Annotated in this window: 44 protein-coding genes and 1 pseudogene (1 of these 45 running past the window's edge); 8 read left to right on the forward strand and 37 right to left on the reverse strand. The window is 64.5% G+C overall.

The window, feature by feature from the left end; translation table 11 throughout:
* Positions 1–302 precede the first annotated feature (302 nt).
* The 11 genes from tyrS to pheS all read right to left on the reverse strand — a co-directional run bounded on the left by tyrS (position 303) and on the right by pheS (position 14,339).
* Positions 303–1,565, reverse strand: a complete 1,263-nt coding sequence (gene tyrS / locus BQ7471_RS01175) for a tyrosine--tRNA ligase (RefSeq protein ID WP_076463608.1) — start codon at positions 1,563–1,565, stop codon at positions 303–305.
* A gap of 70 nt (positions 1,566–1,635) precedes the next feature.
* Positions 1,636–3,075, reverse strand: a complete 1,440-nt coding sequence (argH, locus tag BQ7471_RS01180) for an argininosuccinate lyase (RefSeq protein WP_076463610.1) — start codon at positions 3,073–3,075, stop codon at positions 1,636–1,638.
* A 31-nt stretch (positions 3,076–3,106) separates the two neighbouring features.
* Entirely contained in the window at positions 3,107–4,537 is a 1,431-nt protein-coding gene (locus tag BQ7471_RS01185; RefSeq protein WP_159438502.1) for an O-antigen ligase family protein, read from the reverse strand.
* 148 nt (positions 4,538–4,685) lie between these two features.
* Entirely contained in the window at positions 4,686–5,909 is a 1,224-nt protein-coding gene (locus BQ7471_RS01190) for an argininosuccinate synthase (protein ID WP_076463611.1), read from the reverse strand.
* A 45-nt stretch (positions 5,910–5,954) separates the two neighbouring features.
* Positions 5,955–6,470 carry an arginine repressor gene (gene argR, locus BQ7471_RS01195; RefSeq protein ID WP_076463613.1) on the reverse strand — a complete coding sequence of 172 codons (516 nt, stop codon included), beginning with the start codon at positions 6,468–6,470 and terminating at the stop codon, positions 5,955–5,957.
* On the reverse strand, positions 6,467–7,699 hold the full coding sequence (locus tag BQ7471_RS01200) for an acetylornithine transaminase (protein ID WP_076463614.1): 1,233 nt from the start codon (positions 7,697–7,699) through the stop codon (positions 6,467–6,469). Before BQ7471_RS01200 ends, argR begins: the two co-directional genes overlap by 4 nt.
* Positions 7,696–8,880, reverse strand: coding sequence for a bifunctional glutamate N-acetyltransferase/amino-acid acetyltransferase ArgJ (gene argJ, locus BQ7471_RS01205; RefSeq protein ID WP_076463616.1), 1,185 nt, complete (start codon positions 8,878–8,880; stop codon positions 7,696–7,698). The genes BQ7471_RS01200 and argJ overlap by 4 nt, the downstream gene beginning before the upstream one ends.
* The gene (gene argC / locus BQ7471_RS01210) at positions 8,877–9,938 is read right to left on the reverse strand and encodes an N-acetyl-gamma-glutamyl-phosphate reductase (RefSeq protein WP_083663229.1); all 1,062 of its coding nucleotides are present in this window, start codon (positions 9,936–9,938) and stop codon (positions 8,877–8,879) included. The genes argJ and argC overlap by 4 nt, the downstream gene beginning before the upstream one ends.
* Positions 9,939–10,003: 65 nt before the next feature.
* A complete protein-coding gene (locus BQ7471_RS01215; protein WP_076463619.1) occupies positions 10,004–10,495 on the reverse strand; it encodes a flavodoxin domain-containing protein in 492 nt (163 codons plus the stop codon).
* A 105-nt stretch (positions 10,496–10,600) separates the two neighbouring features.
* Positions 10,601–13,252, reverse strand: coding sequence for a phenylalanine--tRNA ligase subunit beta (gene pheT / locus BQ7471_RS01220; RefSeq protein ID WP_076463621.1), 2,652 nt, complete (start codon positions 13,250–13,252; stop codon positions 10,601–10,603).
* A 1-nt stretch (position 13,253) separates the two neighbouring features.
* The gene (gene pheS / locus BQ7471_RS01225; RefSeq protein WP_076463622.1) at positions 13,254–14,339 is read right to left on the reverse strand and encodes a phenylalanine--tRNA ligase subunit alpha; all 1,086 of its coding nucleotides are present in this window, start codon (positions 14,337–14,339) and stop codon (positions 13,254–13,256) included.
* Positions 14,340–14,477: 138 nt separating this feature from the next.
* Between pheS and map the strand changes: the two genes are divergently transcribed.
* Positions 14,478–15,365, forward strand: coding sequence for a type I methionyl aminopeptidase (map, locus tag BQ7471_RS01230; RefSeq protein WP_083663179.1), 888 nt, complete (start codon positions 14,478–14,480; stop codon positions 15,363–15,365).
* A 108-nt stretch (positions 15,366–15,473) separates the two neighbouring features.
* Positions 15,474–16,232, forward strand: a complete 759-nt coding sequence (ppgK, locus tag BQ7471_RS01235) for a polyphosphate--glucose phosphotransferase (RefSeq protein ID WP_076463624.1) — start codon at positions 15,474–15,476, stop codon at positions 16,230–16,232.
* A 77-nt stretch (positions 16,233–16,309) separates the two neighbouring features.
* Here ppgK and acnA read toward each other — a convergent pair whose 3' ends face one another.
* From acnA to BQ7471_RS01250, 3 genes are all read right to left on the reverse strand, one after another.
* Positions 16,310–19,000: an aconitate hydratase AcnA gene (acnA, locus tag BQ7471_RS01240; RefSeq protein WP_076464355.1), complete on the reverse strand. Its 2,691-nt coding sequence runs from the start codon at positions 18,998–19,000 to the stop codon at positions 16,310–16,312.
* 279 nt (positions 19,001–19,279) lie between these two features.
* Entirely contained in the window at positions 19,280–20,593 is a 1,314-nt protein-coding gene (locus BQ7471_RS01245) for a class I SAM-dependent RNA methyltransferase (protein ID WP_076463625.1), read from the reverse strand.
* Positions 20,594–20,597: 4 nt separating this feature from the next.
* Positions 20,598–22,646, reverse strand: coding sequence for an APC family permease (locus tag BQ7471_RS01250; protein WP_076464357.1), 2,049 nt, complete (start codon positions 22,644–22,646; stop codon positions 20,598–20,600).
* 151 nt (positions 22,647–22,797) lie between these two features.
* Between BQ7471_RS01250 and BQ7471_RS01255 the strand changes: the two genes are divergently transcribed.
* Positions 22,798–23,463, forward strand: coding sequence for a potassium channel family protein (locus BQ7471_RS01255; protein ID WP_235821202.1), 666 nt, complete (start codon positions 22,798–22,800; stop codon positions 23,461–23,463).
* Positions 23,464–23,465: 2 nt separating this feature from the next.
* Positions 23,466–24,158, forward strand: coding sequence for a potassium channel family protein (locus BQ7471_RS01260; protein ID WP_076463627.1), 693 nt, complete (start codon positions 23,466–23,468; stop codon positions 24,156–24,158).
* Here the strand turns inward: BQ7471_RS01260 and BQ7471_RS01265 are convergent.
* From BQ7471_RS01265 to BQ7471_RS01280, 4 genes are read right to left on the reverse strand one after another with little or no spacing between them, the layout of a single operon-like run.
* Entirely contained in the window at positions 24,155–24,832 is a 678-nt protein-coding gene (locus tag BQ7471_RS01265) for a DUF3159 domain-containing protein (RefSeq protein ID WP_076463628.1), read from the reverse strand. The two genes, BQ7471_RS01260 and BQ7471_RS01265, sit on opposite strands and share 4 nt — an antisense overlap.
* Positions 24,829–25,227: a DNA-binding protein gene (locus tag BQ7471_RS01270; protein ID WP_076463630.1), complete on the reverse strand. Its 399-nt coding sequence runs from the start codon at positions 25,225–25,227 to the stop codon at positions 24,829–24,831. Before BQ7471_RS01270 ends, BQ7471_RS01265 begins: the two co-directional genes overlap by 4 nt.
* Complete coding sequence (locus tag BQ7471_RS01275; protein ID WP_076463631.1) at positions 25,220–25,870, reverse strand: DUF3710 domain-containing protein; 651 nt, start codon at positions 25,868–25,870, stop codon at positions 25,220–25,222. Before BQ7471_RS01275 ends, BQ7471_RS01270 begins: the two co-directional genes overlap by 8 nt.
* Before the next feature lie 11 nt (positions 25,871–25,881).
* A complete protein-coding gene (locus tag BQ7471_RS01280) occupies positions 25,882–26,184 on the reverse strand; it encodes a DUF4193 domain-containing protein (RefSeq protein ID WP_076463633.1) in 303 nt (100 codons plus the stop codon).
* A 187-nt stretch (positions 26,185–26,371) separates the two neighbouring features.
* Here BQ7471_RS01280 and sepH point away from each other — a divergent pair, with 187 nt between their 5' ends.
* Positions 26,372–27,466, forward strand: coding sequence for a septation protein SepH (gene sepH, locus BQ7471_RS01285; RefSeq protein WP_076463634.1), 1,095 nt, complete (start codon positions 26,372–26,374; stop codon positions 27,464–27,466).
* A gap of 18 nt (positions 27,467–27,484) precedes the next feature.
* Here sepH and BQ7471_RS01290 read toward each other — a convergent pair whose 3' ends face one another.
* Positions 27,485–28,618 carry an alkaline phosphatase family protein gene (locus tag BQ7471_RS01290; RefSeq protein ID WP_076463636.1) on the reverse strand — a complete coding sequence of 378 codons (1,134 nt, stop codon included), beginning with the start codon at positions 28,616–28,618 and terminating at the stop codon, positions 27,485–27,487.
* The gene (locus tag BQ7471_RS01295) at positions 28,611–29,144 is read right to left on the reverse strand and encodes a DUF5998 family protein (protein ID WP_076463637.1); all 534 of its coding nucleotides are present in this window, start codon (positions 29,142–29,144) and stop codon (positions 28,611–28,613) included. The genes BQ7471_RS01290 and BQ7471_RS01295 overlap by 8 nt, the downstream gene beginning before the upstream one ends.
* Positions 29,145–29,203: 59 nt before the next feature.
* On the opposite strand from BQ7471_RS01295, the gene BQ7471_RS01300 reads away from it, so the two are divergent.
* Positions 29,204–31,681: a DNA gyrase/topoisomerase IV subunit A gene (locus tag BQ7471_RS01300; protein WP_407922671.1), complete on the forward strand. Its 2,478-nt coding sequence runs from the start codon at positions 29,204–29,206 to the stop codon at positions 31,679–31,681.
* Positions 31,682–31,704: 23 nt separating this feature from the next.
* Here BQ7471_RS01300 and BQ7471_RS11770 read toward each other — a convergent pair whose 3' ends face one another.
* The 6 genes and pseudogenes from BQ7471_RS11770 to BQ7471_RS01325 all read right to left on the reverse strand — a co-directional run bounded on the left by BQ7471_RS11770 (position 31,705) and on the right by BQ7471_RS01325 (position 38,843).
* The gene (locus BQ7471_RS11770) at positions 31,705–31,833 is read right to left on the reverse strand and encodes a hypothetical protein (RefSeq protein WP_268874450.1); all 129 of its coding nucleotides are present in this window, start codon (positions 31,831–31,833) and stop codon (positions 31,705–31,707) included.
* 152 nt (positions 31,834–31,985) lie between these two features.
* Positions 31,986–32,937, reverse strand: a pseudogene (locus BQ7471_RS01305) (PfkB family carbohydrate kinase).
* Positions 32,930–34,387, reverse strand: a complete 1,458-nt coding sequence (locus BQ7471_RS01310) for a sugar porter family MFS transporter (protein ID WP_076463639.1) — start codon at positions 34,385–34,387, stop codon at positions 32,930–32,932. The pseudogene BQ7471_RS01305 and the gene BQ7471_RS01310 overlap by 8 nt, the downstream one beginning before the upstream one ends.
* Positions 34,388–34,664: 277 nt before the next feature.
* Entirely contained in the window at positions 34,665–35,711 is a 1,047-nt protein-coding gene (locus BQ7471_RS01315; protein WP_076464361.1) for an N-acetyltransferase, read from the reverse strand.
* 20 nt (positions 35,712–35,731) lie between these two features.
* Positions 35,732–36,670, reverse strand: a complete 939-nt coding sequence (locus tag BQ7471_RS01320; protein WP_235821220.1) for a GNAT family N-acetyltransferase — start codon at positions 36,668–36,670, stop codon at positions 35,732–35,734.
* Between the two features lie 148 nt (positions 36,671–36,818).
* Entirely contained in the window at positions 36,819–38,843 is a 2,025-nt protein-coding gene (locus BQ7471_RS01325; RefSeq protein ID WP_235821221.1) for a DNA gyrase/topoisomerase IV subunit B, read from the reverse strand.
* A 243-nt stretch (positions 38,844–39,086) separates the two neighbouring features.
* On the opposite strand from BQ7471_RS01325, the gene BQ7471_RS01330 reads away from it, so the two are divergent.
* The gene (locus BQ7471_RS01330; protein WP_076463643.1) at positions 39,087–39,314 is read left to right on the forward strand and encodes a DUF7455 domain-containing protein; all 228 of its coding nucleotides are present in this window, start codon (positions 39,087–39,089) and stop codon (positions 39,312–39,314) included.
* A 73-nt stretch (positions 39,315–39,387) separates the two neighbouring features.
* Here the strand turns inward: BQ7471_RS01330 and BQ7471_RS01335 are convergent, their stop codons facing one another.
* The 7 genes from BQ7471_RS01335 to BQ7471_RS01365 form a co-directional block, all read right to left on the reverse strand.
* A complete protein-coding gene (locus tag BQ7471_RS01335; protein WP_076463645.1) occupies positions 39,388–40,353 on the reverse strand; it encodes a 2-hydroxyacid dehydrogenase in 966 nt (321 codons plus the stop codon).
* A gap of 222 nt (positions 40,354–40,575) precedes the next feature.
* Entirely contained in the window at positions 40,576–44,091 is a 3,516-nt protein-coding gene (gene smc / locus BQ7471_RS01340) for a chromosome segregation protein SMC (RefSeq protein WP_076463647.1), read from the reverse strand.
* A gap of 87 nt (positions 44,092–44,178) precedes the next feature.
* Positions 44,179–44,634 (reverse strand): nucleoside-diphosphate kinase, encoded by a 456-nt coding sequence (gene ndk, locus BQ7471_RS01345; RefSeq protein WP_076463649.1) that lies wholly within the window; start codon positions 44,632–44,634, stop codon positions 44,179–44,181.
* A gap of 119 nt (positions 44,635–44,753) precedes the next feature.
* Complete coding sequence (dhaM, locus tag BQ7471_RS01350) at positions 44,754–45,494, reverse strand: dihydroxyacetone kinase phosphoryl donor subunit DhaM (protein ID WP_205408230.1); 741 nt, start codon at positions 45,492–45,494, stop codon at positions 44,754–44,756.
* A complete protein-coding gene (gene dhaL, locus BQ7471_RS01355; protein WP_076463652.1) occupies positions 45,494–46,126 on the reverse strand; it encodes a dihydroxyacetone kinase subunit DhaL in 633 nt (210 codons plus the stop codon). The genes dhaM and dhaL overlap by 1 nt, the downstream gene beginning before the upstream one ends.
* Positions 46,127–46,134: 8 nt before the next feature.
* Complete coding sequence (dhaK, locus tag BQ7471_RS01360; RefSeq protein WP_076463654.1) at positions 46,135–47,127, reverse strand: dihydroxyacetone kinase subunit DhaK; 993 nt, start codon at positions 47,125–47,127, stop codon at positions 46,135–46,137.
* 88 nt (positions 47,128–47,215) lie between these two features.
* Positions 47,216–48,964: a bifunctional folylpolyglutamate synthase/dihydrofolate synthase gene (locus BQ7471_RS01365; protein ID WP_076463655.1), complete on the reverse strand. Its 1,749-nt coding sequence runs from the start codon at positions 48,962–48,964 to the stop codon at positions 47,216–47,218.
* 421 nt (positions 48,965–49,385) lie between these two features.
* Between BQ7471_RS01365 and BQ7471_RS01370 the strand changes: the two genes are divergently transcribed.
* Entirely contained in the window at positions 49,386–50,651 is a 1,266-nt protein-coding gene (locus tag BQ7471_RS01370) for an ATP-binding protein (protein ID WP_129583301.1), read from the forward strand.
* Positions 50,652–50,879: 228 nt separating this feature from the next.
* Here the strand turns inward: BQ7471_RS01370 and BQ7471_RS01375 are convergent, their stop codons facing one another.
* From BQ7471_RS01375 to ileS, 4 genes are all read right to left on the reverse strand, one after another.
* Positions 50,880–52,442, reverse strand: a complete 1,563-nt coding sequence (locus BQ7471_RS01375; RefSeq protein ID WP_076463659.1) for a hypothetical protein — start codon at positions 52,440–52,442, stop codon at positions 50,880–50,882.
* Positions 52,443–52,500: 58 nt separating this feature from the next.
* The gene (locus BQ7471_RS01380) at positions 52,501–53,448 is read right to left on the reverse strand and encodes a hypothetical protein (RefSeq protein ID WP_076463661.1); all 948 of its coding nucleotides are present in this window, start codon (positions 53,446–53,448) and stop codon (positions 52,501–52,503) included.
* Positions 53,438–53,941: a DUF6318 family protein gene (locus tag BQ7471_RS01385; RefSeq protein WP_076463549.1), complete on the reverse strand. Its 504-nt coding sequence runs from the start codon at positions 53,939–53,941 to the stop codon at positions 53,438–53,440. Before BQ7471_RS01385 ends, BQ7471_RS01380 begins: the two co-directional genes overlap by 11 nt.
* 1,069 nt (positions 53,942–55,010) lie before the next feature.
* Positions 55,011–57,671 carry the 3' portion of an isoleucine--tRNA ligase gene (gene ileS, locus BQ7471_RS01390; RefSeq protein WP_076463662.1) on the reverse strand. 621 nt of this gene lie beyond the right edge of the window, so the window shows 2,661 of its 3,282 coding nt (coding positions 622–3,282); the start codon falls outside the window, past its right edge — the gene reads right to left on this strand; the stop codon is at positions 55,011–55,013.

A 57,671-nucleotide genomic window follows, 5' to 3' on the forward strand; every position in this document is an offset into this window, starting at 1 on the left:
AAAACAAACAAACAACACACTATCGAGTTCACAAACAACACCCCACACCCCCAGCCACCACCCACAACAAGCAGCAACCACAAGAGCCAGGCACACCACCACAACCACAACAGGCCACAGCGACAAATGAATAATTTAGTACCTTGCAGCACTCACGTCAACTCAGAATCTATGCTCCCGATCACACTTGGACGAACCCTCCCACGATCACAGGGAAAACGTCCAGCCCGACGCGGCCAATCATTGCCGAAACGCCTGGTGGGGGCGCAAAAATGCACCCCCACCAGCAACAACTATGTCATTCACAACAGCTCGACCACAGCGAGATTCCTGCGCCCTCTGCGAATCAGCGCGCGGCCGCCCGCGAGGAGATCCGACTGCATGATCGGAGCGTCCTCGTCCTCGACCTTCACATTGTTGAGGTAGGCGCCTCCAGAAGCGACGGTGCGGCGCGCCGCACCGCGCCCCCTCTCCAGTCCCGTCTCCACGAGAGCGTCGACGATCGTTGATTCTCCCAGAGACAGCGACGCGCGCGGCAGATCGACCGTTGCAGCGGCCAGAGTCGCATCGTCGATCGTATGAAGATCTCCGCCGCCCCACAGTGCCCGAGTCGCGGCGAGAACTCTCTCGAGTTGCTCGTCGCCGTGCACGAGGCGAGTGACTGCAGCCGCCAGCGCCTTCTGGGCGGTGCGCGCATGCGGCCGCTCAGCGACCTCGACCTCGAGCGCCTCAATCTCCTCGCGGGTCATGAAGGTGAAGATCTTGCAGAACTTGATGACATCCGCGTCCTCGACCCGGAGCCAGAATTGGTAGAAGGCGTAGGGACTCATCATCTCGGGGTCGAGCCAGATGGCACCGCCCTCGGACTTGCCGAACTTCGTACCATCGGACTTCGTGATGATCGGGGTCGTCAGGACGTGGGATGGCGCGCCCTCAACCTTACGGATGAGGTCGACTCCGCCGATCATATTGCCCCACTGGTCATTGCCACCGGTCTCCAGCGTCGCGCCGTACCTGCGGTAGAGCTCGAGGAAGTCATTCGCCTGCAGGATCTGGTAGCTGAACTCCGTGTAGGAGATCCCCTCATCGGAGGCGAGCCTCCTGGCGACAATGTCCTTCGACAGCATCGTGCCAACGCGGAAATATTTGCCGACTCCGCGCAGAAGGTCGATAGCCGACAGTTCGGCGGTCCAATCGAGGTTGTTCACCATCGTTGCACCGTGGTCGCCCTCGAAATCGAGGAACTGCTCGATTTGTGAGCGCAGACGATCCGCCCATCCCTTGACGACATCAGCGGATTGGAGAATGCGCTCGCCCGACTGGCGAGGATCACCGATCTGACCCGTCGCGCCGCCGACGAGGGCGAGGGGCCGGTGGCCCGCGAGCTGAAGGTGGCGCATGAGGAGCACCTGAACGAGATGGCCATGATGGAGAGACGGAGCCGTCGGATCGAAGCCGCAATAGAAGGTGACGGGTCCCGCAGCCAGGTGCTCGCGCAGAGCATCAATGTCGGTGTGCTGGGCGATGAGGCCCCTCCACTGGAGCTCATCAAGGATGTCCGTCACGGCAGTAGCCTCTCTATCATTATTCATGTGATCGTTTCGTCTGATGCCCCGGATCAGGTGCGATGACAGTCTAGCGGGTGAGAGTCGCCGCCCATGTCCGACCATTGGCGATGAGCGCCTTCGCCTCCGCCAACTGTTCGGCGACTCTCTCGGGAGCGGTGCCCCCGCGCCCGAGCCTGGCACCCACCGAACCCTCCACAGTTAACACGTCGCGCACCTCGGGCATCAGTGCCGGGCTCGCCGACGTCAACTCCTCATCGGTGAGGTCGGCCAGTTCGACACCGCGCCCCTCGGCGATTTTTACGCAGGCGCCGGAGATCTCATGCGCCTCGCGGAAGGGGACGCCGCGCCTCACAAGCCACTCGGCGATATCCGTAGCGAGTGAGAATCCCTGCGGCGCAAGTTCAGCCATGCGCTCGAGGTTGAGCCGCATCGTCGCAATCATGCCGGCGACGGCGGGCAGGAGGACATCGAGGGTATCGATCTGATCGAAGATGGGCTCCTTGTCCTCCTGCAGATCCCGGTCGTATGCGAGGGGGATGCCCTTGAGGACGGTGAGGAGTGCCGTGAGGTCGCCGATGAGGCGGCCCGCCTTGCCGCGACCGAGTTCAGCGACATCAGGGTTCTTCTTCTGCGGCATGATCGATGAGCCCGTGGAGAATGCATCATCGAGGGTGACGTAGTCGAATTCCTTCGTATTCCAGATGACGATCTCTTCGCACAGGCGCGACACATCGACTCCGGTCATGGCGAGGATGAACGCGCATTCGGCGACGATGTCGCGCGAGGCGGTTCCATCGATGGAATTCGCCACCGAGTCGGTAAAGCCGAGTTGGCGAGCCACGGCGCGCGGATCCATCCCAAGAGTATTGCCCGCCAGGGCGCCCGAGCCATAAGGGGAGATCGCGGCGCGATCGTCCCAGTCGATGAGGCGCTCGATATTACGAAGGAGCGGCCACACGTGGGCGAGAAGATGATGCGCGACGAGGACGGGCTGGGCGTGCTGGAGATGGGTGCGACCGGGCATGACTGCATCGCCCGCGCTCTCAGCCTGCACGACGATGGCGTCGGCGACGTCGAGGATCCTCGCCGCCAAATGGCGGGCCTCATCTCGCAGATACATGCGGATGAGGGTCGAAATCTGGTCATTGCGCGACCTGCCCGCTCGGAGTTTGCCACCAAGATGCGTCCCGGCACGCTCCAAAAGCCCGCGCTCCAAGGCGGTGTGGACGTCCTCGTCATCGGGGCCCGGCACGAATACGCCGGAGGAGACATCGGCATCGAGGGCGTCGAGGGCCTCGTGCATCGTGGTGATCTCCTCATCGGAGAGCAGCCCCGCGGCGTGCAGCGCATCGGCGTGCGCATGGGAACCCGCGATGTCGACGTGAGCGAGACGGAAATCGAAATGGGTCGACACCGAGAGTGCTGCGAGCGCATCTGCGGGGCCACCTGAAAAGCGACCGCCCCACAAAGAGATATGCGAAGAGGATTCACTGGTCGTCGTAGTCACTCAAGAATCATCCACGATGACGGCGCATTCGTCACCTTCGGCTTAAGAAACGGACAAAGGCGTGCACCTTCGACTGGTAGTGGCGCTCATAGTGGGACAGCAGCGGCTGTTGCGAGGCGACCCACGCCGACACAATGACGAAGAGCAGCCAGTTGCCCTCGGACAGGAGCCTAGATTCGACGAAGGACTGGATGAACAAGGCGGTCATCAAGAGTGCGGGCGCACAGTCGATGGGCTTGCGCTCGAGGGCGCGCGATGCCAGGACGAAGCTGCCGTAGAAGGTGACGGCGACCGCCACGACGATGATGCCCATGCCGATGAAGCCGGTCTGGAAGAGGGCCTCGATATAGGCGTTATGCGCCTGGGTCGTGGGCGTCCCGTCGAAACGGACGACGAGGGTCGCGAACATCTCGATGTCGGTCGGCCAGCCGAGCGTCCATCCCCAGCCGAGGATGGGCCGCTGCTCGATGAGCGGCAGCAGCGTCCGCCAGATGTCTCCGCGCCCCGACATATCCGGCGAGCGTCCGAGGAGGTCGGTCAGTTGAACCCTGAAGATCAAGCCGAGGAGTGCGAGGAGGAGCGCCACGAGAGTGTGCGCTGAAATGACCCTCGCCCGGTAGCGGTAGGGAATGTAGGAGATGGCGATGAAGGCAATGGCCACGGCGAATGCCGCAGCGATGATAACGATCACCGTGGAGGATCGCGTCAGTGCGAGTGTCGCAACGCCCGCGCCGACCCACACCAGGGTCATGATGGTGTCATTGCGCCGCTGCACCCAGCGGACGCACAGGCAGATGATGAGGAGCAGGGCGATAAAAGCGAGGGGGTTGCGGTTGCCGACGAATCCTTTGATCGGCCCCCCGAGGAAGAGGTTGTTGTCCACCCAGTAGTAGAACTCGGGCACTTCCTCCCAGTCGCGCATGGTCAGCGGGGCGAGGCGTTCGCGCAGTACGAGGGAGACGAAGGCTTCGAGTATCAACGAAACGATGAGGACGGACTTGAAGGTGGTGATGAGCAGATCGACGATCTCCTCGAGGCCGGAACTCGCTTCGATGCACAGCGCCGTCAGTGTCGCACCGATGGACACGGCGGCATTGAGTGCGCTTCTGACAGGGTAGAACGACCATGTGACGGACAGGGTGCACACGAGGACGAAGAGCAGCGGCGCCACCGTATAGCGGCGGCGCCTGAGCGTATGCTCCGAGGAGAGGTAGGCGAGGAAGAAGACGAGGAAGATGACTCCCATGACGATGCCGGAGCCGTAGTAGCCGACGATATTGCGAACGCCCTGACCGGCGAAGCCGAAGAAGAGGACGATGATAGTCGACAGTCGCAGCACCTGGTCGGACCACGGGCCGAATCGGCTGCGCAGCGGGGCACGCAGGGTGTCGATCGCGGTGAAGAATGCGTCTCTTCGTGACGGACGGTACCCCTGGGCCTCAGTCCTCGAGGAATCATCCATGGGCACAGCGTCAACCTTCATATGTCGTGACTCTAGACGACTCAAGTCGCCGAGCGCCCTCTGCGAGCGCCCATGGAAGCATCTCATATGAATCGTGCGGAGAGGGCCATTGAGCCTTCTCCCCATGATTCCGATTCAGATCTGCAACTCAGTACCCGGTCGACTTGCCCATTCGGGCGTCACGAGCCGCAGCGAGCTTCGACTGCAAGCCGTAGATGTCGATGAATCCGCGCGAGGACGATTGGTTGAAGGTATCGCCGGTTTCATAGGTCGCGAGGTTGAAGTCGTAGAGCGAGGCATCCGAGCGTCGGCCGCTGACCGTCGCGCGTCCCCCGTGCAGTACTATGCGGATATCGCCCGACACGTATTCCTGAGTGTCTTCGATGAACGCGTCGAGGGAGCGTTTGAGGGGAGAGTACCATTGCGCCTCGTAGACGAGTTCCCCCCATGTCTGCTCGATCTGTCGCTTGTAGCGGCGCTGGAGGCGCTCGAGGGTCAGCGATTCGAGCGCCTGATGCGCCTCGATAAGGGCGACGGCTCCGGGAGCCTCGTAGATCTCTCGGGACTTGATGCCGACGAGACGGTCCTCGACCATGTCGATGCGGCCGACGCCCTGGGCTCCGGCCCGCTGATTGAGTTCTTGAATCGCTTCGAGGGGCGTCATCGGGCGACCGTCGATCGCAACGGGGATTCCGCGGTCGAAGGTGATGACGACTTCGTCGGGAAGCGGCGGGTACGTCGGGTCGTCGGTGTAGACGTACACGTCCTTGGTCGGTGCATTCCACAGGTCTTCGAGGAAGCCGGTCTCGATGGCGCGGCCCCACACGTTCTGGTCGATGGAGAAGGGGTTGTGCTTCGTCGTCTCGATCGGCAGCTCATGGGTGTTCGCGTATTCGATGGCGACATCGCGAGTCAGAGCGAGGTCGCGGACCGGGGAGATGCAGTCCATGTCGGGCGCCATCGATGTGATCGACACTTCGAAGCGCACCTGGTCGTTGCCCTTACCGGTGCAGCCGTGGGCGACGGTGTGGGCGCCGAATTCGCGTGCGGCATGCACCAGGTGCTTGGCGATGACGGGGCGCGACAACGCGGAGACCAGCGGGTATTTCCCCTCATAGAGGGCATTGGCCTTGAGGGCGGGCATGCAGTATTCGCTCGCGAACTCATCACGGGCGTCGGCGACATAGGCCTCGACCGCTCCACAGTCGAGCGCGCGCTGACGAATGGCTTCGAGGTCCTCGCCGCCTTGGCCCACATCGACTGCTACTGCGACGACCTCGCGGCCGGTCTGCTCGCCGATCCATCCGATTGCGACGGATGTGTCGAGTCCTCCCGAGTAGGCGAGAACAACCCGATCCTTATGTTGACTCATTTTTCTTCCTTGTTCCTAGTCTTCTTGACGTTGAGTGGGAGCCGGTCAGAAGCCGTCCGCATCCTGGCCGGGTTCGGCGAGTTCGAGGAGCAGGCGTTGGACGTTCTCCGCGTCCAAGGCGCTGCGGCAGATCACGAGGATCGTGTCGTCTCCGGCGATCGTGCCTGCGACTTCTTCCATCCTCACGGCATCAATCGCCGATCCGAGAAGATTCGCCGCACCGACTGTGGTGCGCAGGACGAGTTGGTGTTCGACCCGGTTGGAGGTGACGAGGAGGGATTGGCACCACTTGGCAAGTCGGACGTGCCCCGCCTCGCCGTCGTGGGTCGCTCCTCCGTCGATGTCAGGCAGCGAGTAGACACGGGTGCCTGCGGCATTGCGGACCTTCGTCGCCCGCATGTCGACGAGGTCGCGCGAAAGGGTCGCCTGGGTGACATCCACTCCCTTGGCGGCTAGGCGCGTTTGGAGGTCCTTTTGCGATCCGATTTCCTCAGAGGCGAGTAGGGCGCGGATGATCTCTTGGCGCGCAGCCCTCGTCTGCGGGATGGCTCGCGGTGTCATGCTGATTCCTCCTGGCTGGCCATGGCATCGGAGATGATCGACGGGAGCGCGCGGGTGAAGTCGGCTGCCTCGTTGCGTCTGAGTGTGAGCGCCGGTGCGAGCCGGAGTGTTGACGGCCCGGTCGCATTGAGGATGAATCCCCTGGCCCGCCCAGTCGTGACGACGGCGGGGGCGATAGGAGCGTCGAAGTCGATTCCGATGAGGAATCCGCGTCCGCGTACCGCACTGACGTGCTCGACACGGCTGAGCTCGCCCATCCATTCCTCCGATACTCCCCTCACGTGGGAGAGAAGACTCTCGCGCGTCATGGTGGCGAGGACGGCGAGCGCGGCGGCGGCGCAGATCGGGTTGCCGCCGAAAGTCGTGCCGTGCATCCCGGGGCCGAGGATGAGCGAGGCGGGTCCCAGTGCGACGCATGCGCCGATCGGCATGCCGCCGCCGAGCCCTTTCGCCAATGTGACGACATCCGGGCGCACACCGGAGGCATGATGGCCCATCCAATCGCCGGTTCGCCCGACGCCCGTCTGAACTTCATCAACGACCATGATGGCATCGAATCGGGTACACAGGTCCCGCACCCTCTGCAAATAGGAATCGGAGAGCGGATGGACTCCCGCCTCCCCCTGGATCGGTTCGACGAAGATGCCCGCGACGTCGTCCCCCATCGCGGCTTCGAGGGCGGCGAGGTCATTAGGGGCGATGAATTCAACGTCGTTGATGAGCGGGGCGAAGGGGAGCCTGTAGGGCTCCTTCCACGTGAGGGAGAGCGCCCCGAGGGTGCGTCCATGGAACGCGTGGTCGAGGGCGAGGATCCTCCGTTTGGGCGTTGTGGAGGCGTTCGCGTGGGCCTTGACGATCTTGAGCGCGCACTCATTCGCCTCGGTGCCAGAGTTCGCGAGGAACACCCTCGAATCTACGGGGGCGCCCTGCGGTTCGACGATGGAGAGGATCTTCTCGGCGAGTTCAATCTGGGGCGGCGTGGCGAAGAAGTTCGAGACGTGGCCGAGAGTCGAGGCCTGCGATGCGATCGCATCGACGACCGCGGGGTGACACTGTCCGAGGACGTTGACGGCGATGCCCCCGAGCAGATCGAGGTAGCGATTGCCGTCGGCGTCAATGACATGCGCGCCCTCGCCCTTGACAAGGGTGAGCTGGGGCGTGCCGAAGGTGTTCATCACCGATGAGGCGTATCTGTCGGTCCAGTTCGATGCCGGAGTGGGAGTCGTCATGATGAGTAGGCGCTGTTCTCGTGTACGTAGTCGTGGGTGAGGTCATTCGTCCATACGGTGACGGTGTCCTCGCCGGCGTGCAGATCGATGAGGACGCGGACCTCGCGGGGGGTCATGTCGACGAGGCCGCGGTCCTCCCCAGCGCCGCCGCGGCACACCATGACCCCGTTGATGGACACGTCGACGTGCGCGGGGTCATAGGGGGCGATGGTGGCGGGAACGGTGCCGACTTCGGAGAGGATGCGCCCCCAGTTGGGGTCATTGCCGAAGACGGCGGCTTTGAAGAGGTTGGAGCGGGCAACGGCCCTGGCGACCGCCTCACCTGCGGCTTCGCTCGACGCGTGGACGACGGTGATGTCGATGTCGTGGCTGGCGCCCTCCGCGTCCGCGATGAGCTGGCGGGCGAGACTCTGGCATGCGGCGCGCAACTCCTCGGTGAATTCCGCCGCCTCGGGGGCGATGCCCGAAGCGCCCGATGCGAGCAGGAGGACGGCGTCGTTGGTCGACATGCAGCCGTCTGAGTCCGTGCGGTTGAAGGTCGTGCGGACGGCCTCATCAAGGGCCGCCTGCGCCTGGGCGGAGCCGATGAGCGCATCGGTGGTGATGGTGCACAGCATGGTGGCCAGTCCGGGGGCGAGCATTCCCGCTCCCTTCGCCATGGCGCCGATCGTCCACCCCGCCTCAGTCGTGTGGGCGTAAGTCTTGGAGACGGTGTCGGTGGTGCGGATCGCGTCTGCCGCGCTCGTTCCCCCCTCAACCGAGTCCGTCAGTGAGGCGACGGCGTCGGCCGCGCCCGCGAGGAGTTTGTCCATCGGAAGGCGCACGCCGATGAGGCCCGTTGAACACACGCCGATCTGCGCGGCGTCGAATCCGAGTAGTGAGGCGACGTGGAGCGCGGTGTGTTCGGCGTCTTCCATTCCCGCCGCGCCCGTGCAGGCATTGGCCCCGCCCGAGTTGAGGATGACGGCGCGCATGGTCTGGCGCGAGAGGTGATCGCGGGTGAGGGTCACGGGGGCGGCGACGACGCGATTGGTCGTGAACACTCCCGCGGAGGCGGGGCTGGGTCCGTCATTGACGACGAGGGCGAGATCCCTCAGGCCCGCGGTCTGTTTGATTCCGGCGCACACGCCCGCCGCCCGGAATCCCCTGGGCGCTGTCACTGCTGCTGACTGGCTGTTCATGGTGCGACTCCGATCATGGGGATGGCTGTGAACTCGTCAATGCCGAGGGCGATATTCGCGCTCTGAACGGCCGCTGCGGCTGTGCCCTTGCCGAGGTTGTCGATGGCCGCCAACGCGATGAGTGTGTCCGCGCGTTCGTCGATGGCGGCGTGAATGAGAGCGAGGCCGGTTCCCTGAATGGGACCGGTGGTGGGGACGGCGCTGGTGAGTCGAATGAGCGTCTCATCGTCGTAGACCGAATACGCGGCTGCAACTGCGTCCGCATCGGCACAGTCGACCAGCGGCGCGACCACTGTTGCAAGGATCCCCCGTGAGGTCGGGACGAGGACCGGGGTGAAGCTCAGACCAATGTCACCCGGATTCGCCCCATTGACCGCCCAGTTCTGGATGATCTCGGGGATGTGGCGGTGGGTTCCGCCCACGGCGTAGGGCGCCATGGTGCCGAGGGCCTCGGATGCGAGCAGATGCGCTTTGAGGGAGCGCCCCGCTCCCGAGTAGCCGACGGCGAGGGTGGCGACAACATGAGAGGAGTCGACGAGTCCCGCTGCGATCGCGGGCTGCATTGCGAGGGTCACGGCAGTGACATTGCACCCGGGGACGGCGATGCGCATGGTCGATGCGAGAAGTCGGCGTTGATGCGTCGCATGGGCCTCTCCGACATGGAGGAGTTCGGGCATCCCATAAGTCCAGGCCGGTGAGAATTCAGAGCCGTAGTAGTGCGCCCAGGCCTCGGGATCGGTGAGACGGTGGTCCGCAGCGCAGTCGACGATGAGGGCCTTCTCCCCGGCCGCTTCGAGTTCGGCGGCGAGGGCTCCCGAATGGCCGTGCGGCAGCGCAAGGAAGATGACATCGTGGCCCGCGAGCGTGCCGACGTCCGTCGGCTGGATGACGAGGTCGGCGCAGGGGGTGATGTGGGGGTGGATGTCACCGAGCCGCTGTCCGGCGGATGACGCCGCCGTCACCGTTGTGACGGTGATCTCGGGATGCGAGGCGAGGAGTCTGATGACTTCCCCGCCCGCGTAGCCGGAGGCTCCGGCGACTGCTGCAGTCACACTCATATGCATGAATATACATATTCATGCATAATTCTAATTCAGGTGTCCATCAACCGAACACCGGTTCGCTACAGAGAGGCCAACTCCGCGTCAATGGAGTCCGCCCATGCGTCGACCTCTCCCCAATCGCGGAAATCGCCCTCAACGACACCGGCGAGGCGCGCCACCGATCGCTCCCGCAGGGTCAGGAGCGACGGCTTGTAACGCCCGGCGAACATATGGACATCGCGCGCCTTGATGCGCGTCAGCAGAGGTCCAATGCGGGTGGCATCCTGCGGCGCGTGCTTGGGCACCCCGTTCATTCCGACGGAGAATGCCCACACCGGCTTGTCCTTGAGCTGGGCCGAGAAGCGCTCCATGAAGTGACGGGCTCCATTCATCCACTGGAGGATGTACACCGGGGACCCGCACACGACCGCATCATAAGAATCAATGGATTCGACGTCATCCGGGGCAATCCGATCCACTGCGTGGCCCGCCGTCTCGAGGCGCCGCGCAATGGCGTTGGCGACCTCATCGGTAGAGCCGTGCTTGGATGAGGCGGTGACAAGGATGTGCATGAGTCCAGTGTGACAGATGCTCCGGCCCGCTGTGTGTCCGTTGGTCCCACCTGAGGCGGGATGCACACACGGCGGGCCGGTAGCGGGTTCCTCGTCCGAGAAGGACTAGGAGCGCAGCTCGGCGCCCAGGGTCTTCGATGCGCGAGCCACGATATTCGCGCGGACATCCGCGGACTCGGCAGCAGTGAGCGTATGGTCCTCGGCCCGCAACTTCAGCGCGAACGCGTAGGACTTCACCCCCTCGCCGAGTTGATCGCCCTCATAGATATCGAAGAGGACGGCGTCTTCAAGGAGAGGGCCTGCGCCCTGGCGGACGACCTGCTCGATGCGTGACACGGGCACCGATGCGGGAAGCACGAGGGCAATGTCTTCCTTGGCGGCCGGATAGGTCGAGACGGGCTTGACCTGGATGGGTTGAGTCGCCATCTGCGCCACCAGCGCTGACAGGTCGACCTCCACCGCGCATGAGCGCTCAGGCAGTCCGAAGGAGCGGCACACCGACGGGTGGAGTTCACCGGCGAGGGCGACATCAACGAGGTCGCGCCCGGAGCGGACGAAGAAGCGGGCGAGGCGACCCGGGTGCCAGGGGGCGACACGAGCGGGATCCTGCTCGGAAGGGGGCATCGGGGGCCCTTTGACGACAACGACCTCAGGCTCCCACGCTCGGCACGCCTCCAAGCGCACGCCAATGGATTGCGCGATGATGCGGACGATGTCAACGGAGTCGGACCAGTCGAAGCTGCGCTCCTCCTCGACGATGGGAGAGCCGGATGCACGTCCCGCCAGGACGACGCCGATATGCCACGGCTGGTTCGGAGTCCCTGCGTTCAAAGCGGCGAGTTCTTCGTCGCTCGGACGCTGCTCTGCGCTGAGCAGACCCATCGGAACGGTCCCCTCGGGTCGGATGACCAGACCCGACTCGAAGATCGCGACCCGGTCCGCGCCGCGGGAGATATTGCGCCCGGCGGCGTCGAGGAGGGTGTCGAGGATCGATGTGCGCAGCCACGGCGCATCCTCTGCGAGCGGGTTGCGCAGGCGCACTGCTCTCCTTCGCGGATCATCGTCGGTGAAGCGCTGGCGGTCGAAGGAGTCCGACACGAAGGGGTAGGTGAGCACCTCCGTGAGCCCCGCATGGGCGAGGGTCTCTGAGACTCGGCGACGTGCTCTTTGGGCGGAGGTCAGCCCCCTGCCCGCAGGGGCGACCGGGAGGATCGAGGGGATCTCGTCGAAGCCGTGAAGCCGGGCGATCTCCTCGACCAAGTGGGCGGGGCCCACGAGATCGGGGCGCCACGACGGCGGGGTGACGAGGAAGCACTGCTCGTCGGTCGAGTCGCTCACCGTGCACCCGATCATCTCGAGGTAGGAGCGGAGCCCGGGGGGCGTGTGCTCCACGCCGGTCAGGCGCTCAGTCTCGGAATATGCGAAAAGAATCGGCTCGGCGCCGACCGTGTTGTCCATATCGAAGACTGCGGGATCGGCCGCTGCTCCGCCGTATTCGACGAGGAGGTCGACGGCGCGCTGCGCGGCGACGGCGGGCAGGCGGGGATCGCTTCCGCGTTCGAAGCGCTTCGACGCCTCCGAAGGAAGGCGGTGCCTGCGCGCTGTGCGGGCGATCGACACCGCGTCGAAGTGGGCGGCTTCGAGGAGGATATTCGTCGTCGACTCCTCAACCTCGGAATACTGGCCGCCCATGACGCCGGCCATGCCGATGATGCGCGACCCGGTCCCCTCGGGGGAATCCGTGATGAGGAGGTCTTGCGGGTCGAGCGCATGATCCGCATCGTCGAGCGTCGTCAAATGTTCTCCGGGGCGCGCCCGGCGCACAACGATCGGGGCGGCGAGCGCATCGAGGTCGTAGGCGTGCATCGGCTGCCCCAGGTCGAGCATGACGTAGTTCGTCACGTCGACGGCCAGCGACAGCGAGCGCATGCCTGCGGCCTCGAGTCGTTCCACCATCCACCGGGGCGTCGGAGCGGTGGGGTCGATTCCGCGGACGATGCGCGTCACGAAGCGGTCGCATCCTGCGCGCCCGTTGATCGGCGCGTCGTCGTCGACGACGACGGGGAAACCGTCCTTCGTGGGATCGGGAACCGAATCGACGAGGGTGCCCACGAGCCCGGGGTCGCGGAAAGCCGCTCCCGTCGAATGGGAGAACTCCCTGGCGACTCCGCGCATTGAGAAGCAGTAGCCGCGATCGGGGGTGACGTTGATCTCGAGGACTTCCTCTCCGAGACCGAGGAAGGAGACCAGATCGGTACCGGGGGCCGGGATCTGCCTATCGGGGAAGTACTCGGTCAGCACGATGATGCCAGTGTGGTCGGTGCCGAGTCCGAGTTCGCGCGCCGAGCAGATCATGCCGTCGGAGATGTGTCCGTACGTCTTGCGCGCCGCGATTTGGAAGTCGCCGGGGAGGACGGCCCCGGGCAGGCTCACCGCAACGAGGTCCCCCTCGACGAAGTTATGCGCGCCGCAGACGATGCCGCGACTGGCGACATCTGCGGGTTCTTTGCCTGTGCCGGGTGCATCGTTGTAGTCGCCGACATCGACCCTGCAGTAGTTGATGGTCTTGCCATTGGACGCGGTCTCCTTGATGAGGGACAGCACCTTGCCGACGACGAGGGGGCCGATCACCTTCGCCGGGTGGATCGTCTCCTCTTCGAGGCCGACCTTGACGAGGGCGGCGGCGAGTCCGGGGGCATCCATCCCCTGGGGCACGTCGACATGGTCGGCGAGCCAGCTGAGCGGAACCATGGGCATGTCAGCGCCCCTTTCCGTAGAGACCGAATTGCTGGGAGAAGCGAACATCTCCCTCGACGATGTCGTGCATGTCGGAGATGCCGTGGCGCAGCATGAGCGTGCGCTCAATGCCCATGCCGAATGCGAAGCCAGTGTATTCGTCCGGATCGATGCCGTTGGCGCGCAGCACATTCGGGTTCACCATTCCACAGCCCCCGACTTCGATCCAGCCGGCGCCGCCCTTCTTCTGGGGGAACCACATGTCGAGTTCTGCGCTGGGCTCTGTGAAAGGGAAGAAGGAGGGGCGCAGACGGGCCTTCGCGTCGGGCCCGAACATCGCCTTCGCGAAATGGTCGAGAACGCCCTTGAGGTGCGCCATGGTGAGGCCTTTGTCGACGGCGAGCCCTTCGACCTGGTGGAAGACCGGGGTATGAGTCGCATCAAGGGCGTCGGAGCGGAAGACCTTGCCCGGACACGCGACGTATAGGGGGACACCCCGGGCGAGCAACGAGCGCGACTGCACGGGGGAGGTATGGGTGCGCATGACGAGGCACCCGTCTTCAGGAGCGTCGCCCCCGATCGTCGTGCCATCCACATAGAAGGTGTCCTGCATCTGACGAGCCGGGTGATCGATGTCGAAGTTGAGCGAGTCGAAGTTGAACCACTCGTGCTCGACCTCGGGGCCCTCGGCGATCTCCCAACCCATGGAGGTGAAGAAGTCCTCGATCTCCTCGATGAGGGTCTCGATCGGATGACGCGCGCCCATGGTGCGGCGCGGACCGGTCGCAGTCACATCGACGGCCTCGTTGACGAGGACGCGGGCCTCGTGCTCGACCTCAAGGATTTCCTGGCGGGAGGCGAGCGCCTGTGTGATGGCGCTGCGCGCGCCGCCGAGGTTCTTCCCCGCCGTTCCTCGGTCCTTCGGGTCGAGCGAGCCGATCGTCCGGTTGGCCGCGACGAGGGGCGCCGTAGTGCCGAGCACCGCCTGGCGCACCGCTTTGAGAGCGTCGAGGTCGCCTGTCGCTTCGATATCCGCAAGAGCCCGGCACGTGAGGCTCTCCACAGCGGCCGAGTCAAGGGGATCGAGGTCAGAGGCGTGAGAGGCCATGTCCTGCTTCCTTGGTCTGAGTCAATTCATTGAGCGCATATGCGTCACGCCATGATAGTGCCTCTGGCAGTATTCTTCGTCGACCGTCCGCCGATGGGTTGTACGACCCTCCGGGCGCGCGGGTCTACCCTGGGAGCCATGACTCATGAAGAAGATCTCGCCAAGCGAGCCCCCCTGGGGACGCTCGCTCCGGGACGCGTCTCCGCGCTGCGGGCGGTCCCCGAACACATCGCCCGCCCCGAATACATGTTCCACACGGGGCCCGAGCGCGTCACCGCCTCCGATGTGAAGGATGCGTCCACGATCGAGCGCATCCGCACCGCTGGGCGCATCGCCGCCCAGGCGCTCGAGGCCGTCGGACGCGCGGTGGCCCCCGGAGTGACAACCGATGAACTCGACCGGATCGGCCACCAGTTCCTCATCGCCCACGACGCCTACCCCTCATGCCTGGGATACATGGGATTCCCGAAATCCCTGTGCACCTCCATCAACGAGGTCATCTGCCACGGCATCCCCGACGACCGCCCCCTCGAAGAGGGCGACATCCTCAATGTCGATATCACCGCGTATGTCGACGGCGTTCACGGCGACACCTGCGCAATGTTCGAGGTCGGCGCCGTTGACGAGGAGTCGCACCTGCTCATCGAGAGAACGCGCACTGCGATGATGCGCGGCATCAAAGCAATTGGCCCGGGCCGCGAGATCAACGTCATCGGCCGCGTCATCGAGAAGTACGCCAAGCGCTTCGAGTACGGCGTCGTGCGCGACTACACGGGGCACGGCGTCGGCGAGGCCTTCCACTCCGGGCTCATCATCCCCCATTACGATGCCGCGCCCGCTCATGCGACGGTGATGGAGCCGGGCATGGTGTTTACGGTCGAGCCGATGCTCACCCTCGGCGGAGTCGAGTGGGAGCAGTGGGACGACAATTGGACGGTCGTCACCGCGGATCGGTCCCGGACCGCTCAATTCGAGCACACGGTCGTCGTCACCGAGGACGGCGCCGAGATCCTCACCCTCCCCTGAGGGATCGCTTCGGGGTGTCCGGCGTGTTCATTCGCGTCGGACACCCCCTTTTGCCCCGCGCGTGGGTTATGATTTCGATCACATACGCTTTACTGCCCGGGAGGCATCATGACCACAGTCGCATGCGGAATCGATATCGGCGGATCAGGGGTGAAGGCGGCACTCGTCGACCTGGGAAGCGGTGAGTTCATCGGAGAGCGCATCCGGATCACCACACCCAAGCCAGCGACCCCCGAAGCCGTCGCCGAGGTGTGCCGCCAGCTCCTCGAACAGTTGAATGTCGGCCCCGAAATCCCGGTCGGCATCGCCTTCCCCGCCCCCGTGATCCACGGCGTTATTCCCTTCATGGCGAACCTTGACGACTCGTGGGTCGGCGTTGATGTCAACGCCCTCATGGACTCGGTCCTCGGCCGCGACGTCGTCCCGCTCAATGACGCGGATGCGGCGGGCCTCGCAGAAATCGCCTATGGGGCGGCGAAGGGTGTTGAAGGCGTCGTCATCATCACGACTCTCGGCACCGGCATCGGCTCTGCCGTCGTCGTCGACGGGACCCTCGTTCCCAATACCGAACTCGGCCACCTGGAGATCGATGGCTACGACGCTGAGAAACGCGCCTCCTCGGGACAGAAGACTCTCCAGGACCTGTCGTGGAAGAAGTGGGCAAAGCGCCTTCAGCGCTACTACGGTCACGTCGAGATGCTCTTCTCGCCCGATCTGTTCGTCGTGGGCGGGGGCGTGTCGAAGAACCATGAGAAGTTCATGCCGCTGCTCAAGCTGAAGACTCCGATGGTACCCGCCAAGCTCTTCAACACGGCTGGCATTGTCGGCGCCGCCTGGTACGCGGCGTCGAAGACGGCGACCGACTGAGCCGCCACTATTCGTGTGACGGGCCCCGCCCTCGTCCCCGATGAAGAAGACGAGGGCGGGGCCGTGGGCTATCCTCCTCAGCCGCGGCGGGCGAGGTTGCGCAGCACGTACTGCAAAATGCCGCCATTGCGGTAGTAGTCGGCCTCGCCGGGGGTGTCGATGCGCAGGCGCGCGTCGAACTCGATGGGCTGCGCACCCTCACGCACCGCTCTCACGCGCAGCGTGCGGGGCGTGACCCCGTTGTTGAGTTCTTCGACCCCGGTGATGGTAATGACCTCGTCGCCCGTCAAGCCGAGCGAGTCGCGGGTCGCGCCGTCGGGGAACTGCAGAGGCAGCACCCCCATGCCAATGAGGTTCGAGCGGTGGATGCGCTCGAAGGACTCGGCGATGACGGCCTTGACACCGAGCAGGGACGTGCCTTTGGCGGCCCAGTCGCGCGATGATCCCGAGCCGTATTCCTTCCCGCCGAGGACGACGAGCGGAGTCCCCTGGGCGAGGTAGTCCTGCGCCGCCTCGTAAACGGTCGTCGTCGGCGCGCCCTCGCGAGCGAAATCCTTCGTGAATCCGCCCTCGACTCCGGGGAGCATCTCATTGCGGATGCGGATGTTCGCGAAGGTCCCGCGGATCATCACCTCGTGGTTGCCACGCCGCGACCCATAGGAGTTGAAGTCCCGCCGCTGCACCCCATTGTCGAGGAGATAGCGCCCGGCGGGAGTATCGGGAGCGAAAGCGCCTGCGGGTGAGATGTGGTCGGTCGTCACCGAATCGCCGAGCTTGAGCAGCACGCGAGCGCCGTGGATATCCGACACGAGTGCGGGCTCCAGGGTCATACCCTCGAAGTACGGGGGCTTGCGGACATATGTGGAGTCTTCATCCCAGGCGAAGACATCGCCCTGCGGGGTGTCGAGGCTGCGCCAGCGCTCATCCCCGGCGAAGACATCCGCGTAGTCTTTCTCAAACATCTCACGATCGATGGACGCGTCGATGACGGCCTGCACCTCAGCCGGGTCGGGCCAGATGTCGCGCAAGAACACTTCGGAGCCGTCCGCAGGGTCGATGCCCAGCGCCTCGGCGTCGAAGTCGAAGTCCATGGTTCCTGCGAGTGCATAGGCGATGACCAGCGGCGGGGAGGCCAGGTAGTTCATTGTGACATCGGGGTTGATGCGCCCCTCGAAGTTGCGGTTACCCGAGAGCACGGACACGACGGCGAGGTCGTTGTCATTGACGGCTGCGGAGACCTCGGGGGCGAGGGGCCCGGAGTTGCCGATGCAGGTGGCGCAGCCGTAGCCGACGAGGTTGAAGCCGAGGGCGTTGAGGTCCTCCCACAGTCCGGCCTTCTCGTAGTAGTCGGTGACGACCTTCGAGCCGGGGGCGAGCGACGTCTTGACCCACGGTTTCGAGGCCAGTCCCCTCTTCACGGCGTTGCGCGCGAGGAGCCCCGCGGCCATCATCACCGACGGGTTCGACGTATTCGTGCACGATGTGATCGAGGCGATCGCAACATCGCCGTGGTTGATACGGGTACGCGTCCCATCAGCGAGGGTGATGTCGACGTCCTCGATGGGATCGCCCGGCGCATAGGTCGAGATCGTCGCAGCGAAGGACTCCTTTGACTCGGCGAGGGGGATGCGGTCCTGCGGGCGCTTGGGCCCTGCGATCGAGGGGACGACCGTTGACAGGTCGAGTTCGAGGTACTCGGAGTACGCGGCCTCACGCGACGGGTCGTGCCACAGGCCCTGCTCTTTCGCGTACGCCTCGACGAGGGCGACCTGCTCGTCGGAGCGCCCGGTGAGGCGCAGATAGTCGAGGGTGACGTCATCGATCGGGAAGATCGCGGCGGTCGAACCGAACTCGGGCGACATATTGCCGATGGTCGCGCGATTGGCGAGCGGCACTGCGCCCACGCCCTCGCCGTAGAACTCGACGAACTTGCCGACGACGCCGTGGGCGCGCAGCATCTGAGTGATCGTGAGGACGACGTCGGTGGCGGTGGCGCCAGCGGGGATCGACCCGGTGAGTTTGAAGCCGACGACGCTGGGAATGAGCATGGAGACGGGCTGGCCGAGCATTGCCGCTTCCGCTTCAATGCCCCCGACTCCCCATCCGAGGACGCCCAGGCCGTTCACCATCGTCGTATGCGAGTCGGTTCCGACGCAGGTGTCGGGGTAGGCGACGCGGGTGCCGTCCTCGGCGACAGCGGTGAAGACGGTGCGGGCGAGGTGTTCGATATTGACTTGGTGGACGATGCCTGTCGAGGGCGGGACGACGCGGAAGTTCTCGAAGGCGCCCTGGCCCCAGCGCAGGAACTGGTAGCGCTCCTGGTTGCGCTCGTATTCTCGTTCGACATTGCGCTCGAATGCGATCGGCGATCCCGCGACGTCGATCTGCACGGAGTGGTCGATGACCATTTCCGCGGGGGCGAGAGGATTGATGAGGGTGGGGTCCCCTCCGAGGTCGGCGACCGCCTCGCGCATGGTGGCGAGGTCGACGATGCAGGGGACGCCCGTGAAGTCCTGCATGATGACGCGGGCGGGGGTGAACTGGATCTCGGTGTCGGGCTGGGCTTGGGGATCCCAGTTCGCCAGGGCGAGGATGTGATCGCGCGTGACATTCTCGCCGTCTTCGGTGCGCAGGAGGTTCTCCGCGAGGACTTTGAGTGAGTACGGGAGCGCATCGAGGCCGTCGACAGCGGAGAGCCTGTAGATCGTGTAGTCAGTGGTTCCGACTGTCACAGTCGAGCGCGCACCGAAGCTGTCAATGCTCGTCATATGTCCTCCTGGCTCGGACTCATTGAGGTTCATGGCCTATTCATGGCTCGTTCTTTACCCAGGGTACTGTGGCGAACCCGCCGTGCAAGCGAACGTCTCGCTTATGCGCGGCAACGGCCCCAGCGCGCGGGAAACGGCGCGTCCACGGGATCGGGAGGCTGCTGACATCCCGCCGCTGCCGCCTGGGAAAATGGTGACGGCGCGTGCGCGTATTATCCGCCGGTCAGCCGAGCACCGTGTCGACATTGTCCGCAGTGACGACCCGTATGAGCAGGGGCGTCACCCTTGCCTCACGGCTACGGCGAGAGTCTCCACGTGGTGCGTATGGGGGAAGAGGTCCCATGCGGCGAAAGACTCCAGCCCATAGCCCGCCTCTGTGAGGAACCTCAAGTCGCGCGCGCCCGCAGCCGGATCGCAGGACACGAGGGCGATGCGCGTCGGCGCGACTGCCGCGATCGCCTCGCACACGTCGCGCCCCGCTCCCGCTCGGGGAGGATCGAGGAGAACGAGGTCAATCGGCCCTCCCGCCTCACCCGCCAATTCGCCCGCTCCCGCAGCATCGACATCGCCGACGAAGGTCTCAGCCCACGGGTAGTCGGAGACATTCGCATTCGCGTCGCCCACCGCCCCCTCATCGCCCTCGAGGGAGACGAGTCTCCCCGAGCTCCCAATCGCATCGGCGAGGATGGAGGTGAATAGCCCGGAGCCGGAGTAGAGCTCCATCACCGTCATCCCCTCAGTGATGCCGCATGAGTCGTTGATGGCGCCCGCGAGGACCTGCGCACCCGCGATATGCGTCTGCCAGAAGCCCGTTGGGCGCACCCTGTAGGAGTAGTCGCGCCCGGCGACGCTGATAGTCCAGGTGAGGGCGTTGATGTCGGTGGGGCGTGCTTGGGCGTCGAAGATGCCCACGGGCGTGATGACGACCGGATCGGTGCCATTCGGGGCGACGACGCGGACCCTGTCGGCGGGTGCGAAGCGATCCCTCCATGGTGAATCGTCGTCGAAGAGGCCGAGGCTGCGGATCGAATCGACGGCGAGCGGCATATCGTCGAGGGCGACGACGTCGCTGCTGCGGTAGCGGTGCATCCCGGGGCGTCCGTCCTCGTCGATGACGAGTTCGATGCGGGTGCGCCTGCCCGTGAGCAGATCATCCGGATCCGTGTCCGTGGGGGCGGCTTCGACGCGCACCCCTCCCAGTTCGTTGACGGCCCGGGCGAGGTCCTCCCCGCCGACTCGTCTGAGCTGGCCCGCGATGACGTCGCGCTTCCACGCGCGCTGAGCCGCAGGGCGGACATGGGCGAGTTCCCCGCCACCCACTCCCCCGGGCCCGGCCTGCGGCCACACCGAATCGATGCGGTCCTCGGAGGGCCCGAGGATCTCGACCGCATCCGCCCAGGCGAGAGTTTTGCGCGTCGATGTGATGCGCGCGCGGACCCTCTCACCGGGCAGTGCGTGTCTGACGAAGACGACGCGCCCGTCCTCGTCCCTGGCGACACAGGCCCCTCCGTGGGCGGGCCCGCCGACGGTCAGTTCGACGATGCGCTCAGCGGGCTCAGTGCGCCGAGGGCGCTGGTATCTGCGTCGTGCCATGGGGTCAGTCTCTTCCGTTCGATTCGGATCGGGTGTCGTCAGCGGTGGCGTCGTGCGCCCGCGTGGGAGTCGACTCGCGTTTGAAGGGGTCGTTGACGAGTTGACGGCCCTCGACCTCGTCGTCTTCGCCGAGCTTCCACGGGACCGTTGTGATGACTACTCCGGGCACCGACAGCAGCGCCCTGCGCAGGCGCAGCGCCGTCTGGTTGTGCATGATGTTCTCCCACCAATGGCGCACGAGGAACTGCGGCATGTAGATGACGAGCATCTCGCCGGGGGACCTGCGCCGCCTCCCCCGCACGTATCCGAGGACGACCTGGTTGAGGTCTCGGTAGGGGCTGGACAAGAGGGTGAGTGGGATCGGCAGACCCGACTGCTCCCATTCCTTGCGGATGTGGGCCTCTTCGTCGGAGTCGGCGACGACGGAGACGAGTTCGAGGGCGGAGGGCTGGGATGCCCGGGCGGCTGCGACGGCGCGCATTGACGACTTCGACAGGTTGGAGACGAGGACGAGGGCGCGCACGCGGGTCGGAAGCGCGCGTTTGGCCGACCAGTCGTCGACGCGCAGCTGCTGCCGGACGATGTCGTAGTGGTGATGGATTCCCTGCTGGATGAGGAACACCGTAAAGATCATGATGAGGGTGATCCACGCGCCATGCGCGAACTTCGTGACGAGCACGACGATGAGGACCAGTCCAGTCATCATGAAACCGATGACGTTGACGGCGCGCGAGCGCAGCACCTGTCCGCGTTCGATTCCAGTCTGCCGCGTACGCAGCGCACGATTCCAATGCCGAATCATTCCGAACTGGGACAGGGTGAAAGAGATGAACACGCCGACGACGTAGAGCTGGATGAGTCTCGTCGTTTCGGCGTTGAACCCGATAATGAGCGCAATGGCGACAAGCGCGAGGACGACGATGCCATTCGAATAGGACAGCCGGTCTCCCCGCTTGTACATCTGACGCGGCAGGAAGGAGTCGCGCGACAGGACAGAGGCGAGGGTGGGGAACCCGTTGAACGCCGTGTTCGCCGCGAGGACCAGGATGAGACCGGTGACTGCAGTGACCAGCAGGAAGAGGGGCGATCCGTGACCGAAGACCGCAGATGCGATCTGGCCGATCGCGGGGGCGATCGCCGTGTCCGCGGGCAGTGGCTGCCCATTGTAGGTGAGCTGCGTGGCGGGGTCCTCGACGATTCTCACCCCCGCCGCGCGCGACAGCAGCAGGATGGACAGCATCATGGACGCTGCGATCGCGCCGAGCAGGGCGAGGGTCGTTGCGGCGTTCTTCGACTTGGGCCGCTTGAACAACGGGACGCCGTTGGAGATCGCCTCGACTCCGGTGAGGGCGGCGCATCCGGATGAGAAGGCCCTCATGAAGAGGAATGCCCCTGCGAGTCCGACGAGGCCGTTCGCATGCGCCGCGTCGGGGACGATGTCGAAGTCAGCCGTGGGCGCCCGCCCCAGTGAGCCGGTTATCCATTCGGCGGCGCCGACCGCGATCATGAGGGCGATGGAACCCATGTAGATGTACGTCGGGATCGCGAAGGCACCGCCCGCCTCCTTCGTTCCCCTCAGGTTGAGGAGGGTCAAGATGATGACGAGCCCGACGGCGATGGCGACCTCGTGTCCAGCGAATCGCGGCACAGCCGTCGTGATGTAGGCGGCGCCCGAGGAGATGGACACGGCGACTGTGAGGATGTAGTCGACGAGCAGCGCCGCGGCGACGACGAGTCCCCATGTGCGTCCCAGGTTCGTCGACACCACTTCGTAGTCCCCGCCGCCCGACGGGTAGGCGTGGACCGTCTGGCGATAGGACAGGACGACGACCACGAGGACGCAGACGACTGCGACGCCCACCCAGAAAGAGTTCAGGGCGGCGAGGCCGCCCGCTAGGGCGAGGGTCAGGAGAATCTCGTCGGGAGCGTAGGCGACGGACGACAGTGCGTCGGAGGCGAAGATGGGAAGTGCAATGCGTTTGGGCAGCAACTGTCGCCCCATGGCATCGGATCGCATGGGGCGACCGATGAGGAGTCTCTTCACTCTGGACATGACGTTATACGACACGCAGGTAAGCCTAGACCCCGATGGCGCCTAATCAAGCCCCGCGCTTCAATTCCCCCCAGCGCTCAGCGATTGTGTCGGCGCGGGGTGTTTCCTTGGCATTGTTGGAAGGGCGGGCTCAAGCGAGTAGGTTAGGGGTGTGCATTTCGTGATTTTGGGCTGCGGGCGCGTGGGATCGATCCTTGCCACGGAGTTGGACGGGGACGGCCACTCGGTTGCCGTCATCGACATGGATCCGAAGGCGTTCTCGCGCCTTCCCTCGGACTTCTCAGGGCGCCGGGTCACCGGGGTCGGCATGGACCGCGCGGCCATGCGTCAGGCGGGCATCAAGGACGCCTATGCCTTCGCGGCAGTGTCCAGCGGCGATAACTCGAATGTCATCGCGGCCCGAATCGCCCAGGAGGTGTTCCACGTCCCCCACGTCGTCGCCCGCATCTACGATCCGACGCGCGCCCACGTCTACGAACGCCTCGGCATCCCCACTGTCGCCACAGTGAAGAGGACCGCCGAATCAGTACTCAGGCGCATGCTCCCACCCGATGCAGCCGTCACGTGGACCCACCCCACCGGGGAGGTCTCCCTCGTCACGGCGACTCCCGAAGCATCGTGGTACGCCACCCCCTTCCCCGTTGTGGAGGAGCTGACGGGTGAGCGCATCGCCTTCGTGTCCCGGCTCGGCAACGTCGTCCCCGCCAGGCGCGACCTCGTCGTCCAAGAGCATGACCAGCTGTACTTCGCCGTTGCGGGCAACGATTCGACGCGCCTGCGCACCATCCTCACGTCAGCGCCGAAACTGGAGGACTAACGATGAAGATCGTCATCGCGGGGGCGGGCTCCGTCGGCCGTTCCGTCGCCCTCGAGCTACTCGATCACGGCCACGAGTGCACGCTCATCGACAATCAGCCCGATCAGTTGCGCGTCTCATCGGTTGCCGACGCCGACTGGGTGCTCGCCGACGCCTGCTCTCCCGACGCTCTGCGCGACGCGGGGCTTGTCGATGCGGATGTGATGGTTGCGGCGACCGGCGACGACAAAGCGAATCTTGTCATCTCCCTGCTCGCCAAGACCGAGTTCGCGGTCCCCCGTGTCGTGGCCAGGCTCAACAACCCGAAGAATGAATGGCTCTTCGATGCCTCCTGGGGCGTCGACGTGTCGGTGTCGACCCCGCGCATCATGACCGCCCTCGTCGAAGAGGCCGTGTCCGTCGGTATCCCCGTGCGCCTCTTCTCCTTCAACAGCGCCGAAGTGTCGATGTACGCGATCGTCATCCCCGACAAGTCACCAATCGTCGGCTCCAGGATCTCCTCGGTGGTGCTTCCGCCCCACTCGGTGCTCACGTCGCTGCTGCGAGACGGCCGCCCTCTCACGCCCTCGCCCGATGACCTCTTCGAGGCGGGCGACGAGTTGCTCCTTCTGATCTCGGACCGGGAGACGACGGCGCTTGAGGCGCTTCAAGACCTTGTCGACCCACGGGCCGACGAGGAGGAGACCCCCGTCTAGCAGTCCTTCACGGCGCGGGAGGCGTCGGCGAATGGTCTAAGCCCCACCCATGTCGCCCAGCACGCGAGGGCGAAGAGCGGCAGACCGAGGATCAGTTTTGCCACCCCGAGTTCGGCAATCATCCCCGCCTGCCACAGGGGCAGTTGAACGCCGAGCCTGATCGCGAAGAGCCCGGCCCACATCCACGTGAGGCGGCGGCAGCGGATGACGAGCGGACGCCACTGCGGGTCATCGTGCCAGCCGTCGGACATCTGCCACACCATTGAGACGCCGAGGGCGACGACTGATCGTTTGACGACGATGGATGCGACGATGCCGACGAGGAAGACTGCTGCGGTGATGAGTCCCCAGGTGAAGTAATTCTCTCCGCGGCCTGATGCGGTCGCCCAGATGACACCGACGGCGACGCCGCCCAGGCCCGACAGCGCCTGGGTGAGGGGCTGTCGCTGGATGACGCGGATGAGGCACGCGATGAGCGCGGCAACGATCGCGGCGCCGCAGGTCCACCACAGGTTGTGGGTAGTGATGAATGCGATGACGAAGACGAGTCCGGGCAGGAGGGACTCGACGACTCCCCTCCGTCCTCCGACGGCGGCGCTCCACGAGAAGGATTCGTCGTCGAGGCTCTTAGCCCACGCGGGAAGCGGGCTCTGACGGGGGGAGGGGTCGCTCATAGGGACTCCGTCGCGATGATTCGGTACAGCGGGTTGATGATCGTGAGATGGTCGCCCTGGTATCCGGCCGTTCCCTCGACCTCGATGTGTTCGCCTACCGACAGTCCGGGGATGTCGTTCCTCCCGGGCCAGCGCAACTCGATCGAGGCGGTCCCGTCGTAGAGGGTCGCAATAAGCACTTTCGCACCTGTGGCGGGCGGGTAGGTCATCGACATGAGAGTGCCGAACAGGGTCACCCGCTGACGGTCCTCGACTTCGCGGATCGGGATCGTCCCTCGGCTCAGGCGGGTGCGCTCCTCGTCTTCGGCTTCATCCTCCTGACGCGAGTCCTCCTGCCAGTGGGACAGACGCGCGCGCCACCACGACGCCAGTCGCTCAACGAAGCCCTCAGACATTGGGGACTTCCACCGCCGCCGTGGGCACGTGGATCGGGAGCAGGTCGAGGCGCGCCCGGGGCTTGTCATCACGGACGATGACGATCCTGTCGATGATCTTCTCGATCTCCTTGCCCGCCTCGGCCGATTGGGCTGCGGGACCGAGGATGTCTATCCTCGAGAACCACCGTGGCCCTTCACATCCGATGATCCGCATGCGTGACGTCGCCTGGCGTCCGTCGGGCATCTGAACGGGGACATCCGCGTAGAGTTCGTCGCCGTAGCGGCCCTCGGTCTCGGTGACCGTTGCGCCATCGGATTCGAGGCCCTCGCGGATCTGAGCGCGCACTTCGTCCCACACACCGCCCGAGCGGGGCGCAGCAGCGGCTGAGATCTGCACGCCGGAGTCGCCTAGGACAAGGAGGATCTTCAGGACCGTCTTCTTATCGTCGGCGACTTGGGTGCGTAGTTGCATGCCCTTGACTGCGGGCAGGAGGATCGCACCCATGTCGATGTAGCCGACGGAGGCGTCAACCTCGGCCGCGGAGCGCGGTCCCGGGGTCTGCCACAGGGGATGGTCATCGTCGAGGCGCGGAAGACGCTCCTGGGCGGAGGCGTCGACTGGGTCGATTGTGTCGTTGGTCTTCTTGGATCGTCCGAACATGACCCCTGGCCTCAGCCCGCGCACTCGGTGCACACGGGAAGACCGGCGTCATCCGTGTAGGCGAGTTGTGACGTGTGGTGGACGAGGAAACAGCTCGAGCAGGTGAATTCATTGTCCTGGCGGGGCACCACGTGGACCGTGAGCTCCTCCTTGGACAGGTCGGCGCCGGGAAGCTCGAAATTCTCGGCGGCCTCGGTCTCGTCTTCTTCGATCTCCGCTGAACCGGCATCGTTGCGACGCGATTTCAGTTCTTCGATCGAATCCTCTGCGACGTCATCGTCGTGTTTGCGCGGTGCATCGTAATCGGTCGCCATTGTTGTTCCTTCCCACGGGTGGGAACTATTCCCCGATGAGGGGAACCGCCCCCGTGTTGGTGTCCAGCGCAGGGAGGATAACACTTGTAGAGGGCAAATGCTATTAACTTGGGACACGCGGCGGCCACAGGCTTCTTCGAACGCCCGCATTTGAGACGATTCGGCTGATACCCACTAGGAGGTGCCCATGATCGAGCTGGAACTGCTCGGCGTCGGAGGCGACGGAGAATCACTCGTTTTCACCGATGTTGAAGGCGAGCGATACCGGATTCAGATCACTGACGAACTCCGCGGGGCGATCCGTCGCGACCGTCCGCGCATCGAGTCGGCGCCCGACCTCGCCACGCAGACCCTGCGCCCGCGGGACATCCAGGCGATGCTCCGAGCGGGCATCACCCCCGAGGAAATCGCCGCTCGTCATGGCATCGATATTACAAATGTCACCCGTTATGAGGCGCCCATCGCAGCGGAGAAGGCTTACGCCCTCCAGCGCGCATTGACAACCACCATTGGCGCCTCCGCCGACGGTCCCGCAATGGGGGATCTCGTCGTCGATCGACTCGCTGCAAGGGGCGTCGACCCATCCTCCTTGTCGTGGACGGCGCAGCGAGAGGCGAATAATCCGTGGCAGATCTGCCTCACCTTCGTCCAGGGGGCAGCCGAGCGGGGCGCGCACTGGCTCCTCTCCCCCCAAGGCGGTCTCGAAGCAGTCGATCAAGAGGCGCAGTGGCTGACGGAAACCGTCGCCTCCACCCCGGCGGCCTCGATCTTCACTCCCCTACCAGTCCAGGATCGCGTCGGCGCCGATGATGACGATGCCGACGCCCGTGAAACCCTCATCGACCAGTTGAACGCCGCACGCGGCAAGCGCCAGGACATCGAATACGATCTCGACGAAGGCGAAGAGATCCCCGATGATTTCCCCTCCCCGCTCAAGCCCAACAAGTCCCATGATTCGGCGTCCGAGTCGATTTCGGCGCGCATCTACTCTCTCGCGAACGCCCGTACGAAGGATGACGAACCCGAGTCCGTGGCCAGTGACTCCCCGGCGGAGCCCGATGCTACGGCGTCGACGGACACGACCTCCGCGTGGATCACACCCCCCTCTGAGCGACCCGCGCCTGCGGTGCCCGTTGCCGAAGCCGACTCGGAGTCGTCGGATTCTGATGCTCTGCCGGGCATGGAGTCGCTCGCCCCGGCTCAGTCCTCAAAAAAGTCGAAGTCGCGCCGCCGATCAGTCCCCTCCTGGGATGAGATCGTCTTCGGCGCCAAGCCCCAGTAGCGGGAACAGCCTCCGCGCTCAGCTCAGTTGGACCAGGGGGATCCGCATCTCCTCGGGGGTGAGCGACCCGTGGACTCCGGGCATAGCAATCGCCTTGTCGCTCTGTGTCCTCGAGTCGACGATGCCGTAGCGCCCGCTCATGAAGACGAGGGCGTCTCCGACGGCGTCGAGTCCGGGGCCCTCACCGAGAAAGGGCGCCAGTTCGCCCCGGGGGATCACTGCGCCGCGCTCCCCGAGAAATTCGGTCCACCGGTCGACGACCCCCTCGGCGCAGTCGGGCAGGGCGTGGATGTGGGCGGCGCGGGTCTCCCCCGCCACGATGCGCACGCCTTCGCGCAGAGCCGGAGTCGATGCGACATCAACGAGGTCCGAGCCCGATACATCGACCATCCCGTGATCTGCGGTGAGCAGGGTTGTCACGCTGGTGGGCAGGCGCCGCAGCAGTTGCCCAAGCCCCCGATCGAACTCTTCGAGTGCATCGGCCCACTGGGTCGACTGGACTCCGTGCCCGTGGCCCTCATGATCGATATCCGACCAGTACAGGTAGACGACGCGGGTGCCTGCTCGCAGTTCGTCGAGGGCGGCGCCGCAGCGCTGGTCCCACGAGTAGGCGCCGACGTGGCGGGCGCCGCGCAGGGCCGCCCTCGTCAATCCGGAGCCCGCGAAGGTCGGCGGAGATACGACCGCCGATTCGACGCCCGCAGTGCTGAGTCGCTCGAAATGCGTGGGGCACTCCTGCCAGGACTCGGGCGCGGGCCCGTCCTCGAAGGCGAGGAGGTTCATCACCGAATCCCCGCGCGCGACGCAGTAGCCGACCATGCGTGTGAGCCCGGGTTCGCGTCCCGTGCCCAGTGATGTGATGGCGGCGGCAGTGGTCGACGGGGCGATCGTGTGGATCGATGCGATCGAGTCGCGCATCGCCCTCAGTGTCGGCGCATGTCCGAAATGGTCGATCAGCGGGTGGTAGCCGAGCCCGTCGACGAGGATGATCAGCAGCTGTGAGCCCGTCGATTCGATCCTCAGAAGGTCTTTCGCGGCGGTGTCGCCTCCGGGGAGGCCCACTGCTGCAAGTCCCGCACCGACGATGTCAGTGATCCGCGGATCGCCGGGGCAGGGAAGATCCATCCACTCGGCCATGCGCGTCTCAGACATGAGTGCTCACGAGTCGAGTGAGGTGGTCGACGAAGAGTCTCGCCTCGTCGAGGAGGTCCGCGCCGTCGGCGGCTGCGGAGACGCGGATATTGAGGTCATCGGGGAAGGAGGTCGCGGAGTACCCGTGGTCCGCCTGACAATTCGGATCCTCGCAGTGGGCGGGTTCGATCTCGGTGCGGCTCATGCCGCCCAGGTTGACGGACATGGTGAGTTCGCTGAGCGTTCCCCCGCTCTCGGGTTCGTCCCACACCTCCATCGTGGATACCGCGCCCACTTTGGAGATCGGGTAGACAGCGGTTCCCACGCTCGCTCCTACGTTCTCCAATTCGTCGACGTGGATGTGTACGAGGACGGAATCGGTAATCGCGGCGAGGGTGAAGTGACGGAACATCGACCCGTGATCGAAGGCGGCGTCGAGTTGGCACACTGATGCGACGGGTTCAATCCCGGCGAGCGCCCTGCGCAAAGCAGTCGAGATTATCCGAGGAAAGAAGCCCGTATGGTCGATCCGATCCCAAGTATTCACCCCCTCATTGTGCCCGCCTTCGGCGTGGGAGTCGAAATAGAGCGCGGATCAGCGACATAATGCCGCTCATGTCGCAGAAGGACCGGACCTCTCCCCTGCCCGATCAGGACGAGAACATCTCAGAAATCGATGTCTCCAATGAGATGCGCGCATCCTTCCTCGAATACGCGATGTCCGTCATCTACGCGCGCGCCCTGCCGGATGCGCGCGACGGCCTCAAACCGGTGCAGCGGCGCATCCTCTACCAGATGGATCAGATGGGGCTGCGCCCGGACAAGGGGCATGTGAAGTCCCAGCGCGTCGTCGGCGAGGTGATGGGCAAGCTCCACCCACACGGCGACTCCGCCATCTACGAGGCACTCGTCCGCCTCGCACAGCCCTTCAACCTGCGCGTGCCCCTCGTCGACGGACACGGCAACTTCGGCTCCCTCGACGACGGCCCCGCTGCCGCGCGTTATACGGAGGCGCGCATGGCGCCCGCGGCCCTCGACCTCGTGATGGGGCTCGACGAGGACACCGTCGACTTCGTGCCGAACTACGACAACCAGTTCATGCAGCCCGAGGTACTGCCCGCAGCATTCCCGCAGCTGCTCGTCAATGGGGCGTCCGGCATCGCCGTCGGCATGGCGACCAATATCGCCCCCCACAACCTGTCGGAGACCATCGCCGCTTCCATCCACCTCATTGAGCACCCGCAGGCGACGACCGCGGACCTCATGCGCTTCGTACCCGGCCCAGATCTGCCCGAGGGCGGTGTCATCGTCGGCCTCGACGGTATCAAAGAGGCGTATGAGACGGGGCGCGGCGCATTCAAAACCCGGGCAAAAGTCTCAATCGAGAGGGTCACTGCCCGCAAGATGGGGCTGATCGTCACGGAGTTGCCCTACATGGTGGGCCCCGAGAAGGTCATCGAGAAGATCAAGGAGAATGTCAACGCAGGGCGCCTCAAAGGCATCTCCTCGGTTCAGAACTACACGGACCGCATCCACGGGCTCCGCCTCGTCATCGAGGTGAAGAACGGATTCAGCCCGGAGGCCGTCCTCCAACATCTCTATGCGCGCACGCCTCTGGAGGATTCCTTCTCCATCAATGCGGTCGCCCTCGTTGATGGCCAGCCGCGCACCCTCGGGCTCAAGGAGATGCTCAAGGTCTTCGTCGCTCACCGTCTCGATGTAACGACGAGGCGCTCGCAGCACCGACTCGGCAAGTGCCGGGACCGTCTCCACCTCGTTGAAGGTCTGCTCATCGCGGTCCTCGACATTGATGACGTCATCGCGATCATCCGTTCCTCCGACGATGTCGAAACGGCGAGAACGCGCCTCATGACGGCTTTCGACCTGTCCGAGGTCCAAGCCAATCACATCCTCGAATTACGCTTGCGCCGCCTGACGAAGTTCTCCCGCATCGAACTTGAATCCGAGAGGGACGAGTTGGAGCGCAGAATCGCGGACTTGGAGGAGATCCTCTCCGATCCCGCCGCTCTGCGCTCCCTGGTCGTCTCCGAATTGCGCGACGTGTCGGCGCGCTTGGGCACGCCGCGGCGCACTCTCTTGATGTCGGCAACGGGCGTGGAGCAGAGCGCCTCGGCAGGGGCTCCACTGGCCGCTGCCCTCCCGTCGGTGTCGAAGTCCGGCAAGGGCATGGAGCTTCAGATCCCCAACGATCCCTGCATCGTCGTCTTGACGGCTACGGGCGGTCTCGCACGAGTGGACGGAGCAGAGCCCCTCGAACCGGGTCCGCGCGCCCAGAGCGACGGGTGGAGGGCGCAGTTGTCGTCGACGGCGCGCTCCCAGGTCGTCGTCATCACCGCGGATGGTCTCGCCCACCGCCTTGATGTCGTCGATCTGCCCGGGCTGCCGCGCTTCGATACGGGGCTCTCCCTCGCGGGGGCGACTCCGGCGTCGCTGCTCCTGCACACTTCTTCGCCCGCCATCGGCCTCTTCGACCCCGAATCCGATGTCATCATGGCGATGGCGACGACGAAGGGCGTCGTCAAGCGCCTCAAGCCCGATGTGCTCGCCCGCGACGAGTGGGAGATCATCTCCTTGGAGGCCTCCGACCGCCTCGTCGGCTGTGCTCCGAGCAGCGACCGCAGTGAATTCGTGTTCATCTCCTCCGATGCTCAGCTGCTGCGCACGAGTGCTGCTAATGTCCGCCCGCAGGGGCGCACCGCCTCGGGCATGGTGGGCATGAAACTGTCGCCCGGCGCTGAGGTCATCGGTTTTTGGGTGGTCGACGCGATTGATGATGCTGTGGTCGTCACGGTCGCAGCGGCGCAGGGCGCTCTGCCGGGAACCGGGCAGACGACGGCGAAGGTCACACCTTTCTCCCTCTACCCGTCGAAGGGCAGGGGCGGTCGGGGCGTCCGCGTGCAGCGATTCCTGCGCGGCGAGGATCGGCTCGACATCGCATGGGTGGGCTCGCGCCCAGCTCGCGCCGCATCCGCGGATGGCTCTCCTGTAGATCTTCCCTCAGAGGACGAGCGCCGCGACGCCTCCGGCTCCCCCATCGTCTTCACCATCGCAGCTTTGGGCTGAGGGGTGTCGTCCGTTCGCGGAGACTAGATCTCCATGGCGTACAGGCGGGACTGCCCGACTGTCGTGAACCCCAGGTAGTCATATACGGCGAGGGCGCCCGAGTGGTTCGCCGACCCGAGGCTCACCTCGTGGGCGAAACCCAGGGACGCCACCGGGCTGAAGCACCGTGCCCGCCTCGGCTGGAAAACCCCTTCGGCAACGCGTCGCTGACTGATCGCACCGAGCGGCGAGCGCGAAAGGGCGGGCGCGCAAAGGGGGCGGGGCGACCGATCACGGCCCACCCCACCCCCTCACTGGGGATGTTTCAGCCCCGCAGGTTCTTGCTCACCGCCAAGATGGCGGCCACCTCCTCCTTCGTGGGCGAGTACGCGCCCTCGTGGTAGACCGTGATCCCCGAGGTGATGATCCCCCGGTGGATGGCGGGCATCAGGTCGGCCCAGCGCGCCTCGCGCAGTCGCTGCTTCGCCTCCGCGCTACCCAACAGGTCCGCATCGACCAAGCCGGAGATGAGGCCCGCCATGAGCGAGTCCCCCGCCCCGACGGTGTCGACCAGTTCCACGTCTAGGGGATCCACGACCAGCATGTCGCGCTCGGCAGCGGTCTTGATGTACACCCCCCCAGGGGCCCCGCGTGCACAGCACTAGGGCGGGTCCGGCCTGGCTCCACTCGCGGATGATCTCCTCGACCGGGCGGCCCGGGTAAAGCCACTCGAGGTCCTCGTCGGACGCCTTGACGACGTCGGACAGGGCGACGATGGCCTCGATCTGGGGGCGCACCTCGTCGGGGGTGCCCAGCAGAGCCGGGCGGATATTCGGGTCGTAGGAGACCGTTCCGTGGATGGCCTGCCGCTTGACGGCGGCGAGCACCTTCGCGCCCCCGGGTTGGAACGTCGCCGCGTAGGACCCGGTGTGCATGTGGCCGACGCCGTCCTGGTTGGGGATGACCGGCACGTCCCACAAGACGTCGAACTCGTAGGTGGCGCGCGCCTTCTCGTCGATTGTCGCGTGGGCAACCGTCGTGAACTCGGCGCCGTCGGAGCCCTCGACCAGGGTGACGCCCGCCTCCTCGGCGTGGGCGCGGACCTTGTCACCGCGCTCGTCGCGGCCGAACCACGTGGCCAGCTCGGACTCGTGGCCCAGGCGGGTCAGGCCCGCCGCCACGTTGAGCATCGAGCCGCCGACGACCTCGACGGGCGCGGTATTGGGACGGTTGATCTCATCAATGAGCGCTTCACCGATGTTGAGGATCCTAGTCATCGCTCAACCCCAGCTTCTCTTCCATTTCTTCCAGCGGAATGCCCTTGGTCTCGGGCATGACTTTCAGGACCCAGAGTAGCTGGCCGACCATGCACAGGAAGAAGATTCCGAAGGCGAAGCCGCCACCGAGGCTGTCGGTGAGGACGGGGAAGGCGTAGGTGGTGATGAAGGCGAAAGTCCAGTGCGTCAGGGAGCCCAGCGACTGGCCGCGCCCGCGCACGCGGTTGGGGAAGATCTCTGAGATGAACACCCAGATCACCGAGCCCTGGCCGAAGGCGTGGGATGCGATGAAGCCGAGCAGGCCGATGAGTACCAGCCACACGGCGGCGGCGCCGGTGACCGCGCCCGCCTCGTAGGCGAACATCATGCCCGCGAGGAAGCCCAGGGACACCAGGTACCCAATGGAGCCGACGATCATGAGCTGGCGGCGGCCGAGCTTGTCGATGACGGTCAGGGCCGCCATCGTCGCAATGAGGTTCATGAGGCCGACGACCACGGAGGCGATGTAGGGGAAGGCCGCGCCGAAGATCGCCTCGCCGCCGGCGAGCCTCATGACCTTGGGGGCATAGTAGAGGATCGCGTTGATGCCGGAAAGCTGGTTGAACATCGCGATGCAGAAGGCCATGAGAATGACCTTGCGGTAGCGGCGCGTGAAGAAGGGGACGTGCCCGGCGGCGCGGTCCTCGGCCAGCTGGTCGGCGATCTCCTTCATCTGCTCCTCGGACTCCTCCGCGGAGTTCGTGAGGCGGGCGGAGATCTCGCGCGCCTGGTCCTCGCGCCTGTGGGCGAAAAGCCAGCGCGGCGTTTCGGGGACGGACATGAGGAAGATCAGGAAGAGGACTGCGGGCACGGCCATGACGCCGAGCATCCACCGCCACGCGGTTTCCTCGTGGACAATCTCGCGGATGATCGCGTTGGAGGCGTAGGCTAGGAGGATACCGAAGACGATGTTGAACTGGACGAGGCCGACCAGGCGCCCTCGCACTCGCGCGGGGGCGATCTCCGCGGTGTAGATGGGGGCGACGACCGAGGACATGCCCACGCCGATGCCGCCCAAAAAGCGGAAGACCATGAAGAAGGTGATCGGGAAGGCTGAGGAAGCCGTCATCGAGCCGTCCGCAGCGGAGATCAGGGTGGGCGTCGGGGCCAACGCAGTGGCGAGCGCGCCGACGCCGAAGAGGACGCCGATGCAGAAGAGGATCGGCTTGCGCCCATGGCGGTCGGCGAGGCGGCCCGCGATGATCGCTCCGAAGATCGTGCCGATCGTGGCGATGGCGACGATCATGCCCTCTCCGACGGAGGAAAGCGCGTAGAGTTCTTTGAGTTTCTCTTCGGCGCCTGAAATGACAGCGGTGTCAAAACCGAAGAGCAGTCCGCCCAGGGAGGCTACAATAGCGCTTCGAATGACAAGCGGCGAAGTCTTTGACTGCGATGTAGACGACGTGGTCATACATGTCTCCGTGTCGATTAGTGACGGGACGCGCGGGGACTCGCGCATCGAAATCCTCGTGAGAACATGGGCGATTCTTCTGTGATGGTAGACATACAACAAACACCGGCGCCTGTGACCTGACTCACCTTATCAACCAAATAGCAGCGCTATTGACCGGTTCCGCGCCGTTTATCCCAGAACATGAAGTGATTCACATAATGGTCGTTAGCGCTGTCAACGTCCACGAAGTGAGCAGATAAGGACCAAAGTCGCAAGTGGCGCCGGGCGAGGCCGCTCAGACGTCACGGGCGTACAAGCGGGTCTGCCCCACTGTGCGGAAACCCAAGTAGTCGTAAACGGCTAAGGCCCCCGAGTGGTTCGCCGACCCGAGGCCCGCCCCAATGCGGTCCATGCCGTCGCGCGCCATCGCCCGCATCGAGGCGATGATGAGGGCGTCGACCGCGTGGGTATTGCGGTACTCCTCGAGGACGCCCATCTGATCGATGTAGCCCTCCTTCCAGCCGAGGGCCGCCCAGTCCTGCACGTAGCGGGAGGCGAGGAGGAAGCCCCCGACTCGGGGACGGTCCCCCGTGCGGTCAATGACGAGGAAAGACCATTCGGGGACGAAAGCGGTGCGCCCCATCAGCCATTGCTCTCTCGTGAGCGGGGGGCGGCCCCATTCGATTTCGGAGAGGCGATTCGAGGCGTGGCGGGCGGGTTCCTCCCATTCGGAGGCCCACGGTTCAATACTCAAATAGCGTCTGAGTTCGGGTGCTTTGGGGATGTCCGTCAATTCGGTGCGCAACTCGTAGTAGGTGCGCGCCCAGTGGAATCCGCGGGCCTGGAGCTGCATCTCGAGGTCGTCTTGTCCGGCTTCGACATACATGGAGATGAGGGCGCGCTCGGCTGAGGGAATTTCGGCGAGCATCTGACGCGCTGTGCCCTCTTGCCATTCGACGAGGGATCCGCCCAATCCGATGCGGCGGAAGGACGGGTCGACCCCTCCTTGGCACATGCATTCGATCTGGTCGTTTTGACGGATCACGACCTGCGCGAAGGCGACCATCCGCCCCGCTGCGATGCCCTTCGTCGCGATCGCGCAGACACCCCGCCAGGAGCGATTCGACTCGAGCATCTCGGCGACCTCATCGGCGGAGGTCCGATACGGGGGGTTGTCCTGCGCTTCAATGCGGGCGATGAGTGATGCCATGAGGTAGCGGTGAGCGGCTTCGAGCGGCTGCCAGACGATGCCGTGATGACTGTCGGGGGCCGAGACCTCTCGTGGTGCCGCTGCGCGCACAGACAGGGGGGTTTCGCCTACGACGGGGTCTGCATCATCCATGTGTTCCCCCTCCCCTTTCCTCATAGCTCAATCGTGTAGTAAACCTCTGCCCTTTCGTCGACGAAGCCGAGATGCTCGTAAATGCTGTGCGCATTCGATTCGCTCCTCGTGTCGACGTCGAGGCCGATGCGGCTGATACCGCTCGCCGACGCCGCCGCAACGGCCGCACTCAGCAGTGCGCTCGACACCGAGTGTCCCCTATGGGGCGCGTCGACGCCAAGAAGAACAACATACGCCTCAGTTCTTCCCGTCGACGCCCAACGCTCGGCGGGGCGTGCCGTCAGAGCATACCCGATCACATCGCCATCGGGGCCGAGGGCCGCGAACGACCACCTCGGGTCGAGTTCTCCGAGGGCCTCGTCCCACCAGAAAGCACGGAAGTCGGGAAGGGAATGATCGCGGAAGACCCTCATATGCAGGTCTTTGACGTCGAAGGGATCGACCTGCCCCCATGGGATGATCGTGTAGTCGCCGCGCGGAGCCATGGGGGTTTCGGAACCCTCGAGATCGCGGTACATCACCTGGAAGATGCGCGTGGCGTAGAAGCCTGCGGCGATATAGAGTCTACGCCGATCCGTCATATGCGCATCGACGACATTCGAGATGGAGGCCGGGATGTCGGCATCGGCACCGAAGGCATCGACGAGCATCTGCCGGGCGCGGCCATCTTGCCAATACAGCAGCGCCCGTCCCAGGCCGCGCCCTCGCCAATGGGGCAGGATATAGGCGTTGACAACCGCATTCGCCGATTCTTCAATGCTTCTGAGGATTCGGACTGTTCCGACTGCACAGATCTGATGATCGGCGTCAATGCCGACGATGGTCTCGACCCAGTCGCGTCCCTTCTCCCCTTCGATCATGTCGGCGACATGATCGGCGCTGATACGCTGATGCGTGTCGTCCGCGGCTTCGACGAAGCGGATGAGGTCGTATACGGCGGGCGCGTCGGAGGCGATGATGGGCCGCCACCGCAAACCCAGATGCACCCCCGGATAGGCGACGGACGCGGGCGGGGATAGTCGCTGCGCAAGTCCAGTCATGACGTCCATCATACTGGGTACCCGGGCCTTAAGTCGCACACTGCCGTCAGGAGTGCGCCGGGCGCCCTCAGGCGTCGATGCGCTCCCTGTCGAGGGCGGCTGATCCGTCGACGATGAATTCGCGCCGTGGGCCGACGGTTGAGCCCATGAGCAATTCGAAAACTTCCTCCGCCTCCCTGAGGGATTCCTCATCCGCCAATGTGATCCGGCGCAAGGAGCGGTGGGCGCGATCCATGGTGGTCTCCGCCAACTGGTCGGCGTCCATTTCGCCCAGGCCCTTGTAGCGTTGGATCGGCTCTTTCCAGGTGCGGCCCTGTTTGCGCAGTGTCGCAAGCGTCCGGTGGAGCTCATCCTCGGAGTAGGTGTACACAAACTCGCGGGGCTTGCGGCCCCTCGCCATGACGTCGATGCGATGCAGGGGCGGCACGGCCGCATAGACGCGTCCGGCCTCCACCATGGGGCGCATGTAGCGGAAGAAGAGTGTGAGGAGCAGCGTACGGATGTGGGCGCCGTCGACATCGGCGTCCGTCATGAGGACGACTTTGCCGTAGCGCGCTTGTTCGAGGTCGAAGGTCCTTCCCGAGCCTGCACCGATCACTTGGATGATATTCGCGCATTCCGCGTTGGCGAGCATGTCCGCAGTCGATGCCTTCTGCACATTGAGGATCTTGCCGCGTATGGGGAACAGTGCCTGGTACTGGCTGTTGCGCGCCGCCTTAGCGGTGCCCAGCGCCGAGTCGCCCTCAACGATGAACAATTCGGTCTGCACGGCGTCTTCGAGACGGCAGTCGGCGAGTTTCGCGGGCAGCGACGAGGTTTCGAGGGCGTTCTTCTTGCGGGAAATCTCCTTGTGGATGCGCGCCGACACGCGCGCCTTCATTTCGCCTGCGACCTTCTCCATGAGCAGCGATGTCTGCTGCTTGTCGTCGCGCTTGGAGGAGGAGAACTTCTTGTCGAGCCACTCGGACACGACTCGGGCGATGACGGCGCGGATCTGGGGGGTTCCGAGGACTTCCTTCGTCTGCCCCTCGAATTGGGGTTCGGGGAATCGCACGGTAATGACGGCGGTCATCCCCGCCTGGACGTCCTCTTTCTCGGGCCGCCCGTCTTTCGCCCCGATTTTGAGTTTTCGTGAGTTCTTGTCGATGTGAGCGCGCAGCACCTTGAGAACCGCCTGGTCGAAGCCCGCGACGTGGGTCCCCCCCTTGGGGGTCGCGATGATATTGACGAATGATCGGATGCGGGTGTCGTAGCCGATGCCCCAGCGCAGGGCGCAGTCGACTTGGCATGTGCGCTCCACCTCGGTCGCTGCGAGGTGGCCGGAATCGGGGTCGAGCGCCTGCACGGTTTCGGTGAAGGTTCCCTCTCCGGTGATGTGCCAGGTGTCGGTGACGGGTCCGTCGGAGGCGATCCAATTCGCGAAGTCCACGACTCCCCCGTCGAATCGGAAGGACTCGTGCAGTGGCTCGCCGCCGCGTTCGTCCCAGCAGTTGATGGTGAGTCCGGGGACGAGGAAGGCGGTCTGGCGTGCGCGTGCGAGCAGATCCTCCCAGGAGAATCCCTCCGTCGAGGGGAAGATCTGGAAATCCGCCCAGAAACGGACCCTCGTGCCTGTGACGCTCTTCTTAACCCTCTTGACGGTTTTGAGGCGAGAGGAATCGGTGAATGCCGTAAAAGGAGAATTCGGGGTGCGCTGCGCGGAGTCGTCGAACTCGCCGGGTTCTCCGCGCCTGAAGCACATCTCCCAGGTCTTCGCCCCCCGGTCGACTTGGACATCCATGCGCGCCGAGAGGGCGTTGACGACGGAGGCGCCGACTCCGTGGAGGCCGCCGGATGAGGCGTAGGAGCCGCCTCCGAACTTCCCGCCCGCATGGAGCTTCGTGTAGACGACTTCGACGCCGGATAGCCCGACCCCGGGGACTTCGTCGACGGGAACGCCGCGGCCGTTATCTGCGACCGAGGCCGAGTGGTCGGGGTGCAGCCGCACGTCGATGGTGTCGCAGTAACCCTCGAGGGCCTCGTCGACGGCGTTGTCGATGATCTCCCACAGGCAGTGCATGAGTCCGCGGTGATCCGTCGAGCCGATATACATGCCGGGCCGTTTGCGCACCGCTTCGAGCCCTTCGAGGACGGACAGGTGGCGCGCTGAGTAGTCGGAGGCTGGTGGAGTCACCCCGATATTTTAGGGGGAGCGTCCAGCAATTGCGGTGCAGGCCCGCCGAGGGCGCGCATGTAGACATCCCATGGTTCGGGATCGACCGGGGCGAATTGCGCCAGCGGTGAACATGGCACCTCCGGATGGGCGTTCGACGCATCGGTGGTGTGTGATGGAGTCATGACTGCTTCGACTCTCGTCCGCCCCGCGAACACTCCGACTCCTCAGTTGACGGCCGCCGACCGCTGCGATCAGTGCGGTGCCCGTGCATGGGTCCGCGCAACGATGTCGTCGGGCTCCTGCCTCTACTTCTGCGCTCATCACGCAAACCGCAACATCGAGGCCTTCATCAAGCAGGGCGTGGAGCTTCTCGATGAGCGTCACCTCCTCCTCGAAGACGTGGACTGACCCTCCTCCTTGATCGCCTCGGCGCCTCCGGATGTCACATCCGGAGGCGCCACAGTACGACAGGAGTGTTGTATCAGGAAACCGGGGTGAGGGGCGCGCGCCCGCCGAGAACGGCGATGACATTGTCGACGGCGAGTCGGCACATGTTGTCACGGGTCGCCTCTCCGGCGGATGCCGTGTGGGGCGTGCAGACGATGGCCTCGCGTTTGAAGAGTTCCGGGTTGACATTCGGCTCGCCCTCGAAGGTGTCGATGCCGGCGCCGCGCAGGTGGCCCGAATCGATGGCGTCCATGAGTGCCTCTTCGTCGATGACTCCGCCGCGCGCGCAGTTGATGAGGTAGGAGCCCTTTTTCATCTGCGCGATCGTCTGAGCGTTCATAAGATGACGGGTGGATTCGAGGAGCGGCACGTGCAGGCTCACGACATCCGACTGGGCGAGCAGGTCCTCCTGGGAGACGATGTCGACGCCCGCGACGACGTCGCCGACTGAGCGGGTCGCGTCTGAGGCGATGACCCTCATGTCGAATGCGGCGGCGCGTTTGGCGACGGCCTGTCCGATCCGTCCGAATCCGATGATGCCGAGGGTGGCACCCGCCGACAGGTCGAGTCCGACCATCATGCGCGGGCCCCAGATCCACTCATTGCCCTCGTGGAGGAAGCGATCGGCTTCGACGATGCGGCGGCAGGCCGCCAGGATGAGGGCGAATGTGTGGTCGGCGGTTGCGCCGTCGAGGACGCCGGGGGTGTTCGTAATGATGACGCCGTGGCGCTTAGCCGCGTCGAGGTCGATGTTGTCGAATCCGACGGCGACATTGGCGACGACTGTGAGCTCGGGGCCGGCTGCGAGGAAGAACTCTTCGTCGATGCGCTCGGTGAGGGTGACGATCGCGGCGTCCTTGCCCGCGACCCTGGCGAGGAGTTCGTCGCGCGGGGGTGGGGCGACCTCGCCGATATCGAAGGCGACGCCCTCAATGGCGTCGAGACCCTTGTGGACGGTGTCGGTGAGCAGCCGGGCGATGTAGACGTTCTTCTCGCTCATGTCATTCCATTCGCTGTGGGAGGTAACGGGTATTCGTAACGGATCCATCCGGATCACGCGGCGTTGCGCGAGCGTGCGCGTCGACGGTGACTGGTGAAGCGGATCTGAATTCAATACTAGCCACTATTGACAACTGTTAACAGTTCTTTTGGGGTAGTCACCACTTTCCCACATTTGCAGTTCATCGGGCGGATGCACGTGCGCCGAGCTGTACTCGCGCACTCACGCATCGAGGCGCTGTGATACGACGGCCGTCACCCCATCGCGCATCGTCACCCCATAGAGGGCATCGGCGATCTCCATCGTCCTCTTCTGGTGGGTGATGACGATCAGTTGGGATTCCTCGCGCAACTCGGTGAAAATCGTGAGCAGGCGAGACAGGTTCACGTCATCGAGGGCGGCCTCGACTTCGTCCATCACATAGAAGGGCGAAGGCCGCGCCTTGAAGATCGCCACGAGGAAAGCGATCGCTGCAAGCGAGCGCTCCCCGCCTGACAGCAGCGACATGCGCTTGACTTTCTTGCCCGCGGGCCTCGCTTCGATCTCAATACCGGTCGTCAGCGGAGAGTCGGGATCCGTAAGCACCAGATCCCCCTTACCGCCCGGGAAGAGGACGTCGAAAGTATGGATGAACTGGTCGCGAGTGTCGATGAACGCCGACGTGAAGGCCTCTTCGACGAGGCGATCGACATCCGCGATGATTGTCAATAGATCCGCCTTCGACTTCTTGAGGTCTTGCACCTGGGAGACGAGGAACTCGTGGCGCTTCGACAGGGCGTCGTGTTCTTCAAGGGCGAGCGGGTTGACACGGCCCAGACGTTCGAGTTCGCGCGTCGCAGTGCGCAGCGCCGCCTCCTGCTCGGAACGCACATAGGGGGTGACCGCCTCGGGATCCGCCTCATCGTCAGGGTCCGACGGGAATGACGGGATGAGATTGTGGGGCCCGAACTCTTCAATGAGAGCATCGGGTTCGATAGACAGTTCCTCAAGGCTGCGCCGCTCGAATTCCTCGACTCGCAGCTGCATCTGCGTGCGAGCGATCTCATCGCGCTGCGACTCCCCTGTCACCTCGGCCAGTGCCTCGTTGAATTCGTCGAGTCTGCGCCGCTCGTCAACGATGAGTTCGGCTGCACGGGAGCGCTCGGCCTCGAAACGGCTGCGAGTGTGTTCCGCCTCCTCAAGGGCAGTCGCCGCGGCCTCCAGCGCCGCCTTCGCCCAACGTTCGGCATCGCGGGCCGTCGCGAGATCGCGCAGGCGCTTCGCCTCTCGTGCCGCGAAACGCTGGCGCTCCTGCCTCTCCCTGGCGGCCTGGGACCGCAGATGACGGACCCGGGATTGAATATGACGGGATTGCTCTTCGATCGCCCGCAGTCCCAGTCTCGCCTGGGTCTCCGCCTCGCGGGCGTCACGCGCCCGGGACTGTGCCCCCGTCGCATTGTCCTGCGCCGTGTCGAGGTCCTCCGCCGGTGCCGTCCCGGCGGACTCGTCGAAGCGGGCGCGAGCGGCCTCGACCCGCTGCGTCGCCCATTCGACCTGGTCACGGGCGCGCTGTGCATTGGTCACGGCGCGCTGCGCCTCCGCCTGTGCGGCTTGGAGGGCCGACTGTGCGCGCGCAGCGTCCTGAGCGAGCCGCGCCTTCGCCGCGTCCTCGGCGCGCAATTCGCGTAGCGCCTCATTCGCCGCCCTGACGGCACCGTCGAGGACGGTGTTCGCCTCGGTGAGTCCATCGGCGAGGCGGTGCATCGCCTGCTCGGCATCCTCCGCCTTCGCGACGGCCTCCTCGAATTGGGCGTGGATCGCGATCATTGAGTCCGAGGGAGTGCCGGTGCCCGAGGCGCTGGTCGCGCTCAGCACATCGCCCTCGCAGGTTGCGACCGCGTGCACCCCCTCCGAGGCGAGCAGGAGGTGCGCCGCGTCGAGGGAATCGACGATGACCACGCCGTCGAGGATCCTGGTGATGACGCCCGCGACCTCGTCCTGCGCGGTGATGGAGTCGATCGCCCAGCGCCCCTGGGGGAGGTTCCCCCGTTCGCTCTCGACAGTGCTCTCTGCCCGGATCAGCATCCGCAGTTGGCCACTCCCTTCGCGGTGGCTGCGCTCGAGCTGTTCGATCGCGGCAGTGAGGTCTTCGATGAGGACGGCGTCCGCGAAGTGGGCGAGGATCGCAGCGATCGCATTCTCATCCCCCGGCGTGACCCGCATGAGCGTCGGGACGTGCCCGATGACGCCGTCATGCCCGAGCAGTCCTGCCGTGTCGTCGGCGGGGGTGAGCATGGAGGCGAGGGCGTCTCTTCTCGCCTGCCAATGCGCTGCCGTGGCACCCGCTTCGCGTTCGGCGCCGAGAAGCTCATCGACCCGGGCTCTCGCCTCGTCGCGGGCCTGCACTGCGCGCGCATGGGCCTTGGCGGCATCGGAGTCCGCCTCGGTGGGCATGGGCGCCTCATCGGCCTGCGCCTTCGCCCGCTCCAGCCTCTCCTGCGCTTCGACGGAGGCAGTCTGCGCCCGGTCCGCCTCCACGATCGCCGCGTCGAGGCGCGACTGGGCAGAGGACACGTCACCAGTGAGGCGCGCGACGGACTCCCTGTGGTCGGCGATCACTCGATTCACGCGAGACAGTTCACGGGCAGCGGCGTCGTCGGCGCGTTCGGCCTCTTCCTTCGCGCGGGTTGCTTCGGCGAGGGCGGTGCGCGCCTCCTCTACGCGTTCGAGGAGTGCGGCCTCTTCCCGCCCGGCGTCGAGGGCGCGCTGGTCGAGTTCATCCGGGTCGTCCCCGTTGGGCTCGGCAGTCGGTGAGGAGAGATTGCGGACCCGCTCGCCTGCCGCCATGAGGGTGCCGCGGAGCCTGCCGTGCAGGGTCGTGAGTTCCTGCCACTGCTCGGTGGCGCGTTCGAGTGATGGGAGGGACTGCCTCTCGCACTCCTCCAGTTCCTCGAGTGCCGCTCGGGCGGCGCAGATCTGGTTGTCGAGGTGCTGACGGCGCTGGGCGAGCACCGATTCATTCGCGCTGTGCGAGAGGAGGCGGTCGCGGGCAACGACGAGGTCGTCGGCGAGCAGACGCGCCTTCGCGTCGCGCACTCTCGCCTGGATGATTGACGCCTTGCGGGCCGCTTTCGCCTGTCGGGCGAGCGGCCCGAGCTGGCGATGTATCTCCTGGGTGAGGTCGAGGACGCGCACGAGGTTCGCATCCATATCGGTGAGCTTCTTCAGCGCCCTCTCCTTGCGGCGGCGGTGCTTGAGCACGCCTGCGGCCTCTTCAATGAAGCCGCGCCGCTCGTCGGGAGTGGCACCGAGAATCGCATCGAGCTGGCCCTGACCGACGATGACGTGCATCTGGCGACCCATGCCGGTGTCGGAGAGCAGTTCTTGAATGTCGAGCAGACGCGCGGGCGTCCCATTGATCGCGTACTCGGAGCCGCCCCCTCGGAAGAGGGTGCGGCTGATCGTCACCTCGGTGTAGTCGATCGGCAGCAGTCCGTCGGAGTTGTCGATCGTAAGGTCGACCTGTGCGCGTCCGAGGGCCGCTCGCCCCGATGTACCCGCGAAGATGACATCCGACATGTTGCCGCCGCGCAGCGATTTCGCACCCTGTTCACCCATGACCCACGCGAGGGCGTCCACGACATTCGACTTTCCCGAACCATTGGGGCCGACGACACAGGTGATCCCAGGTTCGAGGCGAAGCGTCGTCGCACTCGCGAAGGACTTGAAGCCCCGCAGCGACAAGGTCTTGAGGTGCACGGTCCCAGGATACGCGGTAACTGCGCATATCCCGGCCACACGCCGCCGGGCGTCATGCCGTGGTCGGGCTTGCGACGAGCGGGCGGGTCACTCCCCTGTGAGCTCGGGGAACCACAGGGCGATCTCACGTGCGGCGGATGCGGGCGAGTCGGAGCCGTGGACGATGTTCTCCATGTGCTCGCTCCCCCAGTCGCGCCCGAGGTCACCGCGAATGGTACCGGGCGCCGCGAGCGTCGGATTCGTCGTCCCCATGAGAATCCTCATGCCCTCGACCACGCGGTTCCCCTCAACGGCGATCGCGACGACAGGACCGGAGCTCATGAATTCGAGGAGGCCGGGGAAGAAGTCGCGATCCTTGTGCTCCGCATAATGCTGTGCAAGCAACTCCGTCGATGCCCGCAGCACTTTCAAGCCCGCGATGACATAGCCCTTCGCCTCGATGCGGCGCAGGATCTCACCCGTGAGACGGCGGGCGTACCCATCGGGCTTGACGAGGATGAGGGTGTGTTCCTTGTCCGGGTCGAGGAGCGCTGGAGTCGACATAGTCGCACCTTCCACATTGACGGCATCGCACGAACATCATGCCTGAAATGATGTCGGCGCGCATCGTGCATGACACATGTGCACACGATCGCGCCGAGAGGTCCATCGGTGACGCGCGCTCAGCGCCCCTCGATCTGATCAACGAGGGCGTCGAGAGCCTCTTGAGCCTGCGGGCCGCTCGCACGCAGATGCACCGTGTCGCCCTGCACGAGGCCGAGCGTCATGATCTCAAGGAGGGAAGCGGCGTCGACGCCATTGGCGCTGACCTCGGCGTCGAAGCTGCCCGCGAGGCGGGCGAGGAGGGCGGCGGGCCTGGCGTGCATGCCCACCGGATCCGCGATGACCGCTGTTGCCTCCAAGAACTCCTCGGGCTCGGATTCGGCCTCATCGGAGGCGTCCGCATCAGAGGGAAGCGCGTCGGGGGTAACCACATCGGGGGCGTCCGCTGTCCCGCCATCGACGTAGTGGGCGCCGACGCCCCGGGCCGCGGCCGCGACCTCGTCGAGGCTGTCCCCGACTTGCGCGCGCACCGCGGCGGCGACCGCCCCCTCGACGAGGGGCGCGTCGATGAAGCGCAGTCGATCCGGGTCGTCGGCGAAGTCGAGGACGGATTCGACGGTCATCGTCGCGGACCCGAGATCCGTGAGGATCACGACGCCCGCCCCCTCCTCGTCGTCAACGGATTCCAGGGCTGTGGTGACGGCGGCATCGATACGGTCGAAGGAGGTTCCGATTCCGCCCTCGTCGGTGCCGCCTGCGGCCTCGAAGCGCACATCCGGGGCCATCTGGCCCGCAAGCTCGACGACCCCGCGGGCCAGAAGATCCGAATGGGATGCAACGACAAGTGCGACGCGCACCATCAGGACTCCTCTGCTGCGACGAGTGCCTGAGCGAGGATGAGGGAGGAGGAGACCGCCCCCGGGTCGAGGTGGCCCTTCGACCGCTCGCCCAGGTAAGAGGCGCGTCCCTTCGTCGCCTGGAGGGGCTCTGTCGCGGCTGCGCCCGCGGCTGCCGCCTCGGCCGCTGCGGCGAGGACGGCGATGGGCTCGGCGCCCGCCTCAGCAGCCTCAGCGGCGGCGTCGGATGCCGGGCCCCACGCATCGACCATGGTCTTCTCACCCCTGGTCGCCTTGCCGCGCGCCTGAATGCCCTCGAGCGCGGCGGTGATGAGCGCGGCGAGGCTCTGCGATGTCAGGCCCTCGCTTCCGGCGGCCTTCGCCGCTCGCAGGAACGCGGTCCCGTACAGGGGGCCCGCCGCGCCGCCGACCGTCGACATGAGGGTCTTCGCCGTGACTTTCAGGACGTCTTGGACGCTTGACGCGCCACCCGCCTCCAATGCGGCCATGACCTGCGCGAACCCCCTGTCGAGATTCTCGCCGTGGTCGCCGTCCCCGATTTGACGATCGAGGTCGATGAGGTATTCGCGCTGCTCGGCAATCGCCTGTCGGGTCAGTTCCATCCAGCGCATCGCCCATGCGGCATCCAGAGCCATCTGCGTCCTCACTTCCAGGCCGGGGTGTTCACCGGCGCGTCGAACAGATCGAGCAGCTCATCGTCGACGCGCAGCAGCGTCACTGAGACGCCGGGCATCTCCAGGCTGGTAACGTAGTCGCCGACGAGGGCGCGAACGATCTCCACGCCGTCCGCCGCGAGCAGCTGGGCGAGTCGGCGGTGGCAGATGTACAGCTCAGAGGAGGGCGTGCCGCCCATGCCGTTGACGAGGGTGATGACGCGCTCTCCCGCCGTGAGACCGAGATCGTCGCGGACCTTCGTGTAGAGCTCTTCAATGAGGGCGTCCGCACTCTCCATGGCGCCGCGCCGGTATCCGGGTTCTCCGTGGATGCCGATGCCCAGTTCAATCTCGTCCTCACCGAGGTCGAAGGACGGCTTGCCCGCGTGGGGCACCGTGCAGGGTCCGAGGGCCAGGCCCATGGAGCGCATTTGGGAGTTGACGTGCTCGGCGACGGCGGTCACCGCGTCGAGGTCGTCTCCGCGTTCAGCGGCGGCTCCTGCGATTTTCTCGACGAAGATCGTGCCGGCGACGCCCCGGCGCCCCGCAGTGTACAGCGAGTCCTCGACGGCGACGTCGTCATTGACGACGACGCTGCGCACTTCGATGTCGTCCATCTCCGCCATTTCGGCTGCGGTTTCGAAGTTGAGGACGTCGCCCGTGTAGTTCTTCACGATGTGGAGGACGCCCGCGCCGTGGTCGGCGGCCTTCGTCGCTTCGAGAATCGGGTCGGGGGTCGGCGAGGTGAAGACGGCGCCGGGGACGGCGGCGTCGAGCATGCCCTCTCCGACGAAGCCCGCGTGGAGGGGTTCGTGGCCAGAGCCCCCGCCGGAGATGATGCCGACCTTGCCGTCGGCCTTCGGGTTCTTGCGGGTGACGTAGTCGGGGTCGAGGTGGACGTCGACGATGTCGGCGTGTGCGAGTGCGAATCCTTCCAGCGTTTCCTTCACAACGCTGTGAACGTCGTTGACCAGCTTCTTCATGGTGCCTCCTTGCATCGGTGCGTGGTCTGCCACGACCAATGGTGCCACCTCGGTGCACGTTCAACCACTCATTTGGAAGGGTGTGCAGTCACTCCGCCTGCTTTCCGGCCAAAGATAGCAGATGACCTGCGAGAACAACCGACCCGAAGACGATGACGCCGGCCTTATCCGCGGGGTCCGTCGTTGCCTCGGCGAGCTGGGCCGCCAGGTCCACCGCGTCCGCAAGGGATTCGCATGCGTCGACCCGGTCCTCGCCGAAGACATCGGCGGCGATCCGCTGCAGCTCGCGGACATCGGCGGCCCTATCCCCCGGCATCTGCGTGACGACGATCGAATCGAGGTGCGGCTCCATTTCGGCGAGCACTGATTCGATGTCCTTGTCCGCCATCGCCGAGTAGACGCCAACGGTGTGCGCGAAGGGGAAGGACTCGTCAAGGGCGCGGGCCAATACCCGGGCTCCGGCAGGGTTGTGCGCGGCGTCGGCGATGATCGTCGGCGAATGGCGGACGACCTGGAGGCGCCCGGGTGAGGTCGCCGCCATCATGCCGCGTTCGACGATGCCCCCGTCGAGTTCGCGCCCTCCCATGAATGCTTCGACGGCGACGAGGGCGGCTGCGGCATTGTGCGCCTGGTGCTCGCCGAAGAGGGGGACGAAGACGTCCTCGTATACGGCTGCGGGGGTGCGGATGGTGACGAGCTGACCGCCCACGCCCATCTGGCGGTCGAGGACCTCGAAATCGCGTCCTTCGAGACGGACGACGGCGTCGACTTCGCGCGCGCGCGCAAGGAGGATGTCGAGAGCCTCGTCGGGTTGGTCGGCGATCACGACGATCTGGCCGGGTTTGATGATGCCCGCCTTCTCCATCGCGATTTCGGCGATGTCGGAGCCCAACCACGACTGGTGGTCGCGATCGATCGGCATGATCACGCTCACCCCCGCGTCGAAAACGTTCGTCGCATCCCATAGCCCGCCCATTCCGACTTCCACGACGGCCGCGTCGACCGGGTAGTCGGCGAAGGCCGCGAAGGCCATGACGGTGAAGACTTCGAAGAAGGACAGGCGCGGCCCGCCCTCGGCTGCGGAGTGCTCATCGACCATGTCGATATAGGGTGCGATATCCTGCCATGCGGCGATGAATCCCTCGCGACTGATGGGGGCGCCTTCGATGCTGATGCGCTCGCGAGCGTCGAGCAGGTGCGGGGAGGTGAACCTGCCGGTCTTCATGCCGAAGGCGGTGAGCAGGGAGTCGATGATCCGGGCTGTGGAGGTCTTGCCATTGGTCCCCGTGATGTGGATGGCCGGGTAGGCGTTCTGGGGGTCGCCGAGGATGTCGAGGACTGCGCGGACCCGCTCGGTGGAGGGCTGGACCGAGTGTTCGGGCGCGCGGGCGACGATCTGGCGGTAGATGGTGCCGACCTGCTCGTCGAGGGCGACACTGTTCGCGGCTCGGTCGAGGGATGCTGCGTGTTCAGGGCGTTCGGCTTCTTCGTCGGCGGCGTCGGAGGCGAACTCATTGTCGTAGTCGCCGTCTTCGATCTCGGCGAGGATGGAGGGGTCGGGTCCGAGTAGGAGGGATTGTTCGACGAGGACGCGCAGTGCGGCGGCGCGTTCAGCCTCGGGATCCGCATTCATCCCGTCCATGCCAGTGATGTCGGTGAGGGCGAGTTCGTCGGGAGCGTCGGCCTCTTCGAGGTACGGGAGGAGATCAGCGGGGATGGTGCCGGGCAGGTCCTCGTGGTACTCGTCGTGCTGGTGCTGCTCGCGGTGCTCATGAGCATCCGTCTTCTTGCTCTGCTGCTGGTCGTCACCGAAAAATGCGGGGTGCTCGTTTGCCATTCGTTCCTCCCGGAATCTTTCCCGGGGTCCCGGGACGCGAAAGCCGATTCTATCCCGGCACGCTGCATCATGGCTCACCGCCCGGGTGCGTGGGTGCCTGACGCGAGATGCACGCTCCCAAGGCTTGGCACCGCACCTGTGCGCCTTACAGCCACAAGTCGGACCCTCACGGCCCTTCTCCCCGGCAAACGATCGCATTTGCCCAGGTCACAAGCCGGGATTCACACCATTTCCCCTCTTCTCGTCCGACTTGTGCCCACCGAGGGATCCAGCACCCACCCTCAGAGCGGGACTGCGACCCCCAATTCGTCCAACTTCACCAACCAAATCCGGCCAACTTACCCAATAGAAACCAGCCAACTTGCCCAATGAACACGGGTTTTTCATTGCAATCACAATGAATCTGCCCTACCTTAGACCCATGGTTAAGACTTATCTTCCGCGCATTGCCGATGGCATCCTCGCGAAGGCTCTCGCAAGCAGCGGTGCCGTGCAGATCCGAGGTCCGAAATGGTGCGGGAAGACAGCAACAGGCTCCCGCGCTGCAGCCTCACTCCTCTACATGCAAGACCCAGACCATCAACGCCAGTATCTCGCACTCGCCGACTCTAAGCCTTCGTCTCTCCTCGAGGGGGCCACACCTCGGCTCATCGATGAATGGCAAATGGCGCCTCAGCTGTGGGATGCTGTTCGCTTCACCGTCGACCAACGCGGGTTGCCCGGTCAATTCATCCTCACCGGTTCTTCTACACCAACTGTCCAGGGAGCACACTCTGGCGTCGGACGTATCGAGCGCTTCAGTATGCGAACGATGTCCCTCTTTGAATCGAAGGAATCGAACGGACAGGTGTCACTGGCTTCATTGTTCGACGGAGCCGTTGATATCGGAGCCGTCTCCCCACTTGATGTCGACGGAATCGCTCGCGTGATGTGCCGGGGCGGCTGGCCCGTCGCCGTCACCGCTCAAAACCCTGACCAGGCGCTGCGCCTCCCCCATGCTTACGTTGATGGGCTTATCTCGTCAGATGTGTCGCGAATGGACGGTGTTCGGCGCAACGAGACACGCATGCGGGCACTCATGCGTGCATACGCCCGACATGTATCGACTCAAGCATCGATATCAACGATCAGCGCAGACCTCGCGGCGCATGATGATGCCGCGTCCCCCGGAACGGTCACCGATTATCTTGATGCTCTCACCCGCTCCTTCGTCATTGAGGATTTGGAAGCGTGGGCGCCGGCACTACGGTCTCGAACGGTCATCAGGACTACTCCGACTCGTCATTTCGTAGACCCGTCGATCGGACTCGCAGTGATGAGGGCCTCGCCGCGAGACCTCTTGGGAGATTTTGAGATCTTCGGCTTGCACTTTGAATCCTTGTGCGTGCGCGACCTGAGAACCTATGCCGAGGCGATCGATGGCACGGCCTATCATTATCGAGACAAAACCGGTCTTGAAGCGGATATCGTCCTCGTTCTCGCCGATGGGCGGTGGGCCCTCATTGAGGTGAAGCTTGGTTCATTGCATCTTGATGCTGCCGCTGCGAATCTGCGCAAATTGTCCGACCGCGTGGACTCGAAGCGCATGGGCGCCCCCTCGTTCCTCGCAGTCGTCACTGGCACTGCGACCGCCTACAGGCGCGATGACGATGTGTTCGTCATCCCCCTTGCGTGCCTCGCGCCGTAAGGCTTCGCCTTCACGCCATCACAAGGTTCATAAGCTCCTCGTAGTCGGTCACCACGTCGTAGACGACTTCTTCTTTCGTCTGCTCACTGATCGTTCGGGAAAAAGTCTGGCGCACTCGATCTTCGCTTCTTCGGCCCCTTTGAGCTGGAGCGTCGACCACCCGTGCGGACGTCGGTATCAACGCCGATCAGTCAATGAACGGCGACGATCAGCGGTAATCCCTCGGCTTCACTTGTCCGAGACTCGTCGGTCGATCCGCCGCGCGATGAACCATTGCAGGCCCCTCGGGCCGACCAAGAGGCCGAGAACCACAACCATTGCGAACACAGCAGCATTGACCCACCACGGCCACGTGAACCACGACAGCACATCGAGAGTGATCGTCGCAGGGAGCAGCACCGTCGCAATGAGGCCGACCACCTCGTTGAATTCACGCTCCGCCCTCGCCTCGCGACGATCCAGAGCACTGAGCCTGCGCTGATTCTCGGCCTCAACCTCTTCGGACTCTATCTTCGCGAGCTGCCCCAAGTGATCAAGGTTGTCGCGCGTGCGCTGACGGAGACGGCTGATCCTGTCAGTGAACTGGGATTCGAATCCGATGAGGACTCTCGAGTGCGCATATTTCGACGACGCTTCCGCGATGTTGTAGCGCGCCTGGAAGGCGATGAACTGCGTCCACAGTGCGCGCGCAGTCGGGCCGATCTGCTCCGACGATGCGACATCGAACTCTTCTCCCCCACGGATGGATACCCGTCGGCCATATTCTTCCGCGAGCAGCGCGGCGCGATCAGCGAACCACTCGATGATTGAGAACTGCAACAGCTCAAGCGCGACCAAATCGACCCAGGCATCAGAGATGACTTTGCGAAGGCTCCGCGCTTTGTCATCATTGTCGAGGTCGGAGCAGAAGAATCCGGCGCCGAAGTCGGAGAATGCGATGTTCCAACTCTGAACGCACACGCTGCGCGTTGCATAATCAGCGTCGCATGTGCCCCCAGGCTGTGCTCCCGTGTCCAAGACGCACAGGCGCCGAGCAGATTCAGAAGGTTCCCGCCCATGAGTGACGGCACGTGCTCCGTCGGCGTCCGTCAGCACGTAGTACAGGGGGATCTGACTGGTGCGCAAAGTCGCGCTAGTGCCGACAATGCGAACCGGCCTGCCGATCGGAGCAGCAGAGGCGGGATCGATCACGGATTGCAGGCATTCGACGAAGTCACAACGCCTCTCCCCCATTGCAAGGTGCCTGATGCTCCACAAGCGGTTGTCATCGAAGAGCGGGAAGTCCATCGCCTGAGCATCGTCGTCACCACAGTCCGCAGGAATGAAATGCACGATGAGCACCGCGGGGACCACATGGTCCCCATCGGTATCCGTTGCGTTGCGGGGCCTGCGCACAATCGTGTTGTCGTCGGTACAAATCAGGTCGATTCCAATGACGTGAACGGGGTCGCCATTGTCTCCGGCGATGTCGAATTCGATTGGCAGGTGGAAGCGGTTGACCGAGCCATTGACATTGTGAGTGAGGCGGGAGATGTCGGGGCCCAGAATCCTCTGGCGCTGCTCATCGGGGCGAATATGGCGCGTGTTCTTGGTCCGCGCCCTGTTGCCGCTCCGAAGCGGGAGAGGCCCCTCTATCCATGTGCCCTTATCGAGGCATCGCTCCAAGTCGCAGAAGCAGACGTCCGCTGCGAGAAGGAATGCACAGCCGTAGACGTGATGCGCGTCGGCACTCCACCGAGCGGCTTCCACGACAACCTTGCGATTGTGCCCCTCGTAGGAAGATCTGATCACTGTTCCCCCCTTCGTGGCTATCAGCGTTGTGTCATTGCTAGCGTTGTGTTGTGTGTGTTTAGTGGGTGGGGGTGGTGTTCCAGAGGTGGCATTCTTGTGTGGAGCGGCGCTCGAACTCATCGAGGTGGGCTTGTTCTTCGCGGGTGCGTTCTTCTGGGAGAGGAACCGTGTAAATATGCGCCTTACACACCTTAAATGGCTGTGTGGACTCTACCGTCGTCACCACACCATTCAAAGAGGCTGTCGATCCGTCAAAAGGACTGGTCACCCTCCCCCGCCATGTCGTTGTCAGCGTGATCACCACATCCGGCTGCTTACGCTGATACACGTGATACACGCGCGTGGCCGGATACGGGGCACCCGGGTCTGTGGTCACCACCGGCGCAGTCCCGTCCCCGAAGTCATAGGAGAACCGTGTCGCCTCCAAGGTGAGGGTCACCTGTGCGCCGAACAAGGTGGTGGTCAGCGTCTGCGTCGGGGCAGTGACATACACCAGGGTGGGCACATCGATGAGCGTGTCCCACGTGGGCTGCTTCACCAAGCCAGCGCCACTAGCCTGCACGCGGGCGACCGCATACTCCAACAGCACGCGAGCGTCAGGAACACTGTCAACAGGCTCCTCATCAGTGGTGGGCACAGGCAAGCGAATCCTCTGATCGTGGTTATCGTCAGGAACCCCATTCGCCCCCGCAGTCCACGTCACGTTCTTGCACGTAGGATCCTCCAGATCCAAATTCCCCGCATCCCGCTTCTGCCAACACGACAACCTCCGCTCCACCTCAGGAGCCACCCCCACACGCACCTCACCCGACTCAACCACAGACGAATCAACAGACGCCCCAGAATCCTGCTCCGCCTGCCGCTCCGCACCAACAGTGACCGTGTCACCATCAGTTGAATGCTGAATGGCTTTGGTATCGATCGAATCGGCCACTGCGGTCGGGGATGAGAACACCGTTGCAACCAGTGTGAGCGCAACTACTGCGACGAAACGTCTACCCCTCATACTCATTCGCCTCCTGTTCATACACGTACCACTTTTCTCCATCCCAATGCATCAACAAATCAACGAGCGCGAGCGACTCAGGATGGTCAGTGAGGACCCCATCCCGATAGGTCTGTGCCGCTTCGTTGCGGACGAGGAATCTCACTGCGAAAGAATTCGGAATGCCTACCCGATCAGACAAATCAATGGTCTCGTGAACCTCAACAACCGTGTACTTCCCGTGATGTGACCATCCACCCGAAGCGTACAAGTTCTCGGCCCGCTCAATGAGGTCCATGCACCCGGCGCAGGTATCGGCGTTGACGAACGCTCGAATGGAGGTGGTGTCTCCGGTCTCCCACGCGTAGTCCATGAGCGCCAGGTAATGCTTCGCGGCTTGTTCTGCACCAAAAGCCGAATACGTATACGCATTGGACTGAAGCTGCGGCTCGTGCACGTGGACGGGGATCTTCGACAACGTCCCATCAGGGTTGAGAATGTACTCCCCCGACATCTGACGCTCCACACCAGACTGCACGCCGGAAGCGGCCTCAGTCCCACCAGAAGACCCACACGCCCCCACACCCAGCCCCACCACACATAACGCCACAACACCACCAACAAGACGACGCACGCCACCAAACACACCACACCCTCCTGTCCTACCGCGCACACCTCGTACAACCGCACCCACAAGACGACACACATCAAACACCGCACGGTGATATGCGCCAACAAAAGTACGCGTGTCCAAATGAAGAGCAGAACTCGCGTGCGTGGGGGGAGCGGGGTGGCGGCTCACAGTAGTGACATCGTCGGCACCGACCTCAGTGTCCGGGCCAAAGATCCATGCCGCCTGCCGACAGCGAGTGCCGCGCTTGGAAGGACGGTTCGGGGAGTACATGTTCGGGGTCATAGACGCACCCTAAAAGACCCCCACCACCCCTGGCTACCCCCAACACACAGCCTCCACCCATCCACATGGTTACACACCAACCCTTGAAAACGTATACACAGACCACACCCGTAACGACCGACCCTAATAGAGACCCACGCAAAGAAACCATGCGCAAATGAGCCCGGTTCGAAACGGCGCGGCAAGGACACGCCAACGGTTTGAGGAGAACACGACGCCATTGCCGGATCATGTCTTCTCATCCGGTCATGAGGTCAACCAGTCGATAGGACGGTGTCGATGCGCCGAGAACTCTGCCCTGCCCACCACTTGATCGGCAGGACGAACGATAGACGTGGGGACGCCGCATGAACGGCGAACGAATAAGCGCGGTGCGCGAGAAATGGGGAGCGGACGGGGTGCGGGAAGCGGGAAGATTCCGACGTGCAGAGGGTGAGTGCGCGGCAGCGGGCGGGTGGAGGTCCGCGTGATGCGGGACCGCAGCAAAGGCGTGGGGCGCGAGCAGTTCCCTGCCCGCGCCCCGTTCACGCTCGACAAACACTTCTCAGGCGCGCCCTCAGTCGGTCGAGCCGTGCCATCGCTCAGGCGACCACGCCGCGCGCTCGACAAGCGAGTCGCAGGCATGCCCTCAGCCGGTCAAACCACACTTCCGCTCAGCCGATCACACTCACAGCTTCACCACTGTGATGCTCAGAGCATCCGCAGTCTCGACCGATACCGACAGAGCGAGAGTCTCCGCCGCGATCATCTCGCGGTGCACTTCGACGGCGCCGACATGCTCTGCGGGCACGCCCAGGGTGAGCGCGATCCGATCGGCGACGTGCAGGCCCGCGTTCTTGCGCTCATCTTGGATGGCACGGATGACATCGCGCGCATACCCCTCGGCCTCAAGCTCGGGCGTGAGCTCAGTGTCGAGCACGACGAAAGTGCCATTCGCCAAAACATCCGCAACTTGTCCCTCGTCGGCGTTCACCGAGGTCGTCACACTGAACTGCTCGCCGCTCAAAGAAACAGGTGCACCATCGACCATAACGCCGGAAAAGACGCAAGACGCCCCGTCCTCGGACACCTGCCACTCCCCCGCCTTCTGTGCCTTGAAGAGCTGCGAAGTGAGCTTGCGAATCTCAGGCGAAAAGGCACGCGGGTTGAGGGAAAGCTCAGTGGAGACCGACAGGCCAGACTCGGCCGGAGTCAAGAGGCGAACATCCTTGACATTGACCTCGGAAGCAATAAGTCCCGCGAAAGAAGAGAGCGCCTCAGCCTGCTCGGACACGACCCGCAAGCCCTGGAGAGGCTGGCGCACGCGCAACTGGTTCGCCTTGCGCAACGCATGAGCAGAAGACACGACATCACGCACCTCGTCCATTGCTGCAACGAGGGCATCGTTGGCCACGGCCTCGGGCAGGATCGGGTAGTCAACCAGGTGCACAGACTCACCGCCGGTCAAGCCCTTCCAGATCTCCTCGGTCAGCAGGGGCAGCAGCGGCGCGGCAACCTCCATGAGGCGCACCAAAGCCGTGTACAGCGTCTCGAAAGCCGCCTGGTCCTCATCCCAGAAACGCTGACGCTGAGTGCGCACGTACCAGTTCGTCAGCACGTCGAGGTAGTCGCGCACCAGCTCGCAGCCCTTCGCGATGTCGTATTCGTCGAGGCTCGCCTTCACGCCGCTCGCGAGGTCTCGCGTGTGGGCCAGCAGGTAGCGGTCCATTTCGACGAGGCCGTCAACGACACGTGGGTCACCGAGGTCGAGCAAGCGCCCCTCAATGCCTTCGCCCTTGTTCGCAGCTCCCGCGTAGAGGGTGAAGAAGTAGTAGGCGTTCCAGATCGGCAAGAGCACTTGACGGACGGTGTCGCGAATGCCCACGTCCGTGACCATGAGGTTGCCGCCGCGAACGACGGGTGAGCTCATGAGGAACCAGCGCATCGCATCGGAGCCGTAGGAGTCGAACACTCCGTTCACGTCCGGGTAGTTGCGCAGCGACTTACTCATCTTGCGCCCGTCGTCGCCCAGCACGATGCCGTGCGAGACGACGTTCGTGAACGCCGGACGATCGAAGAGGGCGGTCGCCAGGACGTGCAGGGTGTAGAACCAGCCGCGGGTCTGACCGATGTATTCGACAATGAAGTCACCCGGGTAGTGCGACTCGAACCATTCGGCGTTCTCGAAGGGGTAGTGGACCTGCGCATAGGGCATTGATCCGGATTCGAACCAGCAGTCGAGGACGTCGGGGATGCGGCGCATCATGGACTTGCCGCTCGGGTCGTCCGGGTTGGGGCGAACGAGCTCGTCAATGAAGGGGCGGTGCAGGTTGTCGACCTTCACTCCGAAGTCGCGTTCGAGTTCAGCGAAGGAGCCGTAGACGTCTTCACGCGGATAGTTCGGGTCGTCCGAACGCCACACGGGGATCGGCGCTCCCCAGAAGCGGTTGCGCGAGATCGACCAGTCGCGTGCGCCCGCGAGCCAGTTGCCGAAGATCCCGTCCTTCGTGTGCTCAGGCACCCAGGTGATCTCCTGGTTGAGCTCCACCATGCGGTCACGGATCGCGGTGACCTTCACGAACCAGGAGGACACGGCCTTGTAGATCAGGGGCTTGCGGCAGCGCCAGCAGTGCGGGTAAGAGTGCACGTAGGACTTCTGCTGGACGAGGACGGCGCGCCGCTCCTCAGGGATACGAGCCATCGGGCCCGAGCCGTCGCGAAGGTCCACGATGATCGGCTTGTTCGCTTCGAAGACTTGCATGCCCTCGTAGTCGGTGACTTCAGAGGTGAAGCATCCGCCCTCGTCGACGGGGATGACGGGCTTGATGCCGACCTCCATGCACACGAACATGTCGTCCTCACCGAAGGCGGGGGCGATGTGCACGAGGCCGGTGCCGTCCTCAGTGGACACGTAGTCGCCGGGGATGATGCTCCAGCCGTTCGGACCGGGGGCTGCACCCTCGGACCGGTGTTCGGCGGTGTTGTAGTAGTCGAAGATCGGATGGTAGCTGCGACCCGCCAGGTCTGAACCCTTCAGGCGTGCAACGACCTCGGGGTTTTCTCCAACTTCTTTCACGTAGGCACCCAGGCGGGCTTCAGCGAGGATGACGCGCTGGCCGGCGAGGGGCGATTCGAGGTCTTCTGCGACACGCACGACCGCATAGTCGATTGTTGGGCCCACGGCAACGGCCAGGTTCGAGGGGAGGGTCCAGGGAGTGGTCGTCCAGATGAGGACGAGTTCGGTGTCCTCAGCGCCCTCGACGATCGGTTCGGTCAGGCGCATGCCGACGGTGACGGTGTTGTCCTGGCGGTCCTGGTAGACCTCGTCATCCATCTTGAGTTCGTGGTT

Source organism: Actinomyces mediterranea (assembly GCF_900155595.1).
GTDB classification, from domain to species: domain Bacteria; phylum Actinomycetota; class Actinomycetes; order Actinomycetales; family Actinomycetaceae; genus Pauljensenia; species Pauljensenia mediterranea.

Bases quoted from the DNA above. Each gene is read 5' to 3' on its own strand.
- BQ7471_RS01185 (WP_159438502.1), bottom strand. From the start codon at position 4,537: ATGGATGATTCCTCGAGGACTGAGGCCCAGGGGTACCGTCCGTCACGA.
- BQ7471_RS01190 (WP_076463611.1), bottom strand. From the start codon at position 5,909: ATGAGTCAACATAAGGATCGGGTTGTTCTCGCCTACTCGGGAGGACTC.
- argR (WP_076463613.1), bottom strand. From the start codon at position 6,470: ATGACACCGCGAGCCATCCCGCAGACGAGGGCTGCGCGCCAAGAGATC.
- BQ7471_RS01200 (WP_076463614.1), bottom strand. From the start codon at position 7,699: ATGACGACTCCCACTCCGGCATCGAACTGGACCGACAGATACGCCTCA.
- argJ (WP_076463616.1), bottom strand. From the start codon at position 8,880: ATGAACAGCCAGTCAGCAGCAGTGACAGCGCCCAGGGGATTCCGGGCG.
- argC (WP_083663229.1), bottom strand. From the start codon at position 9,938: ATGAGTGTGACTGCAGCAGTCGCCGGAGCCTCCGGCTACGCGGGCGGG.
- BQ7471_RS01215 (WP_076463619.1), bottom strand. From the start codon at position 10,495: ATGCACATCCTTGTCACCGCCTCATCCAAGCACGGCTCTACCGATGAG.
- pheT (WP_076463621.1), bottom strand. From the start codon at position 13,252: ATGCCCATGGTTCCGCTCAGCTGGCTCGCCGACCATGTCGACGTGCCC.
- pheS (WP_076463622.1), bottom strand. From the start codon at position 14,339: ATGGCCTCTCACGCCTCTGACCTCGATCCCCTTGACTCGGCCGCTGTG.
- map (WP_083663179.1), top strand. From the start codon at position 14,478: ATGACTCATGAAGAAGATCTCGCCAAGCGAGCCCCCCTGGGGACGCTC.
- ppgK (WP_076463624.1), top strand. From the start codon at position 15,474: ATGACCACAGTCGCATGCGGAATCGATATCGGCGGATCAGGGGTGAAG.
- acnA (WP_076464355.1), bottom strand. From the start codon at position 19,000: ATGACGAGCATTGACAGCTTCGGTGCGCGCTCGACTGTGACAGTCGGA.
- BQ7471_RS01245 (WP_076463625.1), bottom strand. From the start codon at position 20,593: ATGGCACGACGCAGATACCAGCGCCCTCGGCGCACTGAGCCCGCTGAG.
- BQ7471_RS01250 (WP_076464357.1), bottom strand. From the start codon at position 22,646: ATGTCCAGAGTGAAGAGACTCCTCATCGGTCGCCCCATGCGATCCGAT.
- BQ7471_RS01260 (WP_076463627.1), top strand. From the start codon at position 23,466: ATGAAGATCGTCATCGCGGGGGCGGGCTCCGTCGGCCGTTCCGTCGCC.
- BQ7471_RS01265 (WP_076463628.1), bottom strand. From the start codon at position 24,832: ATGAGCGACCCCTCCCCCCGTCAGAGCCCGCTTCCCGCGTGGGCTAAG.
- BQ7471_RS01270 (WP_076463630.1), bottom strand. From the start codon at position 25,227: ATGTCTGAGGGCTTCGTTGAGCGACTGGCGTCGTGGTGGCGCGCGCGT.
- BQ7471_RS01275 (WP_076463631.1), bottom strand. From the start codon at position 25,870: ATGTTCGGACGATCCAAGAAGACCAACGACACAATCGACCCAGTCGAC.
- BQ7471_RS01280 (WP_076463633.1), bottom strand. From the start codon at position 26,184: ATGGCGACCGATTACGATGCACCGCGCAAACACGACGATGACGTCGCA.
- sepH (WP_076463634.1), top strand. From the start codon at position 26,372: ATGATCGAGCTGGAACTGCTCGGCGTCGGAGGCGACGGAGAATCACTC.
- BQ7471_RS01290 (WP_076463636.1), bottom strand. From the start codon at position 28,618: ATGTCTGAGACGCGCATGGCCGAGTGGATGGATCTTCCCTGCCCCGGC.
- BQ7471_RS01300 (WP_407922671.1), top strand. From the start codon at position 29,204: ATGCCGCTCATGTCGCAGAAGGACCGGACCTCTCCCCTGCCCGATCAG.
- BQ7471_RS01310 (WP_076463639.1), bottom strand. From the start codon at position 34,387: ATGACCACGTCGTCTACATCGCAGTCAAAGACTTCGCCGCTTGTCATT.
- BQ7471_RS01315 (WP_076464361.1), bottom strand. From the start codon at position 35,711: ATGGATGATGCAGACCCCGTCGTAGGCGAAACCCCCCTGTCTGTGCGC.
- BQ7471_RS01325 (WP_235821221.1), bottom strand. From the start codon at position 38,843: ATGTATATCGGCTCGACGGATCACCGCGGACTCATGCACTGCCTGTGG.
- BQ7471_RS01330 (WP_076463643.1), top strand. From the start codon at position 39,087: ATGACTGCTTCGACTCTCGTCCGCCCCGCGAACACTCCGACTCCTCAG.
- BQ7471_RS01335 (WP_076463645.1), bottom strand. From the start codon at position 40,353: ATGAGCGAGAAGAACGTCTACATCGCCCGGCTGCTCACCGACACCGTC.
- ndk (WP_076463649.1), bottom strand. From the start codon at position 44,634: ATGTCGACTCCAGCGCTCCTCGACCCGGACAAGGAACACACCCTCATC.
- dhaM (WP_205408230.1), bottom strand. From the start codon at position 45,494: ATGGTGCGCGTCGCACTTGTCGTTGCATCCCATTCGGATCTTCTGGCC.
- dhaL (WP_076463652.1), bottom strand. From the start codon at position 46,126: ATGGCTCTGGATGCCGCATGGGCGATGCGCTGGATGGAACTGACCCGA.
- dhaK (WP_076463654.1), bottom strand. From the start codon at position 47,127: ATGAAGAAGCTGGTCAACGACGTTCACAGCGTTGTGAAGGAAACGCTG.
- BQ7471_RS01365 (WP_076463655.1), bottom strand. From the start codon at position 48,964: ATGGCAAACGAGCACCCCGCATTTTTCGGTGACGACCAGCAGCAGAGC.
- BQ7471_RS01370 (WP_129583301.1), top strand. From the start codon at position 49,386: ATGGTTAAGACTTATCTTCCGCGCATTGCCGATGGCATCCTCGCGAAG.
- BQ7471_RS01380 (WP_076463661.1), bottom strand. From the start codon at position 53,448: ATGAGGGGTAGACGTTTCGTCGCAGTAGTTGCGCTCACACTGGTTGCA.
- BQ7471_RS01385 (WP_076463549.1), bottom strand. From the start codon at position 53,941: ATGTCGGGGGAGTACATTCTCAACCCTGATGGGACGTTGTCGAAGATC.